This window comes from Pseudonocardia sp. D17 (assembly GCF_036984265.1).
In the GTDB taxonomy this organism is placed as follows: Bacteria; Actinomycetota; Actinomycetes; order Mycobacteriales; family Pseudonocardiaceae; genus Pseudonocardia; species Pseudonocardia benzenivorans.
Genome location: NZ_BPRG01000010.1, coordinates 1 through 57,671, shown reverse-complemented (window position 1 = coordinate 57,671; position 57,671 = coordinate 1). Strand labels below are relative to the sequence as shown.

Genomic DNA, 57,671 nt, shown 5'->3' with positions numbered 1-57,671 from the left:
CCAGGCGCGGTCCTTGGCGAATGCGAGCAGCTTCCCGCCGAGGTATCCGACGACCACCGCCGCGACGAGCGCCAGGCCGATCTCCTTGAGGGCCTCGAGCCCCCACGCGCGGTCGCCGGCCCCTTCCTCCGCGGCGAGGACCGCGATGAACAGCGTGACGAAGGGAGTGGCGATCCCGTCGTTGAGGCCGCTCTCGACGTTGAGCGCCCGCCGGATCCGGGTCGGAACCAGCCTGTTGGTGACGACCGCCAGGCCGAGCGCGGTGTCGGTGGGCGCCAGGATGGTCGCGATCAACGCTGCCGCCGCCCAGGGGATCTCCGGGAACACGAGGTGAGCGACGAGTGCGCCCGCCACGATCGTCAGCGGCAGGCCGACGAACAGCAGTCGCGAGGGCAGGCCGGCATCGCCCTCGACCTCGCGCAGCCGCACCGTCGAGGCGTCGGAGAACAGCAGCAGGGCCAGCGTCAGTTCGGTGACGGTCAGAACCACCTCGTCGGTGACCGCCAGCGGGAGGACGTTCAGCACGGCGGGCCCGAGGATCGTGCCTGCCGCGACGAACACCATCGGGCCGGAGATCCACCAGCGATCCAGCTTCGACGACACGACGGTGTAGGCCACGACGACGACGGCGAGAGCGGTCAGGCCACCCATCGGCTCCCCCTTGCCGCGGCGTTCGACAGCACGACGACAGGCGGCGCGCCGCAGTACCCCGGGCCGGCGGCTTCCGAGCGGGCACCGCGGCCATCATCCGGTGCGCACCCGCCCCGGCCGTCACGCGGAAAGTGTGAAGCCGACCCTCGTACGCCCTCGGCGCGTTGCCGCGGGCGGCGCTACGCGCGGGCCGCGTCCGGTTGGAGCGTCGCGTAGTGGGAGGTGATGCGGCGCACCGTCCGGCCGTCGTGCAGGAACAGCTGGGTGAGGGCGGGCGGGCAGTGCAGCGGCTGGTCGGAGGGGTTGTGCAGCCGCAGATCGACGACCGTGAGCCCGGCGCCCGCGGTGACGCCCAGTGGTTCGGCGCGGACGCCGTCGTCGAACTCCGAGGCGAGTGCCGCGGCGAACCGCGCACGGTCGCGGCGGCGGACGCCGTCGAACAACTGGTACTCGACGTCGACGGCCAGGTGGTCGTTGAGCGCGCGGGTGTCGCCGGTGCGTTGGAACGCGGTCATCGCCGCGCCGAGCTCCTCGGCGTAGCGGCGGGCGCGGGCCCGGTCGGGGTGCGCCTGTGCGGCGGTGGCCAGCAGGGCGTCGGCGAGCCGGCGGTGGCCCGCGTGCAGGCGGCTGCGCACGGTGCCGACGGGCACCCCGCACGACGCCGTCGACCTCCGGCAGGCGACCCTGCAGGACGACCGGGCCGGCGTCGAACCGGACCGTCCGCGCCGGCGGGGTCCCCGCCGCGCGGAGGCGTTCGAGCAGCCCCCACCGGTGCAGCCGGGCACCGCCCGGACCTGCACCTGGTGCGTGGAGACCGTGTCGCTGGGGAACCGCGCACGGTCCAGGGCGAGCACCGACAGCCCGCGGCGCGCCAGCAACAGTGCCGTCGAGGCACCGGCGACCCTGGTGCCGACCACGATGACATCCACCATGACGAGGAGATGCCGCGGGGCGCCGGAAAGTTCGCCGATGCCGACGGTTCACGCGGACGGATCAGTAGCTGAAGGTCGTGGCGCCCTCGTCACCGATCCACCGCCACATGGGCACGGTGCCGCCGACCTCGGCGCCGTCGATGAACCCGGTGCCGTCGAGGCCCTTGGCGTCGACGCAGATCGGGCACGCGAGGTAGGTCCCGCCCGCGGCGCGATAGCGCTTCATCAGCGTCTCCAGGGGAGGACAGCCGGTGCACGCCGTGCCGGTCGCCGTCCCGGGCACCACGAGGCGCACGGCCTCCTTGGTGAGGAACATGAGCGTGGGGCGGCCCTCCTCGGCCGCGCCGACCGCGACGAGGAACGCCACGGTGACCCGCTCGGGGTCGTCCAGGCCGGTGGTGAGGCTGATGACCGCCTTGCCCGTCATCGCGCACCCCCGTGCATCCAGCCGGAGCAGAGCAGGTCGACGGCGTCGAGCCGCCCGTCGCCGCTGACGAACAGATGCTGCTCGACGAGCCGGGACGCACCGGTCGGGGTGGTCAGCCGCAGCCGCCACCGCAGGCAGGCCTTGCCGGCGATCGTGCTGATCGCGGCGTCGACCACCTCGAGCTCGTCGGGTTCGCCGAACCAGCCGCGGAACCGGTCGGTGGCCGCTTCGGGACCGGTGGTCTCGACGGGCCCCCGGGGCAGCAGCGCCCGGAACCGCACGGCGTCGGTGAAGCAGTCGTGGACAGCGGGAAAGTCCTGCGCGGCAACGGCTTCGACGAGCCGTCCCGCGGTGGTGAGTGGTGGGCCGAGGGTCTGCACGGGATCTCCTCCGATCGATGACGAGTGATGGAGGTAGCGTCGCCGGACCGGGGCGGGGTCGCCTCGGGTGTTCACCCGAAGTTTCGGCGCGCCGCCCTCAGCCCTGGACCGGGTCGCCGACGAGGCCGTGGCGCATCGCGAACATCGCCGCCGCACCCCGTGTCGAGACCCCGATCTTGGTGTAGACGTGCTCGACGTGGCTGCCGACGGTGCGGGGCGCGAGGCTCAGTTCGGCGGCGATGGCCCGGTTGGAGAGCCCGCGCGCCACGAGTCCCAGTACCTGCGCCTCGCGCGGGCTCAGGCCCGCGGGCAACGCGGGGCGCCGCCGGACGCGGTGGCCCGCGGCGGCCAGCACCGCGTTGACGGCCTCGCCGTCCAGACGTCCGGCGGCGGCATCGGCACGCAGCAGCGTCTGCGCCGCGGCCGGTTCGGCGGCCGGGCGGTGCGGCCTCGGCTCGACCGCCGTCCGGTAGCGGACGGCGGCGGCGAGGACCCGCGCGGTGATCGGCATGGCGTCGGCCCGCAGCCCCCGCGGGTAGCCCGAGCCGTCGAGCCGCTCGTGGTGCAGCGCGGCGAGCGTCCCCAGCTCCGCCAGCTGCGGTACCCGCGCCAGCGTCCGTTCGGTCAGGTAGGGGTGCATCCGGACGCGCTCCCACTCGCCCGCGCTCAGCGGCCCCGGCTTGTCCCACACCCCGCTCGACACCCCGTGCACCCCGAGGTCGTGCACCAGCGCTGCCCGCTCGACGAGCGTCACGTCGGCGTCGGGGAGACCCATCCTGCCGGCGGCGTCGGCCGCGAGTGCCGCGACGGCGGCGGAGTGGCCGAGGAAGCAGGGCGCCTTGAGGTCGGCGTAGTCGCCGAAGACGCGCAGGGCGTCGGTCAGCTCGTCCTCGGTCAGCGCGGGGGACTCGGCGGGCGACCCGTCGTCGAGGACGGACTGCCACGCCGGCACCGCGTCGAGACCGTCGAACACCTCGTCGGCGTGCGCGCAGACGAGGTCGACGAGGTCGGGGTCGAACTCGGTGCCCCGGCGTGACCGCAGCATCGCGGTGGCGGCGCCGACGCCCCCGGCCCGGTGGTGCTGCTCGGTGTCGTCGGCGACGTGGACGACGCGGATCACCGGGTCGATCGCCGCGGCGCGCAGCCGTCCGGGCACACCGCGGCCGTCCCAGCGCTCGAAGGCCTGACCCAGGGCCCTCCCGATGTCGTCGGGCAGGCCGAGCCGCTCGGCGATGTCCGCCGTGGTCCGGCAGTGGGTGATCATCGAGCCCATCGCCTCGCCGACGCCGCCCGCGACGAGGAAGCGCCCGATCGCCGTCAGCCGCCGCGCCGGCCCGGCGTCCCGTCCGACCTGCTCGACGAGGAAGCGCAGCATCGGCAGGCCCGCCTTGTCGACGGCGTAGCTCTCGGCGCGCAGCCGGCGGTCGTCGCCGAACCAGTGGGCCATCTCGTGCGAGTCGGCGACGCAGCCGACCCAGGCGAGCAGCGAGGTGTAGAAGACGGCGTCCTGCTGGGCGGCCGACAGACCGGCGAGGCGGGCCAGCCGCCGGGCGATGACGGTCTGGCGCAGGACGTGTTCCTCCGGCAGGCCGAGCCCGAGATCGGTCGCCAACGACAGCGCCGCCACGAGTTCGGCCTTGCGCACCCCCGACGGCAGGCCGCCCGTCGTCATGAGCGTCGAGCGTAGCGGCGGCGGCCGGGCGGCGGATCCACGAACACACGCGGGCCGTCGACGATGCTCGGGTGGGCTCCGGGCCGCCCGACGCGGCAGACTGCGGTGTGCCGACCGGCACGTGCACCCGCGCGGGCCGCTGGTCGACCGGATCGGAGGACGCCATGACGTTGCCGGCCGACGGCAGCCACCAGGCGACGGCGGGGGGCGGTGCGCCGCTGATGCCGGCCGCGTTCTTCGGCCACGGCAACCCGATGAACGCGCTGTCGGACAACAGGTACACCGCCGCGTGGCGCGCGTTCGGGATGGCCGTGCCCCGCCCGCGTGCGATCCTCGTGGTCAGCGCGCACTGGTACATCAACGCCACCGCCGTCACCGCGATGCCGCGGCCCCGCACGATCCACGACTTCTACGGCTTCCCGCAGGAGCTGTTCGAGGTGGAGTACCCCGCTCCGGGGATGCCGGAGCTGGCCGCCGAGATCGCCGACGTCGTCGAACCCACCTGGGTCGGGGCCGACGTCGACAGCTGGGGCATCGACCACGGCACCTGGTCGGTGCTCGTGCACGCGTTCCCCGACGCGTCGATCCCCGTCGTGCAGCTGAGCATCAACGCCGACAAGCCGCTCGACCACCACCTCGAGCTGGGCGCGAAGCTCCACGCACTGCGCACCCGCGGGGTGCTGGTCGTGACCAGTGGGAACGTCGTCCACAACCTTCGCGGGATGGACTGGAAGCTCACCGACGAGGGCTTCGACTGGGCGCGCCGCTTCGACGAGGCGGCCAGGGAGCGCATGCTGGGTGACCCGACGCGCTTCGCCGCCCTCGACGCGCACGCCGACTACCGGCACGCCGTCCCCACCCCCGACCACTTCATCCCGGCGCTGTACCTCGCGGGCCTCGCCGATGCGGCCGGCGAGGCGAGCGACACCAGGGTGCTGGTCGACGGGTACGCCTACGGCTCGTTGTCGATGACCGCCTACACGTTGGGCCTGTCCTGCCCGGCGTCGGCGTCGGTGGGCGGGTCTCCGCGGCCGCCCGACGACGTCCCGCCCGACGGCTCCAACATCTGAGCTCCGGGCGGCGCGTTCCGCGGGTCGCCCGCCGCGCGAGCGGGCACTCTCGGCGCGGCGGGCGGGTCGTGCCTGGTCAGAACGCTCGTACCTCGCGCACGTCGAGGTCGCGGAAGACCGGGTCCCCGTCGCAGAGCGCGCGCAGCTGCTCGGCGATCCGGCTGGTCGCGGGGTGCTTCGAGTTGACGGCCGCCTGCTCGGCGTCCGGGAACCCGACCACCTGGACGAAACGCCTCGGGTCGGACCGGTCCGCCCCGACGATGCCCCAGACGGCCGTCCGGTCGGTGCCGATCGCCTCCAGCCACTCCTGCTCGATGTCGGCGATCGCGTCGATCCGGTCGGTGGTGAACTCGATGAGCTGTACGAACGCGCCCGGCTCCACGTCGATCGCGGCGGCCTCGGTCAGCGCGGTGCGCAGCCCCTGCCGCAGCTCGTCGTCGTCGACGTGTCCGTGCACGTCGACCGCGTGGGCGGCCGCCGCCCGCAGCACCTCGTCGGGCTCGCCGCTGATGGTCAGCGAGCAGTTCGACTCGCTGGGGATCGACCGGCAGTCGAGAGTCACCCTGGCCACGTTCCCACCTCCACACTCGGGCCGAACCCCGGCGCGAGGGCACCGGGACACCGACCCAAGCCCTCTCGTCCGGTCGTGTCGATAGGCGGATCCGGTCTCCCCGTACGGCGGAGGCACGGCGCACCCGTCGGGTGTCACACCCGGGCGCGCCGGTGCCCGTAGGTGAGCAGCCACATCAGGTAGGGGGCGCCGAGCGCCGCGGTGACGGTCCCGACGGGGAGCTCGGTCGGGAGCACCGTCCGGGCGACGACGTCGGAACCCAGCAGCAGGAGCGCACCGAACACCGCCGACGTCAGCAGCGGTGGCCGGGCGGACGCGACGAGCCGCATCGCCACCTGCGGGACGACGAGTGCGACGAAGTCGATCGGCCCGGCGCTCGCGGTGGCGACCGCCGCCGCCGTGACGGCGACGAGCAGCGCGAGCGTCCGCTGCCGGTCGACGCGCATCCCGAGGCCGCCCGCGGTGTCGTCGCCGAGCTGCATCGCGCCCAGCCCGAAGGAGAGCGCGAGCGCGACCGGGAGCAGGACCGCGACCGTGGCCGCCACGGGCCAGACCTGCGCCCAGTCCCGGCCGTTGAGGCTGCCGGTGAGCCAGATGGTCGCCTTCGACGCGTCGTTGAGGTCGGCGATGACCAGCAACCACGAGGTGAGCGCCGCGGCGACGGCCCCGACACCGACGCCGACGAGGATCAGCCGGTTGCCCTCCACCCCCTTGCGCCAGGCGAGCGCATAGATCACGAGCGCGGTGAGCAGCCCGCCCACGAGTGCCGCGAACGGCAGGCTGCCCGTGCCCCAGAGCCAGGTCGCGAGCGGGAAGCTGCCGCCGAGCACGATGACGGCGACGGCGGTCGTCGAGGCGCCCGTCGTGATGCCGAGGACGTCGGGGCTCGCGAGCGCGTTGCGGGTGACGGTCTGCGTGATCGCCCCGGACAGCCCGAGCGCGGCGCCGACGAACACCGCGGTCAGCGAGCGCGGGAGGCGGAGGTCGAGTACGACGAACTGCTGGCCGGGGTCGCCGCCGCCGAGGAGCACGCGCAGCACGTCGAGGACCCCGATGCGGTACTCCCCGAGGCCGACGTTGACGGCCAGCATGAGCAGCGTCGCGGCCAGGCCCAGCAGGGTGACCAGCACGATCCGGGGCCGCCACACGCCGGAGAACCTGCGGTAGCGCACGGGGGTGCGGCCGGGGATCAGCACGTCGTCGGCCTCGAGCAGCTTCACAGCGACGCCAGCTTCCGACGGCGCACCAGCAGCACGAAGAACGGCGCGCCGACGACCGCGAGCACGATCCCGACCTGCAGCTCTCCCGGCCGGGCGACGAGGCGGCCGACGACGTCCGCGCCGAGGAGCAGCACGGCCCCCGCCAGCCCGGACGTCGGGACGAGCCAGCGGTGGTCGGGCCCGGTGAAGAACCGGCAGACGTGCGGCACGACGAGCCCGACGAACCCGATGGGCCCGCAGGCGGCCGTCGCGCCCCCGGCCAGCAGGGTGATCGCCACGAGGCCGATGACGCGGATCATCCCGACGTTGGCCCCGAGGCCGCGGGCGACGTCCTCGCCGAGGTTGAGCAGGTTGAGCCCGGGTGCGTTGGCCAGCGCCAGGACGACCCCGGCGACGAGGAACGGCGCGATCTGCGCGGCGATGTCCCCGCCGCGACCGGCGAGGGCCCCGACCGACCAGAACCGGAAGACGTCGAGCGTCTGGCGGTCGCCGAGCACCAGTGCGGTCGTCATGGCGCCCAGGAACGCGCTGACGGCCACGCCCGCGAGCGCCAGCGTCACCGGTGTCGGGCCGTCGGGGCTGAGGGTGCCGAGCATGAACACCAGCACGCTCGCGCCGAACGCGCCGACGAAGGCGAACCAGACGTAGCCGTAGAGGCTGGTGATCCCGAGTGCGTAGACGCTGACCACGACGAGCAGGGCCGCACCCGCACTGACGCCGAGCAGACCGGGGTCGGCGAGCGGGTTGCGGGTGTGTCCCTGCATGAGTGCGCCGCTGATGCCGAGCGCGACGCCCACGGCGATCCCGAGGATCGTCCGGGGCACCCGCAGCGACAGGACGATGAAGTCGAGGTCGCTGCCGGTGGGGTCGGTCAGTGCCGACCAGACGGCCGCGGGCGGCAGCGAGCGCGACCCGAGGAGGAGGCCGGCCGCCGCGACGACGACGAGCAGCGCGAGTAGTACGACGATGATGCCGATCCGGCGGGCACGGGTGCCGCGACCGCGTTCGACCGACGCGGTGGTGGTCTGGGCCACCGGGCCTCCGGGTGGTGTGGTGGGTGTCGGTGCGTCAGGGGTGCCCGGCGTGTCCGGGCGTGGCCGCCGCCGGGGGGACGTCCCGGCGGCGGCCGGTGCCGCACCCGCGCCGCGCGGGGCACGGGTAGATCAGGCGGGTAGATCAGGCATTGGACAGGTCCGCGACGGGCTTGCCGCCCACCGCGTTGGCGAGCTGCGGCACGACCTTGTCGATCGCGTACAGCAGCGCGCTCGGGCCGCTGTAGGACAGCGCACCGCCGAGCGGGGAGTCGAACGTCGTGTACAGCGTCCGGTCCTCCTGGACGACCTTGAGCCGGTCGAAGCCCGGCGAGCCCGCCATCTGTGCCTTCGTGGCGCCGGCGACGAACAGCACGTCGCGGTCGAGCAGGTTCAGGTTCTCCTGGCTGACGTCGCCCTTGGCGTCCTGTGCGGCGAAGCCGAGCGCGTCGAACAGCGCGCGCCGCGGGTCGCCCTTGGGGATGAGGTAGTGCCCGCCGTCCTCGGGGCCGTAGTCGACGACGAGCACCTTGCCGGCGAACCCGGGGTTGTCCGCCTTGGCCTTGTCGATCGCGCCCTTCACCTTGGTGACGAGGGCCTGCGCCTCCTGGTCCTTGCCGAGCACCTTGCCCGTGAGCAGCAGCTGGGCGTCCCAGGGCGTCTCCTCGTCGGGGAACTGGCTGGGCTGCAGGACGGTCGGCGCGATCTTGGAGAGCCGCTCGTACGTCGGCTGGTCGAGGGTCTCGTAGATCGCCAGGATGACGTCGGGCTGGGCGGCGGCGAGCGCCTCGTAGTCGATCTCGCCGTCCTTCATCTCGGTCACGCCCTTGCCGTCGGTCTCCTGCTCGACCCACGGCAGCGTGTTGTAGCTGTCGAACCAGCCGCGGGTGAGAACCGGCTGGACGCCCAGTGCGAGCACGAAGTCCTGGTCGTTGTAGCCGACCGTCGCGACCTTCGTCGGGTTCGCCGGCACGGTGACCGCCCCGTACTTCTGCTCGATCGTGACCGGTGCCGCCGCCGCGGTGCTCGGGGGCGGTGCATCGTCGCCTGCCGTCGATCCGCAGGCCGACAGACCGACCGTGAGCAGCAGTGCGGCGACCATTCCCAGGGACCGTGCACCGCTGCGGCGGACGCGGCCGCGGCGCACGTCAGAGGGAACCAGGAACCTCGGTCTCATAGCCTCTCCTTCGCAAAGTTAGCTGAGGCTAGCATTAGGAACTCGCCCGACAACACGATCGATCACGGCGTTCGGGGGCCCCTTCCGGCCGGGCATGTCCCCTCGCGGCCCGGGGACCTCGTGCAGAGCTTGGGAATCCGACGTGCTCTGTGTCACGCTTGCCCGGTTCACGGAGTCTCAGGTTAGGCTTACCTGAAATTCAGGAAGGTGGTCATGGCGCTCGTCATTTCCGGCGGCTCGATGCCGCCCGAGGTCACTCGACCGCACGCAGGGGGTTCGGAGCCCTTGGACCTCGTCGGGATCGGGTTCGGACCCTCGAACCTGGGGCTCGCGATCGCGATCGAGGAGCACGTCGCAGACGGTGGGCACCCCGTTCGTGCCGAGTTCGTAGAGGCCCAGGAACGCTTCGGCTGGCACACCGGGATGCTCCTGCCCGGGACGACGATGCAGATTTCCTTCCTCAAGGATCTGGCCACGCAGCGCAATGCGCGCAGCAGGTACAGCTTCGTGAACTACCTCTCCGAACGCGGTCGACTCACCGATTTCATCAATCTCCAGAACTTCTTCCCGACACGGGTGGAATTCCACGACTACCTGACCTGGGCCGCCGAGTCGGTGTCGGCGCGGGTGCGGTACGGGACGCGCGCGGTCGCCGTCCACGACGTCGACGGCGCGCTCGAGGTCGTCGCGGACGGCCCGGACGGCCGAATCTCCCTGCGCACTCGCAACGTCGTCCTCGCCGGGGGGCTCACGCCCCGCTTGCCCAGCGGGGTGCGGCCCAGCGCCCGGCAGTTCCACAACCACCGCCTGCTGGCCCGACTCGCGGAGCTGCCCGAGCCGACGCACCGGCGCTTCGTCGTGGTCGGATCCGGACAGAGCGCCGCGGAGGTCACCGAGCACCTCCTGGACCGCTTCGAGTCGGCCGAGGTGCACGGCGTGTTCAACCGGTACGGGTACAGCCCCGCCGACGACAGCCCCTTCGCGAACCGGGTCTTCGACCCCGCCGCCGTCGACGACTTCTACGTCGCCGAACCGGCCGTGCGCCGCCAGCTGCTCGAGTACCACCGCGGCACCAACTACTCCTGCGTCGACCTCGACCTCATCGAGAGCCTCTACCGCCGCGAGTACTCCGAGCGGGTCGGGGGGACGCGACGGCTGTTCCTGCGCGGCGCCAGCCGGATCCGCAGCGCGGTGGAGACCGCCGACGGCGTGCGGGTCCAGATCGAGCACAACCCGACGCGCACGGTCGACACGCTCGACTGCGACGCGGTCGTGTACGCCACCGGCTTCGACCCGATGCCGCTGCGCGACCTGCTGTCCGGGGTGTGCGACCCGCAGGCCCTCGCGGGCGAGCCCGCGGTGAGCCGGGACTACCGGCTGCTGACCCGGACGGAGCTGTCCGGGAACATCTACCTGCAGGGCGGCACCGAGCACACGCACGGGCTGTCGTCGTCGCTGCTGTCGAACATCGCCGTGCGGTCGGCCGAGATCCTCCAGTCGATCACGACGGCACTGGCGTCGACCGGGGACCGCGCGTAGATGCCCGAGATGACCGGTTCGCGAGTGCTCCTGACGGGGATCTCCCGCAACCGCCGTTGGCTGACCCTCGGGTCGGCGATGTACGGCGGGCACCAGATCTGCGAGGCGCTGGTCCCCGTCGTCATCGGTGTGATCATCGACCGGGCGGTCGCGACGGGTGACGTCGCGCAGCTGGTCGTCTGGGTGGCCGTGCTGGCGGTGCTGTTCCTCGTGCTGTCGCTGATGTGGCGGTTCGGCGCGCGGCTGCTCACCTACGCCGAGGCCGGCGAGGGCGCCAACCTGCGGATCGAGGTCGCCGGCACGATCCTGCGGCCCCGCGGCGTCCGCACCGACCTGCGGTCGGGCGAGCTGCTGACCATCTCCTCCAGCGACGCGGACAACGCCTCCTACTTCCTGGACTACATCCCGCGGATCGTCGCCTCGCTCACCGCCGTCACGGTCTGCGCCGTGACGCTGCTGCTCATCGACGTGCCGCTCGGTCTCGGCGTCGTGCTGGGCACACCGCTCGTGCTGGTGGTGCTGCAGCTGTCCGAGCCGCTGATCACCCGCCGCATCCAGCACCAGCAGGAGACGGCCGGCCGCGCCGCCGCGGTGGCGACCGACCTGGTCGCCGGGCTGCGGCCGTTGCGGGGCATCGGGGCGCACGAGCCGGCGAGCCGCCGCTACCGGGAGGTCAGCAGGCGGTCGCTGCGGGCGACGCTGCACGCCGCGCGCACCCAGCGCGGCTTCGAGGGGATCTCGGCGACGCTGTCCAACCTGCTGGCCGCGGGCATCGCGATCGCGGCGGGCTGGCTGGCGCTCGACGGCGCGATCACCATCGGCCAGTTCGTCACCGTGATCGGGCTCGCGCAGTTCCTCGTCGAGCCGCTGGCCCAGCTCACCGTGGTGCCGAGCTGGATCGCCGAGGCGAGGGCGTCGGCCAACCGGGTCGCGATGGTGCTCTCGGCGCCCCCGCTCGTGCCCGACGACACCGCGGAGCTGCCCGCGCCGCCGCACGGCCTCGACGTCACCGGCCTGCACTACGGGAGCCTGCAGGGACTCGAGCTGTCGGTCGCCCCGGGTGAGCTCGTCGGGGTCGTCGCACCGCGGGCGGCCGACGCCGAGGCGCTGGTGACCGTGCTGGCCGGACAGCTCGCCCCGGAGGACTACCGCGGCACGGTCGCGGTCGCCGGGGTCGACGTCGCCGTCGCGGGGCACCGCGCGGCGCGGGCGGCGCTGCTCGTCGAGCCGCACACCACCGACGTCTTCACCGGCACGCTGCGCTCCAACATCGTCGTCGGGGACGACGAGGGCAGCCGGCCCGACGACCCGGACCTCCTCGACGCCGTGCTGCGCGCCTCGGCCGCCGACGACGTCGTCGAGGTCCACGCCGACGGGCTGGACACGCCCGTCTCCGAACGCGGCGCCAGCCTGTCGGGCGGCCAGCGGCAGCGGGTCGCGCTGGCCCGGGCGCTGCACACCCGGCCGCCGGTCCTGGTGCTGCACGACCCGACCACGGCGGTCGACCCCGTCACCGAACAGACGATCGCGCGGGGCCTGCGCGCGCTGCGCCACGGACCGGGCCGGCGCGGCACGACGCTGCTGGTGACCTCCAGCCCCATCCTGCTCGCGACCGTGGACCGGGTCGTGGTCGTCGACGACGGCGTCGTGCGCACCTCCGGGACCCACGACGAGCTGGTCGACCGCGACGACGACTACCGCAGGGCGGTGTTGCGCTGATGACCGCCGTGACGGAGACCGTCGCCACCCCCGACCGGCGGACCCTGCTGCCGGTCGCCGGTGCCCGCGAGTCGTGGTCGTGGCTCGCGGGCGAGCTGCGCCACCACCGGGCGCTGGCCGCGCTCACGCTGTTCGTCGGGATCGTCGCCGCCGCGGCGGCCGTGCTGCCGTCCTACGTCTTCGCCGCGCTCGTCGACGGCGTGCGCGACCGGGGGCCGACGTCGACGATCGTGATGATCTCGGTCGTCCTCGTCGTCGCCGCCGTGGTCGGCGGCGTGCTCAGCGGCGTCGCGGCCTACCTGACCAGCAAGCTCGGCGAGTCGGTGCTGGCGACGATGCGCGAGCGCGTCGTCGCCAGGGCGCTGACGCTGCCCACGCCCGTGCTGGAGAAGGCCGGCAAGGGCGATCTGCTCTCCCGCATCGGCGACGACGTCAACACCATCGGCCGCGCGGTCACCGACGTCCTGCCGAAGGTCATCTCGTCGCTGCTGATCGCCGTGCTCGGGTTGGTGGCGATGGCCGGGCTGGACTGGCGGCTCGGCCTGGCCGGGCTCGTCGCGGTGCCGTTCTACCTGGTGGCGCTGCGCTGGTACCTGAGGCGGTCGGCGCCGCTGTACGCGCAGGAGCGCAAGGCCGTCGGTGCCCGGTCCCAGGCGCTGATGGAGAGCATGATCGGCGCCCGGACGGTGCACGCGTACCGGCTGGAGCGTCCGCACCTGGCCGAGATCGACGCCGCCGCGATCCGCGCGCGCGACCTGAGCATCGGGATCGTCACGCTGTTCACCCGCTTCGTCGGGCGCACCAACCGGGCCGAGTTCGTCGGCCTGTCGGTCGTGCTCGTCATCGGGTTCGTGCTGGTCCGGGCCGACGTCGCGACGGTCGGCGCCGCGACGGCCGCCGCCCTGCTGTTCCACCGGCTCTTCGATCCGGTGGGCACCGCGCTGCACAGCTTCGACGAGGTGCAGTCGGCCGGGGCCTGCCTCGCGCGCCTCGTGGGCGTCGTGCGGATCCCGGACGACACGCGCGCGGGCGCGCAGCCCGGCGGGACGCCCGCCGACGCGTCGCTCGAGCTGGTCGACATCGCCTTCGGCTACGAGCCCGGCGCCCCCGTCCTGCACGGTGTGACGCTGCGGATCGAGCCGGGGGAACGGCTGGCCCTCGTCGGGTCGACAGGCGCGGGCAAGACGACGCTCGCCGCGATCGCCGCCGGTCAGCTCGTGCCCGACCGGGGCGTCGTCCGGCTCGGGGGGATCGACCTGGCCGCGCTCACCCCGGAGCAGGTGCGCGCGCAGGTGGCGATCGTCAGCCAGGAGGTGCACGTGTTCGCGGGCCCGCTGGCCGACGACGTCCGGCTCGCCCGGCCGGACGCGACGGACGAGGAGGTGCGCGACGCGCTCGCCCGGGTCGGCGCGCTCGAGTGGGTCGACGCGCTGCCCGACGGGATCGCCACGGAGGTCGGGGAGGGCGGCCGCGAGCTGACCGCGGCGCAGGCCCAGCAGCTGGCACTGGCCCGGCTCGTGATCTGCGACCCGCCGGTCGCGATCCTCGACGAGGCCACCGCCGAGGCGGGCAGCCTCGGCGCCCGCGGGCTCGAACAGGCCGCCGCGGCGGCGACCGCCGGCCGCACGACGATCGTCGTCGCGCACCGGCTCACGCAGGCCGCCACCGCCGACCGGATCGTCGTCATGGAGGACGGGCGCGTGGTGGAGAGCGGCACGCACTGCGACCTGCTCGCCCACGACGGCCGGTACGCGCAGCTGTGGACGGCGTGGCGGTCGCAGGCCGTCGACGTCGTCCCGGCCGCGCCCGGCACGGCCCACGTGCCCGACGCCTGACGCCGCGTCGCCACCGATCTCGTTCTGCCGCAACGAACCTCGATCGTCTGAGGTACCTGGGGAGAGTCATGTCCATCGAGTCCGCCGAACGTCTCCTGCCGCTCGCCGAGTGGAACGACCCCGAGCAGCCGGCGCACACCACGACGGTCGTGGAGCTCTTCGCCGGGGCGGCCGCCGCCCACCCCGGGGTCACCGCGCTCGTCGCCAGGGGACGGCGTCCGGTCCGGCTCACCTACGCCGAGCTGGCCCGGCACGTCCACCAGCTCGCACACCACCTGCTGGCCGGCGGCCTGACGGCCGAGCAGGTCGTCGCCGTGCACCTGCCGCGGTCACCGGAGATGGTGATCTCGGTGCTGGCGATCATGGCAGCGGGCGGGGCGTTCGTGCCGGTCGACCCCGAGTGGCCGGAGCAGCGTCGCCGTCAGGTGCTCGCGGACGCGGGCGCGGTCCACATGGTCACCACGGCCGACGACGGCGACCCCCTCGTCCCGGCGTCCGTCGTCGACCTCGGGGCCTGGCGCTACGCCGACCGGCAGGCGGACCGGCCGGACGTCCGGATCGAGCCCGAGCGGCTCGCCTACGTGATGTTCACGTCCGGCTCGACGGGCACGCCGAAGGGCGCGATGATCCGGCACGCGGCGATCGCGAACCGGTTGGAGTGGCAGGTCCACACGGTGCTGGGCTTCGGCCCCGGCGACGCGTCGCTGTTCAAGGCCCCGCTGTCGTTCGACATCTCCGTCAACGAGATCCTGCTGCCGCTCGTGTCGGGCGGGCACGTCGTCGTCGCCGACCCGGGCGGCGACCGCGACCCGCACCACCTGTTCGACCTGATCGCCACCGAGGGCGTCACGTTCGTCTACCTCGTCCCGTCGATGCTCGACGCGCTGCTGGAGATGGCCCGCGGCACGGCCGGGGGCGGCCTCGACGGGCTGCGGCACGTCTGGTGCGGAGGCGAGGCGCTGACGCCGGAGCTGTTCCGTCGCTTCCGCGCCCGGCTGACGACGACCATGTACCACGGGTACGGCCCGGCCGAGGCGACGATCGGCGTCACGCACGCGATCTACCGGCCGGGTGCGGAGCGGTCGGACACCTCGATCGGCCGGCCCAACCCGTACACCCAGATCCACGTGCTCGACGAGCGCCTGCGGCCCGTACCGGTCGGCGTCGGCGGCGAGCTGTACGCGGCCGGGTTCCTGCTCGGCCGCGGCTACGTCAACGCGCCGGGCGTCACCGCGGCCAGGTTCGTCGCCAACCCCTTCGACCCGACGGGCGCGCGCCTCTACCGCACCGGCGACCTCGCCCGCTGGCACCCGGACGGGACGCTGGAGTTCCTCGGCCGCGTCGACAACCAGGTCAAGATCCGCGGGATGCGGCTGGAGCCGGAGGAGGTCGAGGCCGCGCTGGCGGCGCACCCGGCCGTCCGCCAGGCCGTCGTCGCCGCCCGCTCGAACTCCGCGGGAGCGAAGTACCTCGCCGCGTACGTCCTGCTGCTCGACCCGGTCACCGAGGACGAGCTGCGCGGCTGGTGCGCCGACCGGCTGCCCGAGTACATGGTGCCGACCACCGTCACGGTCCTGGACACGTTCCCCCTGACCCCCAACGGGAAGGTCGACCGCCGTGCCCTCCCGGAGCCGCAGCGGCCGGCGCGCGAGCCCGGCCGGGCGCCGCGGACCCCACACGAGGCGACGCTGTGCGCGGTCGTCGCGGAGGTCCTCGGGCTGCCCGAGGTCGGGGCCGACGACGACTTCTTCACCCTCGGCGGCGACAGCATCGTCGCGATCGGGCTGGTCAGTCGCGCCCGCCGGGAGGGCCTGGAGATCCGGCCGAGCGAGGTGTTCGAGCTGCGCACGCCCGCGGCGCTGGCGCTCGCGGCCCGCGACGCCGCGGGCGCCGAGCCGAGCACCGTCGCGCCGGTCGGTGAGCTGCCGGCGACGCCGGTCGTCGAGTGGCTCCACGCCACCGGTCCGTCGGAGGGCTTCTACCAGTCGATCACACTGCACGCCCCGGCCGCGCTGACGACCGAGCGGCTCGCCGAGCTGACGACGGGACTGCTCGCCCGGCACGACGTGCTGCGCGCCCGGGTCCGGACGGGCGCCGACGGCAGGCCGCGGGTCGACGTCCCGGCCGGGCCGGCGGCGCCTTCGGTCACGCACGTCCGCCTCGACCCGGACGAGCCCGTCGCCGACCGGGTCCGGCAGGAGACCGTCGCCGCGGCGGCCCGGCTCGACGCGAGCGCGGGCCGGATGCTCGAGGTCGTCCGGCTCGACCGCGGGCCCGACGCCCAGGGCCGGGTGCTGCTCGTGGTCCACCACGTGGTGGTCGACGGCGTGTCGCTGCGGGTCCTCGCCGAAGACCTGGGCCGGGCCTGGGCGGGCGCCGACCCGCAGCCCGCGACCACGTCGTTCCGGGAATGGGCGCTGCGCCTCGACGAGGCCACCCGCGCGGGCACGTTCGACGACGACCTCCCGTTCTGGCGCGCGGCCGCGGCCGCGCCGAACCCGGTGCTCGGGAACCGTCCGCTCGATCCCGCGACCGACACCGTCGCGACCGAGCGGGCGCTGACCGTCACGGTGCCGAGCGCGCTGACCGGTCCGCTGCTCGGCTCGGTGCCCGCGGCGATCCACGGTGGCGTCAACGACGCGCTGGTCGCGGCGCTCGGGCTCGCCGTGCGGGCCTGCCGCGGGCACGACCGGATCCTCGTCGAGATGGAGGGGCACGGCCGCGAGGCGGAGCTGCTGCCCGGGCACCCGCTCGACCTGTCCCGCACGGTCGGCTGGTTCACCACGCTCTACCCGGTGCCGCTGGAGATCACCGACGGCTCGCTCGCGGAGGTGGTGCGCTCGGTCAAGGAGCAGCTGCGCGCGGTGCCCCGGCACGGGCTCGGTTACGGCGCGCTGCGCTTCCTGGGTGGGCACGAGGAGCTGTCGGTGGCGCCGTCGCTGCTGTTCAACTACCTCGGCCGGTTCCCGGCCGGCTCGGGTGCGGACTGGTCGACGGCCGACGACGCGGCGGCCGGGGACGAGCGGGTGCTCGGCGAGGACCGCGACCCCCGGATGCCGCTGCCGCGGGCGCTGGAGGTCAACGCCATCACCGTCGACACGGCCGACGGTCCGGTGCTCTCGGCCCGCTTCAGCTGGCCCGCCGCGGTCCTCGACGCCGCCGACGTCCGGGCGCTCGCCGACGAGTGGGTGCGGCTGCTCGGCGCGATCGCCACCGACGACACGGTCGCCGGGCACACCCCGTCGGACTTCCCGCTCGTGCCGCTCACCGCCGCCGACGTCGCGGAGCTGGAGCGGGAGGTGCCCGCGCTGCAGGACGTGCTGCCGCTGCTGCCGCTGCAGCAGGGCATGTACTTCCACGCCACGTTCGGGGACGGGTCCGTCGACCCGTACCGGATCCAGCAGGTCGCCGAGCTGACCGGGCCGCTCGACCCGGAGGTGCTGCGCGCCGCCGTGGCGACGATGGTCGACCGGCACCCGGCGCTGCGGGCCGGGTTCCGCGGGCTCGCCGACGGCCGGATCGTGCAGGTCGTCAGCGGGCACGTCGAGTTCGAGTGGCGGGTCGTGGACCTCACCGGGTCGGCCGACCCGGCGGCCGGGCTGGCGGAGGTCACCGCCGCCGAGCGCGCACGGCCGTTCGACCTCGCGCGCCCGCCGCTGGTGCGCTGGGCCGTGGTCTCGCTGACCCCGACCGAGCACCGGCTCGTCCAGACGCTGCATCACATCGTCGCCGACGGCTGGTCGTACCCGTTGATGTTCAACGACGTCGTCGACGCCTACCGCGGCACGCTGCGCGGGGTGCCCGCCGTCGCGCTGGGCAGGCACGTCGCGGCCGTCGCCGGGGCCGACGCGGAGCGGGACGCGCAGGTGTGGGCCGAGGCCCTCGCCGAGGTCGAGGAACCGACGCTGCTCGTCGACGCCGACCCGGGCGCCGCCGTCGGAGAGCACCGGATCGCCGCCGAGGAGCTGTCCGTCGACCGCTCCGCGGCGCTCACCGGGCTCGCCCGTGACCTCGGCGTCACCCTGTCCACGGTGCTGCACGCGGCATGGGGGCTGGTGCTGGGTCGCACGCTGGGCGAGGACACCGTCGTCTTCGGGTCGACGGTGTCGGGCCGGGCCGGGCAGACCGTCCCGGGGGTCGAGTCCGTCGTCGGACTGTTGATCAACACGGTGCCGGTGGCGATGTCGTGGACGAAGGCCGACCCGGTCGACGACGTCGTCCGGCGGCTGCAGGACCGGCAGACCGCGGTGCTGGAGCACCAGCACGTCGGCCTGGCCGAGCTCGCCCGGTCGCGCGGGCTGCGCACGCTCTTCGACACGCTCGTGATCGTCGAGAACTTCCCCGAGGTCTACGGCCCGCAGGACGACGGGCCGGCCGTCCGCGGCTTCACGTCCACGACCTTCTCCCACTATCCTGTCTCGCTCGTCGCGTTCCCCGGCGAGCGGCTGACGTTGCAGCTCAAGTACGACGTCGACCTCGTCGCCGAGGACCGGGCCCGGGACCTGCTCGACCGCGTGCTGCGCGTGCTCGACCAGCTGGCCGCGGACCCGCGGACGCCGGTCGGCCGCTTGGAGCTGGTCGACGCCGCCGCCCGCACGACGGTCGTCGAGGACTTCAACGACACGGAGCTCGACCTCGGCGCGCCGACGCTGCGCAGCCGCTTCGAGCACTGGGTGCGCGAGACCCCCGACACCACGGCGGTGGTCTTCGAGGGCAGCTCGGTGAGCTACGCCGAGCTGGACCGCCGGGCGAACCTGCTGGCCCACGACCTGCTCGCGCGCGGTGTGTCGCGCGGGTCGGTCGTCGCGGTGCGGCTGGAACGGTCGATCGAGCTGATCGTCGCGCTGTACGCGGTGCACAAGGCGGGCGCGGCGTACCTGCCCGTCGATCCCGGCTACCCCGCCGAACGGATCGCGTTCGTGCTGGAGGACGCGCGTCCCGTCGTGGTGCTCGACGACCCGGCGGCCTTCCCGGTCGACGGCGACCCGGCGAACCCGGACACCGTCGTCACGCCGGCCGACCCGGCGTACGTCATCTACACCAGTGGCTCGACCGGCCGGCCCAAGGGCGTGGTGGTCCCGCACGGTGCCGCCGCCAACTTCCTGACCTGGATGCAGGAGCGCCACCGGCTCGAACCCGGCGAGCCGACCCTGCAGAAGACGCCGACCAGCTTCGACGCCTCGCTGCGGGAGCTGTTCTGGCCGTTGATGTCCGGCGCGACGATGGTGCTCGCGAAGCCCGAGGGCCACAAGGACGCCGCCTACCTCGCGGCGCTCATCGCCGAGCACGAGGTCACGACGGTGCAGTTCGTGCCGTCGATGTTCGCCGTGTTCCTGGAGGAGCCCGCGGTCCGCGAGCTGACCTCGCTGCGCCGGGTGATCTGTGGCGGCGAGGTCCTGCCCGCCGACGTGGTCCGGCGCTTCGCGGCGCTCTCCGACGCCGAGCTGCACAACGTCTACGGGCCGACCGAGGCCGCGATCGACGTCACCGCCTGGGACACCCGCGAGCGCCCGGTGGGGGCGTCGGTGCCGGTCGGGCGGCCGGTGGCGAACACCCGGCTCTACGTCCTCGACGGGGCGCTGCGTCCGGTGCCGCCCGGCGTCACGGGCGAGCTGTACCTCGCGGGCGTGCAGCTGGCGCACGGCTACCTGAACCGTCCGGGGCTCACCGCGGAGCGGTTCGTCGCGGACCCGTTCGTGCCGGGCGCGCGGATGTACCGCAGCGGCGACGTCGCGCGCTGGGACGAGACCGGCGTGCTGGAGGTGACGGGCCGCGTCGACCACCAGGTCCAGGTCCGCGGCTTCCGGATCGAACCCGGAGAGATCGAGTCCGCGCTGGTCGCGGCCGGGGCGACGCGGGCGGTGGTCGTCGTGCGCGACGGGCGGCTGGTCGGCTACGTGACCGGCCCGACCTCGTCGGACGCCCTGGTCGCCCGGGTGGCCGAGGTGCTGCCCGAGCACATGGTGCCCGCGATCGTGGTGGCGCTGGAGGCGTTCCCGTCGACGCCCAACGGCAAGCTCGACCGTGCGGCCCTGCCGGCGCCGGACTTCGCGGGGCTGGTGTCGGACCGGGCCCCGCGCACGCCGGTGGAGGAACGGCTCGCCGCGCTGTTCGCCGACGCCCTCGCCCTCGACCGGGTCGGGATCGACGACGACTTCTTCGCGCTCGGCGGTGACAGCATCACCTCGATCGCGGTGTCCGGCCGGGCCCGCCGCGCCGGTCTGCGCATCACTCCCCGCGACGTCTTCCGGCTGCGCACCGTCGCGGCGCTGGCCGGGGTCGTCGACGACGTCGTCACGGACACCGGGCCCGCCCGCGACGAGGGGATCGGCCCGGTCCCGCTCGTGCCGGTGATGGCGGAGGCCGCGCGCGACCGCATCCCGCTCGCGAACTTCTTCCAGTCCGCGCTCCTGCGCACCCCCGAGGGGCTGACCGGCGCGGACCTGGACCGGATCCTCGCCGCGGTGCTGGCGCGGCACGGGCTGCTCCGCGCGGTCGTCGAACCGGCGGGCGACGCCTGGACCGTCGAGGTGCCGGCGGGGACGACGCCGCCCACCGTCGTGGTCGAGCCGGGAGCGGTCTCGGCGCAGACCGTCGAGCGGGCGACCCGGGAGGCCGCGGCGGCACTCGACCCCGCCCGGGGCGCCCTGCTGCGGGCCGTCTGGTTCCGCGACGCGCGCGCCCTGCTGCTGGTGGCCCACCACCTCGTGGTCGACGGGGTCTCGTGGCGCATTATCGGCGGTGAGCTGGCCGCGGCGTGGGACGCCGTGCGGACGGGAACCGAGGAGCTGCTCGCGCCCGTCGAGACGTCGTACGCGACCTGGTCGCGGACGTTGCGCGAGGCCGCCGCGGCAGGCCGCTTCCGCGCCGAGCTGGAGCACTGGCGGGCCGTCCTCGCGACGCCCGACCCGGATCTCGGTGACCGGCCCCTCGACGCGGGCGTCGACGTGCAGGCCACGACCGACACCGTGACCGTCACGCTGCCGCCGTTCGCCGGGGCGGCGCAGGCGATCCACGGCCGCGGCGACGACGTCCTCGTGGCGACGTTCGCGATCGCGCTGCACCGGTGGCGCCGCGACCGCGGCGTGGACGCCGGGCCGACGACCGTGCTGCGGGTGAAGGGCCACGGCCGCGAGAGCGCGCTTCTCGGCGACCTCGACCTGTCCCGCACGGTCGGGTCGTTCACGTCGGTCTACCCGGTGCGCGTGGACCCCGGCGACGTGAGCGCCGCCGACGTCGACGAGGCCGGCGCGGCGCTGGCCCGCGCGGTCAAGGCCGTCAAGGAGCAGCTGCGGGTGCCGTCGGCGGGTGTCGGGTACGGCGTGCTGCGCCATCTCGACCCCTACGCCGACCTGCCCGACGTCCGTCCGCAGGTCGTGCTCAACTACCGCGGTCGCGGGCAGGCGACAGACGGCGACTGGGCGCCGCTGCCCGGCTTCGCCGCCGTCGGTTCGGGGCTCGACCCGGCCGCACCGGTGGACGCGCTCGAGATCAACGTGCTCGGCGAGGGCGACGCGGGGACGGCCACGCTGACCTGGCCCACCGGCATCCTCGGCGCCGCCGACGTCCGCGCCCTGGCCCGGCGCTGGACCGAGGTGCTCGACGCGGTCGCACGCTGCCCCGACCTGCGCGGGCACACCCCGTCGGACTTCCCGCTCGTGTCGCTGCGCCAGGACGAGGTGGCCGCGCTGGAGGCGGCGGGCCCCGTCGAGGACGTCTGGCCGCTCTCCCCGCTGCAGGCCGGGCTGTACTTCCAGGCGCGGTTCGCCGACACCTCGGCCGAGGGCGTCGACGTCTACCTCGCGCAGGACAGCATCGAGTTCGAGACCCGCCTCGACGTCGACGCGCTGACCCGCGCCGCCACGCTGCTGCTCGACCAGAACTCCGCGCTGCGGCTGGGCTTCACCGACGCCGGGCTCGACGCACCGGTCGCCGTCCTGCCCCCGCGGGTCGCGCCCGTCGTCACCGAGATCGACCTGTCCGGGCTCACCCCCGCCGAACGCGCGGAGCGCACCGCCGCGATCATGGCCGAGGACCGGCGGACGCCGTTCGACCTGGCCCGGCCCCCGCTGTTCCGGCTCGCCGTGCTGCGCGGCGACGGCCGCGACCACCTGCTGATGACGCGGCACCTGATCCTCTGGGACGGGTGGTCGCGGGAGCTGGTGCTGCGCCGGCTCTTCGGGGCCTACGAGGCCTATCGCCGGGGCGACGCGGCGGCGCTGCCCGCGCCGGCGACCGCCCGGTTCCCCGACTACCTCGGGTGGCTCGCGGAACAGGACGACGCGGCCGCGGCCGCGGCGTGGGCGCAGGCGTTCGCCGACGTCGAGTCGCCGACGATCATGTTCCCCGAGGCGGTCGGCAGCGACCCGGTGATCGCGACGCGGCTGTCGGTCGAGCTGTCCGAGGCCGACACCGCGCGGCTGTCCGCGCGGGCCCGCGAGCTCGGCGTCACCCTCAACTCGGTCGTGGCCACGGCGCTCGGTCTGGTGCTGGGGCACGCCGCGGGGACCGACGACGTCGTCTTCGGCATGACGGTCTCGGGCCGGCCCGCCGAGGTCGCCGGCGTCGAGTCCGTGGTCGGGGTCTTCCTCAACACGATCCCGGCGCGCGTCCGCCTCGACCCGGCCGACACCGTGGCCGACGCCGTGCGCGGCATGCACGAGCAGCGCGCCGCGATGATGCCGTTCGAGCACCTCGGGCTGGGCGAGGTCCAGCGCGCGGTGGGCCGCGGCCAGCTGTTCGACAACCTCTACGTGCTGCAGAACTTCGTCGACGACGAGGCGCTCACCGACTACCTGCGCGCCGACCACGGCATCGTCTCGGCCGACGGCGTCGACTCGACGCACTACCCGCTGACCTGGGTCGTCTACCCCGGCCCGCGGCTGTGGGTGAAGCTCGAGCACCGCAGCGACGTCGTCGCCCCGGAGCGGGCGGCCGGGCTGCTCGCGCGGCTGGAGCAGGTCCTGCTGCGACTCGCCGACGGGCTCGACGAGCGGGTCGCCGCGATCGACCTCACCACCCCGGCCGACCGCGCGGCGCGGATGGCCGAGTGGGCACGGGCCGAGCACGAGATCGGCACCGCGACCATCGCCGACCTGCTGGCCGAGCGCGCCGCCGCCGTGCCGGAGGAGACCGCGCTCGTCTTCGGCGACACGCGGGTCGGCTACGCGGACCTGGACGCCCGGATCAACCGGCTCGCACACCACCTGCTCGCCGCGGGGGCGGGCCCGGAGAAGGTCGTCGGGCTGGCGCTGCCGCGCTCGATCGAGATGGTCGTGGCGCTGTTCGCCGTGCTGCGCACGGGCGCGGCCTACCTGCCGCTGGAGCTGGAACAGCCCGACGACCGGCTGCACGGCATGATCGCCGACGCGCGCCCGTTGCTGGTGCTCTCGACGTCGGCGGTGTCGGCCCGGTTCCCGGGTGCCGTCGAGCTCGACCGCCTCGACCTGGCCGTGTACCCGGACACCGCGCCGACCGCCGAGCAGCTGGGGGCGTTCGCCCCCGGCCGGCCGGGACGGCTCGACCACCCGGCCTACGTGATCTTCACGTCGGGGTCGACGGGTAAGCCCAAGGGCGTCGTCACCCCGTACCGCGGGCTCACGAACATGCAGCTCAACCACCGGGCCGAGATCTTCGACCCGACGGTCGCCGCGGCCGGCGGGCGCCGGCTCACGATCGCGCACACCGTCTCGTTCTCCTTCGACATGTCGTGGGAGGAGCTGCTCTGGCTCGTCGAGGGCCACGAGGTGCACGTGTGCGACGAGGAGCTGCGCCGCGACGCCCGCGCGCTCGTCGACTACTGCCGCACGCACGGCGTCGACGTCGTGAACGTGACCCCGACCTACGCCCGCGTCCTGCTGGAGGAGGGCCTGGTCCGACGGCACCCGCTCGCGCTGATGCTGCTCGGCGGCGAGGCGGTGCCCGAAGCCCTGTGGACGGAGCTGCGCGAGACCACGCTCGGCTACAACCTGTACGGCCCCACCGAGTACACGATCAACACCCTCGGCGCGGGCACACGGGACAGCGCGACGTCGACGGTCGGGCGGCCCATCCACAACACCCGCGCGCACGTGCTCGACCAGTGGCTGCGCCCGGTCGACGACGGCGTCGTGGGCGAGCTCTACATCGCCGGTGCCGGGCTGGCCCGCGGCTACCTCGACCGGCGGGGCAACACCGCGGACCGGTTCGTCGCCGACCCGTGGAACCCGGGCGGGCGGATGTACCGCACCGGCGACCTCGTGCGCCGGCGGCCGGACGGGAACCTGGACTTCCTCGGCCGCTCCGACGACCAGGTCAAGATCCGCGGCTACCGTGTCGAGCCCGGCGAGATCGAGGCGGCGCTGGCCGCCCGGCCGGGGGTGCGCCGCGCCGCGGTCGTCGTGCGCACGGACGCCGACGTCAAGCGGCTCGCCGCGTACGTCGTGCCCGACGGGTCCGTCGAGCCCGCCGACCTCGCCGAGGCGGTGGCCAGGGTGCTGCCGGACTACATGGTCCCGACGCTCTGGGGCGTGGTCGACGACCTGCCGCTGACCGTCAACGGCAAGCTCGACGTCGCCGCCCTGCCCGCGCCGCGGCCCGTCGCCCGCCGGGGCGGCCGGGCTCCCCGTACCGGGGCGGAGCGGCTGCTCGTCGAGATCGTGGCGGCGGTCGTCGGGCTGGACGTGGCCGACGTCAGCCCCGAGGACGACTTCTTCACCCTCGGCGGTGACAGCATCTCGTCGATCACGCTGTGCAGCCGGGCGCGCAAGGCCGGGCTCGAGCTGGCCCCGCGCGACGTCTTCCGCCGCCGGACGGTCGAGGCGCTGGCCGCCGCCGCGGGTAGGGCGACCGGGGCTCCGGCGGTGCGCGACGACGGCGTCGGCGACGTGCCGAACACGCCGATCCTGGCGGCGTTCCAGGACATGCCGCTCGCGAACTTCTACCAGTCGTCGGTGCTGCGCACGCCGACCGGCATGACGCGCGACGAGCTGGAGACGGTGCTCGCCGCGGTGCTGGCGCGCCACGACCTGCTCCGGGCGCGCGTCGTCGGCTCCGCCGAGGGCGGCTGGCGCCTCACCGTGCCCGGACCCGGCGGTTCCGTGCCGCTGGAGGTGACCGACGGCAGGCCGAGCCGCGAGCAGATGGCGGCGGCCACCCGCGCCGCCGCCGCGGCACTCGACGCCCGCGCCGGGACCATGGTGCGCGCGCACTGGTTCCGTGCCGGGGACGGGCCGGGGAGCCTGCTGCTCGTCGTCCACCACCTGGTGGTCGACGGCGTGTCCTGGCGCATCCTCGGCGCCGACCTCGAGCAGGCGTGGGCGGCCGTGCGGGCCGGGCGCGCGCCGGAGCTGGAGGAGGTCGCGACGTCGTTCCGCACCTGGGCCACCCGGATGCGCACGGCCGCCGACGAGGGCCGGTTCCGCGGCGAGGCCGCGTACTGGCGCGACGTCCTCGCCACCCCGGACCCCGACCTGGGCTCGCGCCCGCTGGACCCGGCCGTCGACGTGGCCGCGACCACCGACGACGTCGTGCTTGAGCTGCCGTCCGACGTCACCGGGCCGCTGCTGTCGACGGTGCCCGCGGCGATCTTCGGCGGCGTCAACGACGTGCTGCTGGCCGGGTTCGCGCTGGCCGTCGGGCACTGGCGACGCGTCCGCGGCCGGGCCGAGGACGCCGCCGTGCTGCTCACCCTGGAGGGCCACGGCCGCGAGCCCGACCCGTTCGACGCCGCGGGCCCACTGGACCTCTCCCGCACCGTCGGCTGGTTCACCTCGCTGCACCCGGTCCGCCTCGACCCCGGAACCCCTGGATGGGACGCCGTGCGCGCCGGCGGGCCGGAGCTGGCCCGCGCGGTCAAGGCCGTCAAGGACCAGCTGCGGGTGCCCAACCGGGGCATCGGGCACGGCGTGCTCGCCGATCTCGACCCCGCGGCCGGCCTGCCGGTCGTCGAACCGCAGATCCTGTTCAACTACCTGGGTCGCTTCGCCACCGGCGCGGCGACGGACTGGGGGAGCGTCGAGGAGTACGCGGCACTCGGCGAGGGTGTCGACCCGTCGTCGGAGGTCCGCGCGCTGTCGGTCAACGCGATCACCCACGACACCGCCGCGGGTCCGGAGTTCTCCGCGACGCTGACGTTCCCCACCGGGATCCTGGCGCGGGCGGAGGTCGAGCAGCTGGCCGCCCTGTGGGGCGAGGCGCTGCGGACGATCGCCTCCGCCGAGGACCTGGCCGGGCACACGCCGGCGGACTTCCCGCTGGTCACGCTCACCGCCGACGACGTCGCGGAGCTGGAGACGACGGTCCCCGGCGGGCCGGTGGACGTCCTGCCGCTGCTGCCGTTGCAGCAGGGCATGTACTTCCACTCGGTCCAGGCCGAGGGCCGCGACCCGTACGTCATCCAGCACGTCCTGGAGCTGCGCGGCACGGTCGACCCCGACCTGCTGCGGCAGGCCGTCGCGGCGATGGTGGCCCGGCACGACGTCCTGCGCGCGGGCTTCCGCGAACTCTCCGACGGGAGCGTCGCCCAGGTGCTGGCCGCCGACGTGCCGCTCCCGTGGGAGACCTGCGACCTGCGCGAGCACCCCGAGCGGTTCGACGAGGTCGCCGCCGAACGGTTCCGCACCGTGTTCGACCTCGCCGCGCCGCCGCTGCTGCGCTACCTGCTCGTGAGGCTCGCCGACGACCGGTACCGCCTGGTGCAGACCATGCACCACCTGCTCGCCGACGGCTGGTCCTACCCGCTGATGTTCAACGACATCGCCGTCGCGTACGGGCAGCTCGTGCGGACGGGACAGGTGTCGCTCCCGGCGCCGTCGGTCACGTTCGCCGACCACGTCGCGGTGCTGGCCGGGCGCGCGCCCGAGGCCTCCCGGAAGGTCTGGGCGGACGTGCTCGCCCAGGTCGACGGCCCGACGCGGCTCGTCGACGCCGAGCCAGGGACCACCTCCGACGCCCCGCACGCCGCGGCCGAGCAGGTGCTCGACGCCGACGTCAGCGCGCGGCTGCTCGACCGCGTCCGGGCGGCCGGCGTCACGATCAGCACCGCCGTGCACGGCGCGTGGGGACTCCTGCTGGGCCGCACCCTCGGCCGCGAGCGCGTGGTGTTCGGCTCCACCGTCTCCGGCCGCGGCGACGACACGGCCGGCATCGAGGAGATCGTCGGCCCGATGATCAACACCGTGCCGGTCCCCCTCGCGTGGTCGCCCGGCGAACCGGTGTGCGACGTACTCGCCCGGCTGCAGGAACAGCAGCTCACCGTCCTGGAGCACCAGCATCTGGGCCTGACCGAGCTGGCCAGGGTCGCCGGGGTCGCGGGCGAGCTGTTCGACACGATCGTCGTGGTCGAGAACTTCCTGGTCACCGAGGCCGCCACCGACCCCACCGGGTCGGCCGGGCTCCCCGAGCTGGAGTGGATCGACGGCACCGACGCCGCGCACTACCCGGTCTCGCTGGTCGCTCACCCCGGGGACCGGCTGCGGCTCAAGGTCACCTACGACACCGGGCGCGTCGACGAGGCCACGGCCGAGCGGCTCGTCGGCCGGCTGGCCGGGTTCCTCGCCCAGCTCGCCGACGACCCGGACGTCACCGTGGCGGGGCTGTCGACGGGCGCCGAGGTCGCCTCGGCTCCGCAGCTCGTCCCGGCACCCGGCGCCACCCTGCCCGAACGGTTCCGCGTGGTCGCCCGCGCGCACGCCGACGCGGTGGCGGTCCGCGACGGCCGGGCCGAGCTGACCTACGCCGAGCTCGACGCGCGCTCCGACGCGCTGGCCGTCCGGCTCGCGGCGCACGGGGTGCGGGCCGGGACGCGCGTGGCGATCACGCTGCCCCGGTCGGCCGACGTCGTGGTCGCCGTCCTCGGCGTGCTCAAGGCCGGGGCGTGCTACGTGCCGATCGACCCCGGCTCGCCGCCGTCGCGCGTCGCGCACATCCTCGCGGACGCCCGGCCCGACTGCGTCCTGGCGGCCGAGGGGACGGCGGCGCTGCTGCCCGCCGACGGGCCCGCCGTGCTGACGCTCGACGGGCTCGACCCCGCCCGATTCCCGCGTCCTTCGCGGCCGCCGGCTCCGGCGGGGAGCGCGGAGGCGGACGCCTACGTGATCTACACGTCGGGGTCGACCGGGCTGCCGAAGGGTGTCGCGGTGCCGCACCGCGCCGTGACCACCCTGTTCGAGGGCACGTCCGGGTTCGGCTTCGGGCCCGACGACGTGTGGACCCTGTTCCACTCCTACGCGTTCGACTTCTCGGTGTGGGAGATCTGGGGGGCGCTGCTGCACGGCGGGCGGCTCGTCGTCGTGGACGACGACGTCGTGCGCGACCCGCAGCGGTTCCGCGCGCTGCTCTCCGACGAGCGCGTGACGGTGCTCAACCAGACGCCGTCGGCATTCCGGTCGCTGGTCGCGGCCGACCGTGACGACGACCGGCCGCTCGCGCTGCGCCACGTCGTGTTCGGCGGTGAGGCGCTCGACCTGCGGCGGCTCGCACCGTGGTACGCGCGGCACGCCGACACGGCGCCGCGGCTGACGAACATGTACGGCATCACCGAGACCTGCGTGCACGTCACCGTCCGGCCGCTCACCGCCGCCGACGCGACGCGGCCCGACAGCGTCATCGGCGTCGCGCTGCCGACGCTGGCCGTCCACGTCCTCGACCAGTACCTGCAGCCGGTCCCCGCGGGCGTCGTCGGCGAGGTGTACGTCGCCGGCAGCCAGCTGGCGCGCGGCTACCTCGATCGGCCCGGTCTGACGGCGGCCCGCTTCGTCGCGAGCCCCTTCGTGCCGGGGGAGCGGCTCTACCGCAGCGGCGACCTGGCCCGGTGGACCGACGACGGCGAGCTCGTCCACCTGGGCCGCTCCGACCACCAGGTGCAGCTGCGCGGGTACCGCATCGAGCCCGGCGAGGTCGAGGCGGCGCTGCTGCAGGTCGACGGCGTCGACGGCGCGGCCGTCGGCGTGCAGCACGACGCCCAGGGGCGCCCCCGGCTCGTCGCGCACCTCGTCGCGCCCGCGACGCTGGACACCGACGCCGTGCGCCGGCACGCGCAGACCGTCCTGCCCGCGCACATGGTCCCGGCGCTCTACGCCGTCGTCGACCGGCTCCCGCTGACCGTCAACGGCAAGCTCGACCGCGACGCGCTGCCCGCGATCGCCGCCCCGGCAGCACCCGCGGCGCCCGCCGCCGCGGGCCCACCCGCCCCGGGCGTCACCGCCGAGACGCTCGCGGCCCTGTTCGGCGAGATCCTCGACGTCCCCGTCGGCGTCGACGACGACTTCTTCGCCGCGGGCGGCGACAGCATCATCGCGTTGCAGCTGGTCAACCGGTGCAAGCGGCTGGGTCTGCGGATCGCCCCGCGCGACGTCTTCGCCCACCGCACACCCGCCGCGCTCGCGGCGCTGGCCGCGCCCGGCGGCGGCGCGGCACCGCCGTCGCACGACGACCGGCACGAGGACCGGCACGAGGACGACCCGGACGCGATCGGCCCCGTCATGCTGACGCCGATCGTGCACCGGCTGGCCGAGCTGGGCGGGCGCATCGACCGGTTCAACCAGTCGGAGCTGCTCGTCACCCCGGCGGGCGCGACACCGGAGCAGATCGGCGCCGTCGTCACCGCGCTGCTGCGCCGGCACGACGCGCTACGGCTGCGGCTGTCGCGGCCCGCGCCGATGCTGTGGGCGCTGGAGACCGTGCGTGACCTGCCCGCCCTCGACGACGTGCTCACCGTCGTCGACGGCCGCGGGCTCCACCTTCCCGAGCTGCTGGGCACGGTGTCCGACGCGGCCGCCGACCGGCTGGCGCCGGACGCGGGCCGGATGCTCGCCGCGGTGTTCGTCGACCGCGGCGACGAGCCGGGGCGGCTCCTGCTCGTCGTCCACCACCTGGCCGTCGACGGGGTGTCCTGGCGCATCCTCGACGAGGACGCCCGGACGGCGTGGGAGGCCGTCGCGCAGGGCCGGGTGCCCGTGCTCGAGCCGGTCGCGACGTCCCTGCGCACCCACGCCCGGCTGCTCAACGAGTCGTCGGCGCAGCAGGAGCGGCTCGCCGAGTTCCCGCACTGGACCGAGGTGCTGGCCGCCGGCGCCGAGCTCGACCCGCAGCAGCTGCTCGTCGGGCGGACGATCGGCGAGACCCGCGAGCACCGGTTCCGGCTGACCGCGGCGCAGACGCAGCCGCTGCTCACGACCGTCCCGGCCGCGGCCCGCGCGGACGTCACCGAGACGTTGCTGACGGGCCTGCGCGTCGGCCTGTCCCGGTGGCGCGCCGCGCAGGGCGTCGCCGACGGGGACGTCGCCGTCGACCTGGAACGGCACGGACGCGACGACCTGCCGGGCGCCGAGGTCGACCTCGCGCGCACCGTCGGCTGGTTCACCAGCATCGCGCCCGTCCGGCTGCCGGTGCCCGACGGCGAGCCGCTCGACCGGGTCGGTGCCGTCCGCGACCGGCTGCGCGCCGCGCCGGACGGGGGCCGCGGCTACGGGCTGCTGCGCTACTGCAACGCCCGCACCGCCGCCGCACTCGCCCGGCTCGGACAGCCGCAGGTGCTGTTCAACTACCTGGGCCGGTTCGCCGCGGCGGGCGACGTCGTCGCGTGGGGCGCCGCACCGGAGAGCGGGGCGCTGCGCGTCGGCCCGTCGCCGGACATGGGCACGCCGTACCTGCTGGAGGTCAACGCCTACTGCGAGGACGGCCCGGACGGGCCCGAGCTGGAGGTCGTGCTCACCTACCTCGACGGCGGGATCACCGCGCCCGACGAGCTGGGCGACGCGTTCGCCGATGCCCTGCGCGAGCTGGCGGCCGCCGCCGGCGGCACCGCCCGGCTGACCCCCGCCGACGTCCACCACCGTGGCCTCACGGCCGCCGAGGTGGACGCCGTGGCGGCCGGGACGTCGGTCGCGGTCACCGACGTCTGGCCGCTGTCCCCGTTGCAGGAGGGCCTGTTCGTCCAGGCCGAGCTGGCCGCCGACGCCGACGTCTATCTCGCGCAGAACGCGTTCGACTTCGACCGGCGCCTCGACGCGGGACGGATGGCCGCGGCGTTCGAGCACGTGCTGGCGGCCAACGCGGCGACCCGGCTCGGCTTCACGACCGTCGCGGACGGGCGGCCCGTCGCCTTCGTCGGCGACGGGCTCGGTGCCCGGCTGACCGAGATCGACCTCGACGGTCTCGATCCCGACACCGCCGCCCGGCGGGTCGACGAGCTCACCGCCGCGGACCGCACGGAAGCGTTCGACCTGCGCCAACCGCCGCTGGCCCGGCTCACCGTGCTGCACCTGCCCGGTGGCCGCGACCGGCTGCTGTTCACCTACCACCTGCTGCTGTGGGACGGGTGGTCGCGCGAGCTGGTGCTCACCCAGCTCTTCGACGCCTACCGAGGCGAGCCGGGCCCGGCGCCGCGGGGACGGTTCACCGACTACCTCGACTGGATCGGTGCCCGCGACGCGGCGGCCTCGGCGGGGTTCTGGCGGGAGTCCTTCGCCGACCTGCCCGCACCGACGCTGCTGCGCCCCGACGCGGCGGGCAGCGAACCCGTGCTCGCGCAGCGGCTCTCGGTGGAGGTCCCCGAGGACGTCACGGCCCGTCTGACGGCACAGGCCCGCGGCGTGGGCGTCACCCTGAACGCGCTGGTCAGCACGGCGCTCGCGCTGGTGCTCGGGCACGCGACCGGCAGCAGCGACGTCGTGCTCGGCACCACGGTCGCCGGTCGCCCCACCGAGCTCGACGACATCGACGACGTCGTCGGCGTCTTCCTCAACACCGTGCCCGCCCGGGTGCGGCTCGACCCGGCGGCGAGCGTCGCGGACACGATGCGGCAGGTCCAGCGCGACCGCGTCGACGCGATGGAGCACGAGTACCTCGGGCTCGGGGACATCCAGCGGGCCGTCGGCCGCGGCCAGCTCTTCGACAACCTCTACGTCCTGCAGAATTTCCTCGACGACGACACGTTCTCCGACCTGGAGACGCGCAACGGCATCGTCGGGGTCGCGAGCGTCGACGCCACGCACTACCCGTTGACGTGGGTCGTGATGCCGGGCAGGCGGCTGTGGGTGAAGCTCGAGCACCGTCCCGATCTCGTCGACGCCACCGAGGCCGCGGCACTGCTCGGCCGGCTGGAGTCGGTGCTGACGTACCTCGCCGACGCCGATCTCGCGGGCTCGCCCCTCGCCGCGGTCCCGATCCCGGCCGACGACGCGCCCGCGGGCGCCGAGCGGCCGCTCCCCGACCGCACCATCGCCGAGCTGCTGGCCGAGCAGGCCGCCGCCACCCCCGATGCCGAGGCTCTGACCTGCGGTGACACGACGCTGACCTACCGCGAGCTGGACGCCGCGGTGTCCCGCACCGCCCGGCTCCTGGTCGGGCACGGCGCCGGTCCGGAGCGCGTCGTCGCGCTCGCGCTGCCCCGCTCGACCGACATGGTCGTCGCGCTGTTCGCCGTGCTGCGCACGGGCGCCGCGTACCTGCCGCTGGAGCTCGACCACCCCGACGAGCGGCTGCGCGGCCTCGTGGCGGACGCGGCCCCGGTGCTGCTCCTCACCACGTCCGCCGTGGCGCCGCGGACCGCGGGATGGGGCGTTCCCGTCGTGGACCTCGCCGTGAGCGGCTCACGAGACGGGGACGCGCCCGACGGCCCCGACCCGCACGGGCCGGGGCACCTCGACCACCCGGCCTACGTGATCTACACGTCGGGCTCGACGGGCAGGCCCAAGGGGGTCGTCACGCCGTACCGCGGGCTGACCAACATGCTGCAGAACCACCAGGAGTCGATCTTCGCGCCGGTCGTCGCCGCGGCCGGTCGCCGCCTGCGCATCGCCCACACCGTCTCGTTCTCTTTCGACATGTCCTGGGAGGAGCTGCTCTGGCTCGTCGAGGGCCATCACGTGCACGTGGCCGACGAGGAGCTGCGCCGCGACGCGACCGCGCTCGTCGCGTACTGCGCGCGGCACCGCATCGACGTCGTCAACGTGACGCCGACCTACGCCGAGGCGCTGCTCGACGAGGGGCTGCTCGCCGGCGTGCACCGACCGCCGCTGGTGCTGCTCGGCGGCGAGAACGTCCCCGAGCGGCTCTGGGCCACGCTGCGCGACACCGACGGCGTGCTCGGCTACAACCTGTACGGGCCGACCGAGTACACGATCAACACGCTCGGCGCCGGCACCACGGAGAGCGCGACGTCGACCGTCGGACGCCCGATCCACAACACGACGGCGCACGTGCTCGACGCGTGGCTGCGGCCGGTGCCCGTCGGCGTGCCGGGGGAGCTCTACATCGCCGGTGTCGGGCTCGCGCGCGGCTACCTGAACCGTCCCGGGCTCACCGCCGAGCGGTTCGTCGCCGACCCCTTCGTGCCCGGTGGTCGCCTCTACCGGACCGGCGACCTCGTGCGGGTGCGCGCCGACGGCAACATCGACTTCCTCGGCCGGACCGACGACCAGATCAAGATCCGCGGCCACCGGATCGAGCTGGGCGAGGTGCAGGCCGCCGTCGCCGCCGCGCCCGGAGTACGGCAGGCGGCCGTGCTGGCCGAACCCGACGGCGTGGGCGGCAAGCGCCTCGCGGCCTACCTCGTCGGGGAGGAGGCGGCACTCGACCCCGCGACGGTGCAGCGCGCCGTCAAGCACGTGCTCCCCGGCCACATGGTGCCGACGGCCTGGGCCGTCACCGACGCGCTGCCGCTGACCGTCAACGGCAAGCTCGACACGTCCCGGCTGCCCGTGGCCGTGTCCGTGAGCAGCGGGGGACGCCCGCCGGCGACCGCCGCCGAACGCGCCCTGTGCGCCCTGTTCGGCGAGGTCCTCGACGTCCCGGTCGACGGCCCTGAGGCCTTCGGCGTCGAGGACGACTTCTTCGACCGCGGCGGCCACTCCCTGGTCGCGATCCGGCTGCTCGGCCGGATCCGCGCCGAGCTGGGCGCCGACCTCTCGCTGCGGGACCTGTTCGACGGCCGCACCCCCGAACGCGTCGCCGCCCGGATCGCCGGAACCGCCGCGGCAGGCCCCGCGCGCCCCGCGCTCGTCGCCACCGCGCCGGAGCCCGGCCGGGTCGAGGTCGCGCCGCGCTCGCCGTCGCAGGACCAGCTCTGGCTGCTGCACCGGCTCGACCCCGCCTCGACGGCGTACCAGTACCCGCTGGTCCTGCGGCTGGCCGGGCACCTGGACCGGGCCGTCCTGCAGGCCGCCGTCGCCGACGTGGTCGCGCGCCACGAGGCGCTGCGCACCCTCGTCGACGACGCGGGCCAGCACGTCCTCCCCGCCGCGGACGTGCCCGTCACCGACGACGTCGCCGACGCCCTGCACCGGCCCTTCGACCTGGCCGCGGAGGTGCCGATCCGCGTCGCCGTGGCCGAGGAGTCCGACGGACACACGGTGCTCGCGCTGGTCCTGCACCACATCGCGATGGACGAGTGGTCCGACGGGATCCTGCTGCGTGACCTGTCGACGGCCTACGCCGCCCGGCTCGCCGGCTCGGTGCCGCAGTGGGCGCCGCTGCCGGCGCGCTACGCCGACTACGCGCGCTGGCAGGCCGAGCTGCTCGGCGACCCCGACGACCCGGACAGCGGCCACGCCGCGGCCGTCCGGTTCTGGCGCGAGCAGCTGCGCGGGCTACCGACCGACATCGACCTGTCGGGCGTGCTGCCCGCGGACGCCGGTACCGCGACGGGCGGCGCCGTGGAGGCCGACCTGCCGGCCGACCTCGTCCGACCGCTGCGTGAGCTCGCGGCGGGCGAGTCCGCCAGCCTGTTCATGCTGCTGCACGCGGCGCTGTCGGTCCTCCTGCACCGGCTCGGCGCGGGCGACGACATCGCCATCGGCACCCCCACGTCCGGGCGCACCGAGCCGGAGCTCGCCGAGCTCGTCGGCTTCTTCGTCAACCCGGTGGTCCTGCGGGTGGGGCTCACCGCCGGCGAGACGTTCGTCGAGCTGCTGCGGCGGGTGCGCGCGGGTGACCTGGCCGCGTTCGAGCAGGCGACGCTGCCGTTCCCGCGGGTGGTCGAGGCGGTCAACCCGCCCCGCACCGCCGGCCGCAACCCGCTGTTCCACGTCATGCTGGGCTACCTCGCCCAACCCTGTGGTGAGCCGGCGGTGTGCGGGCTGCCCGCCCGGTGGGCGGCGCAGTCGCAGGTTGGGGCCAAGTTCGACCTCGACGTCACCGCACTCGACCACGGCGACGCTGGCGTCACGCTCGTCGTGGAGTGGGGGCCCGGCCTGGGCGACCGCGCCGCCGCCGACCGGCTCGTCGAGCGGTTCGTCGGGCTGTTGCGCGCGGTGGCGGCGGACCCCGACGTCGCCGTCGGCCGGATCGACGTCCGTACCGACGACGAGCGGGCGCAACCCGGCGTCCTCGTCGGGCCGGACCGGTCGGGCGGGGTGGCCGTCCCGCAGCTGCTCGAGGCCGTCGCCGCCGACCGGCCGGACGCCCCGGCGCTGGCGACGACGGCAGGCAGGTTGACGTTCGCGCAGCTCGCCGACCGGGTGGGCCGGATCGCGACGCTGCTGCGCGGCAGGGGTGTCGGGCCGGAGGTCGTCGTCGCGCTGGCGCTGCCGCGTGCCGAGACCGTGCCCGCGCTGCTGGGTGTCCTCGCCGCGGGCGGCACGGCGCTGCCCCTGGACGTCCGGCAGCCCGAGCAACGGACCCGCTTCGTGCTCGACGACGTGCGCCCGGCACTGGTGGTGACCACCGCGGAGTGGGCCGGGACCGTCCCGGACACCGGGGTGCCCAGGCTGCTGCTGGACCGCGAACCGCTGCCCGCCCCGACGGCGCCGCTGGCGCCGCATCCCGACTCGGCGGCGTACGTGATCTACACGTCCGGCTCGACCGGCCGGCCGAAGGGCGTGACCGGCCTGCACCGTGGGCTGGCCAACCTCTACGGGTCGCACCGCGCCGACCTCGTCGGGCCCGCCCAGGCCCGGCTCCGCCGCGACCGGCTGCGGGTCGCGCACGCCGCGTCGTTCACCTTCGACGGCGCCTGGGACCCGCTGATGTGGATGCTCGCCGGGCACGAGCTGCACGTGCTCGACGAGCAGCTGCTGCTCGACCCGCCTGCGCTGCGCGCCCACGTCGCCGAGCACGACGTCGACCTCCTCGACCTCACCCCTACCTACCTGCGCGAACTGGCGGCGCTCGGGTTCCTGGAGCCGGCGGCTCGGCGGCCGGGGGTGGTCGTCGTCGGCGGTGAGCAGCTGCCGGCCGTCCTGGCCGAGCAGCTGCGCGCGCTGCCGGACGTCGAGGTCCACGACCTCTACGGGCCCACCGAGTTCACCGTCGACGCCTACGGCTGGCACAGCGTGCCCGGCGACGGTCCCGGGACCGACACCCGGACCGAGACCGCAGGGCCGGTCGCCAACACCCGCGCCCTCGTCCTCGACGACGCGCTGCTGCCCTGCCCGGTCGGGGTGCCGGGCGAGCTGTACCTGGCCGGGGCCGGCCTGACCCGCGGCTACCTGCGCCGTCCCGGGCTCACCGCAGCCCGGTTCGTCGCCGCCCCTGACGGCAGCCGGATGTACCGGACCGGTGACCTCGTCCGGCGCGGACCGGACGGGCGTCTCACCTATCTCGGGCGCACCGACGACCAGGTCAAGCTGCGGGGGCTGCGCATCGAGCCGGGCGAGATCGAGGCCGCGCTGGCCACCCATCCGCAGGTCGCGCACGCCGCGGTGGTGGTGCGTGAGGACACTCCGGGCAGGCCGCTGCTCGTCGCGTACGTGGTGCCGGCAGGCGAGGAGGTGCTCGCCGCGGCGGCGCTGCGGGCCCACCTCGCGGCCCGGCTGCCGGAGCAGTGGCTGCCGACGGCCTACGTCCCGGTGCCCGAGCTGCCGCGCACGTCGTCCGGGAAGCTCGACCGGGCCGCGCTGCCCGCGCCGCTCGCGGCCGCGAGCGTCGGCAGGCCGGCGGCGACGCGGACCGAGCGGGCCCTGGCCGTGCTGGTCGGTGACCTGCTCGGGATCCCGGCGCCCGGCGCCGACGAGGACTTCTTCGCGCTCGGCGGGCACTCGTTGATGCTCGTCGGCCTGGCCGCGGCGATCCGCCGCGAGCTCGGCGTGGAGGTGACGATCGCGGAACTGTTCACCGCGCCGAGCGTGGCCGCGATGGCCCGGCTCGTCGACGGCGACCGGGGCGGTGCCGACGCACTCGCCCCCGTCCTGCCGCTGCGCGTCGGGGGCTCGGCGCCGCCGCTGTTCGTGCTCCCGCCCGCGTCGGGTCTGACGTGGCAGTTCGCCGCACTCAAGCGGCACCTGCCCGACGACGTCCCGCTCTACGGGTTGCAGGCGCCGCGGCTGTCACGGGCGACGGACCTGCCGACGACCCTCGCGGCGCTCGCCGACGAGCACGCGCGGCACGTCACCGAGATCGCGCCTACCGGCCCGGTCCGGTTGCTGGGCTGGTCGTTCGGCGGGTTCCTGGCGCACGAGCTGGCGTGCCGGCTGCGCGCCGCCGGTCGCGAGGTGACGTTCGTCGGCATGCTCGACGCGCACCGGTCCGGCGGCACGTCGTCGACGGACCTCGGCGGGCTGCTGCGCGAGCTGGGGCATGAACCGCCGGCCGGTGCCGAGCCGGGCCTCGACGACGCCGTGGCGCTGCTGCGGGCCGGTGGCGACGGTGTGGCCGCGGTGCTGACCGACGAGCAGGTCGCCGCCGTCGTCGCGAACTACCTGGACAGCGACCGGATGATCGACTCGGCGCGGCCCGGCGTGCTCGACGCCGACGTGTTCTTCGTCGACGCCACGGTGCCCGAGCAGGGGTTCTCGGGGTCGGCCTCCGCGGGCTGGCGCGACCACGTCCGCGGCGAGCTGCACGTCGAGCAGGTGGCCTGCGGACACTCCCAGCTGCTCGACCATGCGGTGCTGGCGCAACTGGCCCCGGCCCTCGCGGCGGCGCTCGCGACGTGAGCCGGCGGGCCGCGACACGAAACGGGAGGGGGCTCACGCCTCCTCCCGTATTCAACGTATAGCGCGTCGGGGGGCTTGCGGCAAGACCCCCGACGTGGTTCAGACTCGTCGCCCGACGTCGGGATATGCGCTGATCAGCAGCCATACCGGCGTCGCGGAACGGGGGATTCGTGATCGACGTGATCGTCGCGGGCGGCGGGCCGACCGGGATGATGCTGGCGGGTGAGCTGAGGCTGCACGGGGTGCGCGTGCTCGTCGTGGAGAAGGAGCCGCAGCCGCCGCTGATGGTGCGGTCGCTGGGCCTGCACGTGCGCAGTATCGAGATCATGGACCAGCGCGGGCTGCTGGAGGTGTTCCTGGAGCACGGCACGACCTACCCGCTCACCGGCTTCTTCGCCGCGATCCCGGCGCCGGAGCCGCCGCAGCTGGACACCGCGCACGGCTACGTCCTCGGCATCCCGCAGCCGACGACCGACCGGTTGCTGGCCGAGCACGCCGCCGGGGCCGGGGCCGAGATCCGGCGCGGCGTGGCGGTCGTCGGGCTGAGCCAGGACGACGAGGGGGTGACCGTCGAGCTCTCCGACGGGACACGGGAGCGGGCGCGCTGGCTCGTCGGGTGCGACGGCGGCCGCAGCACGGTGCGCGCGCTGCTCGGCGTCGCGTTCCCGGGGCAGCCGAGCACCGTCGAGACGCTGCTGGGCGAGATGGAGGTCGGCGTGCCGCCGGAGGAGGTGGTCGAGGTCGTGACGCAGGTGCGCAGGACGCAGCTGCGGTTCGGCCTCGGCCCGGTCCACGACGGGGTGTACCGCGTCGTCGTGCCGGCGGGCGAAATGGCGGCGGACCGCTCGGTGCCGCCGACGATGGACGACTTCCGCGCGCAGCTGCGGGCCGTCGCCGGTACCGACTTCGGGGTGCACTCGCCGCGCTGGCTCTCGCGCTTCGGCAACGGGACCCGGCAGGCGGAGCACTACCGCGACGGCCGCGTGTTGCTGGCGGGCGACGCCGCGCACACCCACCCGCCGACCGGCGGTCAGGGGCTCAACATGGGCCTGCAGGACGCGTTCAACCTGGGCTGGAAGCTCGCCGCCGCGGTCGCGGGCTGGGCGCCCGACGGGCTGCTGGACACCTACGAGTCCGAGCGGCACCCGGTCGCGGCCGCCGTGCTGGACAACACCCGGGCGCAGATGGAGCTGATGTCCACCGAGCCCGGCGCGCGGGCGGTGCGCAGGCTCGTCGAGGAGCTGATGCGGTTCGAGGAGGTCAACCGGTACCTGACCGAGAAGATCACCGCGCTCGACGTCCGATACGCCGTCGGGGAGGGGCACGATCTGCTGGGCCGACGCCTGCGCGACCTGCAGCTGAAGCGCGGGCGGCTCTACGAGCTGACCCGGGCGGGCCGGGGCCTGCTGCTCGACGGGACCGGCGCGCTCTCCGTCGACGGGTGGGCCGGTCGCGTGGACCACGTCGTCGACGGGAGCGAGGAGCTCGACGTGCCGGCCGTGCTGCTGCGCCCCGACGGCCACGTGGTCTGGGTGGGCGACGACCAACGGGACCTCGATGACCACCTGCCCACCTGGTTCGGTGCGCCGGCCGCCTGAGGCACCGCGGGGCGGTCGGGTCCGCTGCCGCAGGCCGCGGCGGCGGACCCGATCCGCCCGGGTCAGCCCGCCATCGCCGCGAACATCCCGGGTTCGTAGGACCCCGCGGGGGTGCGGGCGATGACGTTGATCCGGTTCGCGGCGTTGATCAGCGCGACGAGGCAGACCAGCGCCGCGGCCTGCTCGTCGTCGTAGTGCTTGCGCACCAGGGCCCATGTGTCGTCGGAGACGCCCGTGTGGGCGTCGGCGAGCCGGGTGCCCTCCTCGGCGAAGGCCAGCGCGGCACGCTCGGCGTCGTCGAACACCGTCGCCTCGCGCCACGCGGCGACCAGGTGCAGCCGCTGGGCGGTCTCGCCGGCGGCCGCGGCGTCCTTGGTGTGCATGTCGGTGCAGAAGCCGCAGCCGTTGATCTGGCTGGCGCGCAACGACACCAGCTCCTGGGTCGACTTCGGCAGCGAGGAGTTGGCGATCACCAGCGAGGCGTTGGCGAAGCGCTTGCCGAACGCGGCGGCGGTCCGGTCGGCGAAGAGATCGATCCGGGGTTCCATGGTGTGGCCTCTCTCGTTGTCGTTCCTGACGCACACCAGATGCCGGCCGGGCCGCCCGCGTGACAGGTGCCGGGGGTGACACGCGTCACGTCACACCAGGGTGGGGTCCGGTGTCTCCTGGGCGACAGTCCACTCCGACCGGAGGGGGAGCCACGTGGAGCCCGACGCTGCGACCGCCGCATTCGTCGCGCATCGCAACCTGCTGTTCACCGTCGCCTACGAGATGCTCGGGTCGGCCGCCGACGCCGAGGACGTCCTGCAGGAGACGTGGTTGCGCTGGGTCGAGGTCGACCTCGCGACCGTGCACGACCAGCGGGCCTACCTCGTGCGGGTCACGACCCGGCAGGCCCTGAACCGCCTGCGCACCATGGGCCGTCGCAAGGAGTCCTACGTCGGGCCGTGGCTGCCGGAGCCGCTGCTCACCGCCCCCGACGTGGCCGAGGACGTCGAGCTGGCCGAGAGCGTCTCGATGGCGATGCTGCTCGTCCTGGAGACGCTCGCCCCCACCGAGCGCGCGGTGTTCGTGCTCCGCGAGGTGTTCGGGCTGGAGTACGACGAGATCGCCGACGCCGTCGGGAGGACCCCGGCGACGACCCGCCAGATCGCCCACCGGGCGCGGGCCCACGTCGCGGCGCGGCGCCCCCGCAGCGTGGTCTCCGAGGCGGAGACCCGCGACGCACTCGAGGCGTTCCGGCGGGCCGTCGAGACCGGCGACCTCCAGGGGCTGCTCGACCTCCTCGCCCCGGACGTCGTCCTGCTCGGCGACGGGGGCGGGATCAAGCAGGCCGTGCCGCGGCCGATCGTCGGCGCCGACAAGGTGGCCAGGCTGCTCATCGGCGGGCTCGCCCGGGTGGCCGGGGGCATCACGATGGAGCCCGTGCAGGCCAACGGCCGTCCCGCGCTGGTGGTGCGGCTCGATGGTGAGCTCGACAGCGTCGTCGCGGTGCGTATCGACGACGGCCGCGTCACCGGCCTCTACGCCGTGCGCAACCCGGAGAAGCTGTCGCACATGGACCGCGAGACGGCCCTGCGGCGCTGAGGCCCCGGCGGGCCGCGGTGGAGGTCAGCCCAGGGTGGCCTCGTCGCCGACGCGGATCGTGCCGCCCCGGACCACCTCGGCGTAGCAGCCGGCGCACGGCAGCGTCCCGAACCCGGGGACGTCGACGCGGTTGGCCGCGAGCAGGGCGCGCACCGCCTGCGGGGACCGGCCGAGGTCGCCGTGTTCGAGGGTCGGCACCGAGCAGCGGGGCGTCGGTAGCACCAGCCGCAGGACGACGTCGTCGCCGATCCGCAGCTCGCGGCCGAGCCAGGAGTTCTCGACGAACGGCGGCGTCCCCGGCGGGGTCTGCAGCACGAGGTTGGGCCGGTACCGGACGTGCTCGACGCCGATCTCGTCGAGCGTCGCGCTGGAGATGAGGTGCACCGGCGCGTAGTCGACGAACGTCGCCGCGGGGGAGCCCTGCCCGATCTCCAGCGTCTCCGCGTGCACGGCCGCCTCGACGCCCTCGGCGAGGACGTCCTCCGGGTCCGGACGTTCCACGGTCGCGCCGTCGGGGCGCTCGGTCGCGACGCGCACCACGCGTCCCAGCTCGGCGGAGAGCTTCTCGTCGACCCCGGCGGCCGTCGCGTCGAGCGCCCACCCGGACGGCGAGGTGATCACGACGCCGTCCCCCCGGACCGACGCCGTGTACTTCAGCAGGTGCCGCCACAGCCGCGGGTGCTTGGCAGTGGCGACGAGGCCGGTGTCCTGATCGATGACGGCAACCCTGCGGTCGCGGGACACGCCCGCCTCGTCCAGCCGCGCCTCCGTGACCTGCTCGCCGAGCATCGACTTCACGGGATAGCGCCACATCGTGGTGACCTGCATCCGATCACCGTCGGTCACCGGGTGGCGACTTGTCAAACGTACGACCGCCCGTCGCGCGCGCCGAGTCCCGGTTCCGATGATCGCGTCGGCCCCGGGCGATACGGTCGGATCATGCCGGGTCGTCCCTTCTCGCCCGTCGGGCGGCGCGCGTCGTGACCACGATCGACTCCGGCGGCAGGCTGTCCTCACGCGCGCTCAACCGCGCCGCGCTCGCCCGCCAACTCCTGCTCGACCGCGCCGACATGCCGGTCCTCGACGCCGTCGCGCACCTCGGCGGCCTGCAGGCGCAGGAGCCGCAGGAGCCCTACATCGGGCTGTGGTCGCGGGTGCGTGCCTTCGACCCCGCGACGTTGTCCCGGCTGCTCCTGGACCGGCGCGTCGTGCGGACGACGCTGATGCGCCGCACCATCCACCTCGTCACCGCCGAGGACGCGCTGGGCTGGCGGGCGCGCCACGACGCGATGCTGCGCCAACGGATGCTCGGGGCATACCGGCGCGAGCTCGAGGGCATCGACCTCGACGAGCTCGCCGCGGCCGGCCGGGAGCTGACCGCCGACGGGCGGCCGCGGACGCAGTCGGAGATCGGCAGCGCGCTCGCGCGACGCCGGCCAGGGCCCGGCCCGCGCGTCCTGGGCGAGGCCGTCGCGTCGGTGCTGGTCCCGATGGTGCAGCTGCCCCCGCGCGGTCTCTGGCGCGAGTCCGCGGGCGTGCGGCACCTCCCGCTCGCCACGTGGCTGGGCCGGGAGCCGGACCCGCCCGCACCTGAGGGGACCGACCCCGTCGGGGAGCGGCTCGTCCGTCGGTACCTCGCGGCCTACGGGCCCGCGGCGTCGGCCGACCTGCGGGCCTGGTGCGGTCTGGCCGGGCTGCCCGCCGCCGTCGCGGCCGTCCGCGCCGAGCTGGTCTCCTTCCACGACGAGCGCGGCCGCGAGCTGCTCGACCTCCCCGACGCGCCGCGGCCCGATCCCGACACCCCGGCCCCCGTGCGGTTCCTGCCGGCCTTCGACAACGCGATCCTCGGCTACGACGACCGCAGCCGGATCGTCGACGACGCGCACCGCGGGCTCTCGGTCGCGGGGCAGCGTGTCGTCCTGGTCGACGGCCGGGTCGCGGCGACCTGGGCCGTCGAGGCGTCGACGGTCGTCGTGAACCCGTTGCGCCGCTTCACCCGCGCCGACCGGGCGGCCGTCGCCGAGGAGGCCGGGGCGGTCGCCGGGTTCCTGTCCGACGGCCAGAGCCGGCGGGTCCGGGTCGCGGCGTCACCGCGCTGACGACCCCGGGACGTGCGACGACCCCGCGCGGGCACGGGCCGCACGGGGGCGTCGCTCGTCGAGCCGGATGTCAGCTGCTCTTCCACGTATCGGCGAACCAGAGCTCGCTCGACAGGTAGCGCTCGACCCCCTTCACGTTCGGCCGGGCGATGGCCGCCTTCGCGGCGCGGGCCATCCACAGCACGGGCAGGTCGGCGTTGATCAGCTCCTGCGCCTGCTGGTAGTCGCTCGCCCGCTCGGCCGGGTCGGACGTGCCGACGGCGTCGTCGAGCAGCGCGTCGACCTTCGGGTTCGAGTACTTCCCGTAGTTGTTGATACCGCCCGTGTGGAACTGGTTGAACATGAACGGGTACGGGTTCTCGTACGGTCCGCTGATCCACTGGACCATCTGGAACTGCCCGCCCTGCACGACGGTGGTGATCAGTGTCGAGATGTCGTCGGTGTGGACCGTCGCGTCGATGCCGACGGCCGCCAGCTGGGCCTGCATGAACTGGCCGTACTGGATGTTGACCGCCGACGTGCCCTCCTCGATCTCCACCGAGGGGTCGCCGCCGCTCGCCTTGTAGTCGGCGACGAGCTGTTTGGCCTTGTCCGGGTCGTACTTCGGATAGGCGTCGGCGGCCTTGGCGCTGTAGTTGGGGTCGCCGGGCGCGAACGCCGTCGTCGCCAGCGAGCCGACGTTGCCGTACTGCGTGGCGTTGAGCGCCTTCGGGTCGATGGCCATCGCCACGGCCTGCCGCATCCGCGGGTCGTCGAACGGCGCCTTGTGCATGTTGAGGTAGAAGAACTCGCCGTCGCCGCCCGGGCCGTAGTAGGTGCGCAGGTTCGGGTCGGCCGACGACCGCTGGACCTCCTGGAAGAAGCCGCCGATGTCGAGGTCGATGTCGCCGTTGACGACGGAGGCGTAGCGGGTGTCGGTGTCCGACAGCGGCCGGAACTGGATCGCGTCGAGGTACGGCTTGCCCTTCTGCCAGTAGTTCGGGAACCGCTTGACGTCGATCTTGTTGTTCGGGATCCAGTCGACGAACTGGAACGGGCCGGCGCCGACGGGGTTGCGCCCGTAGTTCGCGCCCTCCTTCTGGATCGCCGTCGGTGACGCGATCGTGCCGAGGTTGCCCGAGGAGAACGGCAGTGCGAAGTCGACCGGGAAGGAGCCGACGGGCCGCTTCAGGTGGAAGGTCACCGTCAGGTCGTCGGTCGGGTCCATCGACGCGATGGGCTCGGTGTAGAGGTGGCCGAGCGCGGCGGGATTGGTGAGCTGCCGGTTGACGTTGAAGATCACCGCCTGCGAGTTGAACGGCGTCCCGTCCTGGAACGTGACGTTCGGTCGCAGCTTCAGCACCCAGGTCGTGCCCTGGTCCGGTGTGGTCATCGACTCCGCGAGGAACGGCTGTGGGTTGCCCGCCGCGTCCATCCGCAGCAGCGAGTCGTAGACGGCCGACGCGATCAGGTTGGAGCCGATCGTCGGGTCGAACGACCGCGCCTCGGTGTACATCCCGACGACCAGCGTGCCGCCCGGCGTCGGCGTGCCCTCGGTCTCCTTGTCCCCGCCGGTCGGGTGCGACACGTCGAGCCCGGCGTTGCCGGGTGCCTTCTCGGCGGTCGGGGAGCTGCCGCACGCGGCGAGCGCCAGCGCCGTCGCGACGGCCGCCGCGGCGAGCGCGACCGTCCTCGTTCTCCTGCGGACACGCACTGTGATCTCCTCGTCCGTGACGTCGTTGTACGGAACGGGGCCCGGTGAGCATTTCCCCGGGTCTTCGTCCGGAAATGCCGTGGGTCGGGGTCGGAACGTGTGCGCTCGGCGGCTCGACCGAATTGCGTTGCGCGTTGACCCGGTGAATGTGGCCGGGAAAACGATAACAGTGAGCGGGGCCACCCACAATGCGGAGCCGATCGAGCCCGAGACTTCGCCAAAGGGATGAAACGGTCGAAAGTGACTGCCATATCTGCAGGTGAGAGGACTGCTGCACAGAACGGTGGGTCCCCGTGCAGCCAACGACAGGAATCCGTGCACGGATAGTCAGGTCCTTTGGCCGCCATCCTCCGGTCGCTCCACAATTGATGTTGCCGGATCTTCCCGGGAATATCCGGAACGCATTTATCTACGTGCGTCCGGGTGAAGACGGTGCCGCCGGCGCCCGGCGGGTCGGCGGCACCAGCGCGCGCCAGGACTTGCGTCCGGATCGCCCTGTTGCCGAGGATCGTCGCGGCGTCGACGCGCACCGGAGGTGGAGTGTGTCCGAAACCGTGTCCGACAGCCGAGCCGACGCCGCACGGCTCCTCGAGATCGTCAACAGCGCGTGGATGCCGCAGGCGTTGCGCGCCGCGGCCGAGCTGGGGGTGCCGGACCTGCTCGCCGACGGGCCGCGGACGGCGGCCGACGTGGCCGAGGCGACCGGGGCCCACGCCGCCTCCCTGCACCGGCTGCTCCGCGCCCTGGTGACGATCGACGTCCTCACCGAGGACGGCGAGGGCGGGTTCGCCCTCACACCGATGGGCGGGCTGTTGCGCGCCGACGTCGACGGCACCGTCCGGTCGTGGGCCATCTACCAGGGTCGCGACGTCTGGGACGAGTGGGGCCTGATGCCCGAGGCGGTCCGCACCGGGCGCAGCGGACGCGAGATCGCCCACGGTGCGGGCGGCTTCGCACCGTTGCGCGACGACCCACGCCGCGCCGCCACGTTCAACTCGGCCATGGCCGAGCTGACCCGGCTGTCGGCGCGGGCCGTCGTCGCGGGTCACGACTTCGGCCGCTACCGCCGCGTCGCCGACATCGGGGGCGGCTACGGCGAGCTGCTCGGCACGATCCTTCGCGCGCACCCGGGAAGCACCGGAATCCTGTTCGACCTCCCGCACGCCGTCGACGCCGCGGCGGGGCACCTCGACGGCATGGGCGTCCGCGACCGCTGCGAGATCGTGAGCGGGAGCTTCTTCGAGGAGGTCCCCACAGGAGCCGACCTGTACGTCCTCAAGAGCGTCCTGCACGACTGGGATGACGACCGCGCCGCGGAGATCCTCGCCGTGGTGCGCCGGGCCATCGGTCCGGGAGCGCGGCTGCTTCTCGTCGAGCGGCTGATGCCCGACCGCATGCGCGCGGTCCCCGAGCACCGGCTGCTCGCCCGCGCCGACATGAACATGCTGGTCGCGCACGCCGCCCCGGAGCGGACCGAGGGCCAGTGGCGGGCCCTGCTGGGGTCGGCCGGGTTCGACGTCGTCGCCGTCACCCCCATCCCCGGCGCCGCCACGGCGATCGAAGCCGTGCCCGCGGTGGGTGGCGTTACCGGCCACGGCCGGTAACGCCACCCACGGGCCGGTTCAGCCCGAGCGGGTGCTCACGCCGCGACGAGGAGGGTCGCGACGGACGTCGCGTAGTCCCCGCCCATCCAGCCACCGGAGTTGACCGACAGGGCGTGCCGGACGCCCTCGACCTGCCGTGGACCGGCCTCGCCGCGGACCTGGCGGCCGAGCTCGGCGAGCTGCGCGAGGCCCGTCGCACCGAGGGCGTGGCCGCGGCTGAGCAGCCCGCCGTCGGTGTTGACGGGCGCGTCGCCGTCGCGCCCGGTCCGGCCTTCCAGCACGGCGGCGGCACCCTTGCCGGGCTCGGCGATCCCGATCTGCTCGTACTGGACCATCTCCGCGTAGGCGCAGGCGTCGTGCAGCTGGAAGACGTCGATCTCCGACGGCGCGAGTCCGCTGCGCCGGTAGGCCTGCGCCGACGCCCGCTCGACGACGGAGTCGCCCTCGCGGTAGCTGACCAGCGTCGACACCGCGACGCGGACCCGGTCGCCGGAACGGGCGGCGGTGAACACGAGGGCGGCGGCGCCGTCGGTCAGCGGGGAGCAGGTGAGCAGCTTCAGCGGGTCGGCCACGGGCCGGCTGGCCTCGACGTCGTCGCGTGTGATCGGGGCGCGGAACTGGGCGTGCGGGTTGTCGGCGGCGAACCCGCGGTTCTTGACGGCGATCGCGGCGAGCGCCTCGGTGATGTCGCCGTGGGCGGCGGCGTAGGCCCGCGCGGCGGCGGCGTAGGCGCCCATCATCACGGAGCCGCCCTCGACGTCCTCGCCGTCGCGGTTCAGGGAGAGGTCGGTGCCGGACTCGATCGCGGCGAAGGAGCGCTGCTTGTCGGCGTGGAACAGCTTCTCGGCGCCGACGGCGATCGCGACGTCGACCTGCCCGGACGCGACGGACAGCCAGGCCAGGTGGGCCGCGGAGCTGCCGGAGGCGCAGGCGTTCTCGGTGTTCAGGATCGGGATGCCGGCGAGCCCGGTGCCCTTGAGCGCGACCTGCCCACGGATCATCTCCTGCCCCGACAGCACACCGGCGGCTGCGTTGGAGAACACGGCGGACCCGACGTCGCCCGGCGTCAGACCGGCGTCGTCGAGCGCCGCCGTGACGGCCTCGGCGGCGAGCGAGCCGAGGGTGCGGTCAAGGTGCTTGCCGAACGGGGTGGTGGCGATGCCGGTCACGGCGACCTCGCGCAGGCTCACTGCTGTTTCTCCTTGTCGGGGGCGTGGCCGCAGGTCGACCCCTGTGAGTGGGGCCAGTCGGGCAGGTCGGCGTCCTTGACGACGCCGGTGGCGTTGAGGAACCCGGCGGCCATCCGGTAGAACCCGACGAGCACGACCAGCTCGACGCGTTGCACGTCGGTCCAGCCGTGGCCGAGCGCGGCCCAGGTGGCGTCGGAGACGTCGACGGCGTCGAGGACCTCGTCGGCGGCGCGGAGGAGCGTCAGGTCGCGCGGCGACCACTCGTCCGACTCGGTCGCGACGCGCGCGATCTCCTTCTCGGTCAGGCCCGACTTCCCGCCGATCAGGACGTGCTGCGCCCACTCGTAGACGCAGCCGCACCGCCACGCCGTGCGCAGGACGACGAGTTCGCGCTCGCGGGCGGGCAGCTCGCCGCGGGTGAGGAAGAAACCGCCGAGGACGTTGAACCGCTTCATCAATCGTGGGTGCCGGGCCATCGTCCGGAAGATCGCCAGCGGGACGCCGCGGTCGTCGCCCATCGTCTTGGCGAGCATCTCGGCGACCTCGGGCTCGGGATCGTCGACGGGTGTGACGCGGGGGTCGGCGGCGTGCGCGAACGGCATCAGCCGACCACCTTCGACTCGCGGAGCGCGGCGATCTCGGTGTCGTCGAGGCCGAGGCGGCTGCGCATGATCTCGTCGGTGTGCTCCCCGAGCGCGGGCAGCGAGGCGGGCTCCTGGCCGACGAGCGAGCTGGCCACCTTGATCGGGTTGCCGATCGTGCGCACGACGCCGAGGTCGCGGTTCGTGGTCTCCTGGCGCATCTGGCGAGCGAGGACCTGCGGGTCGTCGAGCAGGTCCTCCGTGGTGTTCACCGGGGCCGAGGGCACCTTCGCGGCCTGCAGCTCCGCGACGGCCTGGGCGCGCGTGCGCACACTCGTCCATCCCTCGATCGCGGGCCGCACGATCGACTCGTGTGCCTTGGAACGCATGTGCCCGGTGACCAGATCGGGATGGTCGACAAGGTCGGGACGGTCGATGCACGCGCACAGCGCCGCCCACTCGCGCGGATTGAGCACGGCGATGATCACGTATCCGTCGCTGGTGGCGAACGGCCCCCACGGCGACTGCAGCGCGTACTGGCCACGACCCATCGACTCACCGAGGTGCTCCTGGTAGGCCATCGGCAGATCGTTCATGAGCAGGGAGGCGTCGAACATCCCGATGTCGACACGAGTGCCCTCGCCGGTGCGGTCGCGGTCGCGCAGCGCGACGAGCGTGCCGGCGAACGCGCAGGTCCCGGAGAAGATGTCCGACATGGCGAAGCCCATCCAGGCCGGTGGACGGTCCTTCTCGCCCGCGAGATGGGTGAGCCCGGCCATCGCCTCGGCGATGATCGCGTAGGCCGGCTGGTCCCGGTACGGGCTCGGAAGAACGTCGTCGTGTCCGAAGCCGCTGATCGACGTGTAGACGAGTCGCGGGTTGAGCTCCTGCAGCCGCTCCCACGGGAACCCGAGCCGGGCGAGGACGCCCGGCCGGAAGTTCTCCACGAGCACGTCGGCCTGGCTGATCAGCTCGGCGAGGATCTCCTTGCCGCGCTTGGACTTGAGGTCCAGCTCGATGCTCTTCTTCCCGCGGGTGAACCGCAGGATGTTGAGGTTGGTGGAGCCGCCGGGGCCATGGAGCTCGTAGCCGGCCCTTCGGTAGGTCTCCCCTCCGATCGGCTCGACCTTGATCACCTCGGCGCCGAAGTCGGCGAGCATCATGCTCGTCACGGCGCCGCTGACGATCTGGGTCAGGTCGACGACCGTCACGCCGTCCAGTGCGCGTCCTGCCACGAGTCCCCCGCTCCTAGTTCCCACGCTCACTGGATGAGAACTACGCTTGCCAGATGGAAACACGGTAGGAACGAGTCGGACGTCAGTCAAGGCCAGGTCGGCCAGTAGGCTCGCACGTGATCGGAAGGGGAGTGGCGGTGCGCTCGATGCAGCGGGTGGTCGCGATCCTCGAGGCCGTCGCCGCATCCCGCGGGCCCGCCACCGCGGCCCGGGTCAGCGCCGAGACCGAGCTCTCCATCTCGACGGTCTCGCGGATCATGCGTGATCTCGCCGAGGAGCAGATGCTCGACCGTCTGGACGACGGCTCGTATCTGCTCGGGTCGCGCATGTTCAAGCTGGTCCGCGACGCCCGGGAGGGCGGCGACGCGATGGCCACGATCCACCGGGTGCTCGCCGAGCTGCGCGACCGGACGGGCGAGACGGCGTCGCTGCACGTTCGTCGTGACGACACCCGCGTGTGCATCGCGTCGGTCGACAGCCGCCACGAGCTGCGCCGGGTCGTGCCGGTCGGCGACGCGATCCCACTGGTGGGCACCGCCACCGGACACGTCCTCATGGCCGAGCTGTCCGCCGCCGAGCAGACCGCGCTGATCGACCGGGCGCGGGCGACCTCGTCGCGGGTCGAGCTGTTGGGCCGGCTGCGCGAGGCCGCCGAGAACGGCTGGGCCGTGCAGGCCGACGGGCTGATCTCCGGCGTCACCGGGGTCGCGGCGCCGGTCCGGGTGGGTGGGCGGATCGTCGCGGCCGTGACCCTCTCCGGCCCGACGACGCGGATGCCGACCGAGGTCGTCGAGAAGATCCTGCCCGACCTCGAGGAGGCGGCGCGCCGGATCGAGCCGTGGGTGCGGGAGCCGTCCTAACCGGCGAGTGCGGCCCGCCCACCCGCGGCGGCCCGGCCGGCCGCCTCGGAGAGCGGCAGCGCGTTGTGGTCGCGCGACAGCACCTCCACCGCGAGCGGCGCGTCGATGCCCAGGCGGTCGAGCTCGATCAGCCAGCTGTGCAGGTCGATCACCCCGTCCCCGGGAGTGAGGCGGAACTCCAGAGCGTCCTCGACCGGATCGGGCCGTGGCGTGGCGTGCATGTCGTTGAGCTGCACCGACACCACCAGGTGGGCGTAGGGCTCGAGGTCTTCCGGGCCGACGCCCGCTCGGTGCACGTGGTAGGCGTCGAGCACGATCCCGGCGTTCGACGCACCCGACGCCGTGATCAGGGCGGCGGCGGCCGCGGGTGTCGACACCGGCGAGTTGGCGCGCGGCTCGAAGCCGACGGTCAGCCCGTGCTCGGCGGCCCGCGCGCACATGCCGGCGAAGCGCTCCGCGAGCCGAGGTTCTTCCACACCGACGAGCTGGATCGTCGTCACCTGGCGGCAGCCGAGCGCGTCGGCCAGCGCGAAGACGGCCTCCTCGTCGTCACGGCCGCCGGAGTCCCAGCCCTTGAGCGGCTCGATCTCCGGCGCGGGGAAACCGCCGAGGGCGGCGACGACGGCGTCGATCCCCGCCGCGACCACCTCGGCGGGCGCGAGCGCGAGACCGGTGAAACCGGCCGCCTCGGCGGCGCGGGCTCTGTCGCGCAACGAGTGTCGCGGTGGCTTGCTCATGTGTTCGCCGGTCAGCGTGAAGTAGCTGGCGACGAGGTCGGTGCGGTCGAGAAGGCCCACGTCATTCTGCCTTTGCGGGCACGAGCGCCATACCGTGCGTCCCGCCGAAGCCCGGCCCGATGTTGTTGTCGAGCGTCGCGACGACCTCGTACGTCGTCAGGTCGACGACGCTCACCGAGCCGGTCTTGAGGTTGGCGACGAACGCCGTGTTCCCGTCGGCGGAGAACCGCGTGGTGAACGGCAGCTCGTCGACCTCGACCGCCGCGAGCAGTGTCATCGAGTCCGGATCGACGACGTTGAGCCGGCCGCTGACCGGCCCCGGCGGGCTGTCGGGGGAGGGGAACAGGAACTCGGTGACGACGACGCGCCCGTCCGGCGCCACCCGCAGCGCGGACACGTACTCGTCGAAGTCGAGCCGGCCGACGACCTCGTCGGTCGCGGTGTCGATCTTCAGCAGCCGCGGGGTCGGGGTGCCGGGCGGCGGGGTGGCCTTGTTGAGCTGGCCCTGCGAGACGTTGATGACCAGGCTCATCATCGGCGTGGCGACGAACGCGAACCGGCCGTCGGGGGAGCAGTCGATCTCCTCCGCGCCGCCGGGCGAGGCGATCTCGGTGAGCTGACGACGTTCCCGCAGGTCGGCGACCGAGATGACCGGCGCTTCCTTGTGCGCCACATAGGCCTTCGACCCGTCCGGCGTGATCGCCATCCAGTGCGCGTTGCGGGCCTGCAGCGGGATGTTGGCGACGACCTGCCGGCTCGCGGGGTCGAGCACGACGATGCCGTTGCCGCCGTCACCGGTCTCGACGCCGGTGTAGATGAGGTCGGCCGCCGGGTCGAACTCGACGTCGTGGGGCGCCTCGTACGGGCTGATGTCGATGATGTCGACGACCTTGCGTGCGTCGACGTCGATCACCGAGATCTCGTGCGCCTTCGGCTTGCCCTCGTTGTACGCGCCGGCCCGGTAGGTGTGGGCGAGATAGGCGAGTCGGCGGCCGGCGTCGAAGGCCATCTCGTGCGGCTGGGCGACGAGGCCCTCGACCGTCTCGAGCTTCTCCAGTGTCGCGGCATCGAAGAAGTCCAGCGTGCAACCGAACTGGCTGCACACCAGCAGGACGTCGCTGCGGCTCACGCCGGCACCTCCAGGTTCAGCGCCGGGTCTGCGAGACCGGCCGTGAACTGGACCAGCTCGTAGGTGGCGGTGCCGTCGACGACGAACGGGTCGCCGTCGAAGATCGTGCGGGCAGCGGCCTCGTCCTGTCCGTGGGCCACGATCACGCCACCGGGCGCGCCGATGCGCGGACCGGAGAACAGGAACCGGTGCGCGTCGACGTTCTCCTGCACGAAGGACTTGTGGGCAGCGAAGAGCGGGCCGTCCCGGTCGATCTCGCGGTGGTACGTCAGCAGGCACACGAACATGGCGGTCGTCCTCGATCCGTCCGGCGGGTACCGGCCCGATCATTCCCCCGGGCCGTCGGTCACGTCCAGGGTTCGGCGGCTTCCAATTCTCACTTGATGGTTGTTACGCTCACTCAGCGACTCGTGATTGTGGCGAATCGAACAGGACGATCGAGGGGCCGACGACGACGCGGCCGGAGAAGGAGGAGGCGTGTCCGCAGGCCGCGCCAAGGAGATCCGCTTCAACGCGCTCGAGCAGGGCAACCCGAGCTTCCAGTCGTTCGGGCTGTGGGCCCACCCGCGCGACAAGGCGGTCGACTACACGTCGATCCGGTACTGGGCCGAGTACGCGCAGCTGTTGGAGCGCGGCCTGTTCGACAACCTCTTCATCGCCGACGTCTACGGCATGCCCGACGTCTACCGCGGCAACGCCGACGGCGCGCTGCGCAACGGCTCGCAGGCCCCGAGCGTCGACCCCGCTGTCCTGCTCCCCGGCATGGCCGCCGTCACCGAGAACCTCTGCTTCACCATGACGGGCAGTGCCACCTACGAGCGCCCGTACCAGTTCGCGCGCCGGCTCTCCACGCTCGACCACCTGCTCGAGGGCCGGCTGGGCTGGAACATCGTCACCAGCTACCTGGGCAGCGGCGCCCGCGCGATGGGTCTCGACGGATTGATCCCGCACGATCGCCGCTACGACATGGCCGACGAGTTCTGCGACGGCGTCTACCGGCTGTGGGAGGAGTCCTGGGGCGAGGGCTCGCTGCCCAAGGACAAGGCCACCCGCGTCTACGCCGACCCGTCGAGGATCCGCCGCATCGACTTCGACGGAGAGTTCCACCGCTTCAGCGCGATCCACGCCGTCGAGCCGTCGCCGCAGCGCACGCCGGTCCTGTTCCAGGCCGGTGGCTCCACGCGCGGCCGGCAGTTCGCCGCCACCCACGCCGAGGGCATCTACCTCAACGGCACGACGATCGACATCGTCCGCGACAAGATCGCCGTGATGACCAAGGAGCTGGAGGCCACCGGCCGCCCGCGCGACTCGGTCAAGTTCTTCGCCGGCGTCTCGGTGTTCGTCGACGAGACCGAGGAGCTCGCCCGCGCCCGCTACAACGACTACCTGAAGTACTCGTCGTTCGAGGGCCTGATCTCGACGATGTCGGGACTCATGGGCATCGACCTGTCGGAGTATCCCGTCGACAAGCCGATCGAGTACGAGGAGAACGACTCCAACCGCTCCGCACTGGAGATGTTCACCCGCGGCAACAAGTGGACGGTCCGCCAGGTCCTCGAGGAAAAAGCCTTGTGCGGCACCAACATGGCGCTCATCGGCAGTCCGACGCAGATCGCCGACGAGCTCATCCGCTGGACCGACGAGACCGACCTCGACGGCTTCAACATCGCGCGCATCGTCGCGCACGAGACGTACGAGAACTTCATCGACATGGTCATCCCGGTCCTGCAGGAGCGCGGTCGCTACAAGACCGAGTACACGCCGGGCACGTTCCGCGAGAAGCTCTTCGGCACGTCCCGCATCCCGGAGACGCACCGGGCCGGTTCGTTCCGCCGCTGATCCGCTCACAGCTCACTCGGTCGGGTGGACTTGGGCCCGCGGTTGTCCTCTGGCCGAGACATCTTGCGGATGCAAACGTAGGGCCTGACCCGCGGATGTGCTGCGTGTACCGCTGAGTAACCAACATTTCGGTGGCGATCCGTCACGTCACCGTCGAATCCCGTCCTCGTTGTCGGGCTCGTACCCGGTCACCCCCCCTCGACCGGGTCGTCCCCAGAGCAGAGGACACGCATGGCCCACCACAGACTCGCGTCACCGCCCAAGGAGACCGGACTGCACCGGTCGGTCGGACGGCGGAAGTTCCTCGGCTACCTGATCGCCGCCCCCACGCTCGTCGTCGCCGCCGAGCTCGCCAGGGAGCAGGTGTTCGGTGCCTCCGAGGCGTTCGCGACGATCCCCTCCCCGCCGCAGACGCCGGAGGCCTACGACCTCCTCGACGCCCTCCGCGACGCCGCACGCCCGACCGCGAACCTGATCCGCGTCGAGGTCAACAAGGACGGCACCGTCTCCTTCGCGCTGCCCCGCTCGGACAACGGGCAGGGCATCATCACGTCGACCCAGATGATCATCGCGGAGGAGATGGACCTCGACGTCGACCAGGTGCAGGTCACCCTGGCCGACGCCCGTCCCGAGCTGCTGTTCAACCAGATCACCGGCGGGTCCAGCACCACCTTCACGACGTACACGCCGATCCGGGTCGCGGCGGCGCTGGCCAAGGGCCGGCTCCTGGAGGCCGGCGCCCAGCTGCTCGCGCAGGACGTTCGGACCGTCACCGCGCGCAAGGGGCTGGTCCTCGGCTCCGGCGGCCGGTCGATCCCGTTCTCGGCGCTCGCCGAGAAGGCCGCCAGCTCGACGACGCAGCAGGTCGAGGTGGTCCTCAAGGCACGCGAGTCGTTCACGGTCATCGGCAAGGCGCAGAACAAGACCGACGCGCGCGACATCGTCACCGGACGGAAGGTCTTCGCGACCGACCTGCAGATCCCCGACGCGCTCCCGACCGTCATCTGCCGCGCGCCGGACCTCAACGGCACGCCCGGCGATGTCGACAACATCGACGACGTCCGCTCGATGCCGGGCGTCACCGACGTCGAGCCGGTGTCGACGGGCGTCGCCGTCCGGGCACGCACCTTCGGCCAGGCCATCGACGCCGTCAACGCGCTGAAGGTGAGCTGGAAGCGGGGGACCGTCGCGGGCGAGAACGACGACTCGGTCCTGAAGCGGGTCAAGGCGGCGGAGCTGCCGATGGCCGTGCCGGCAGGCGTCGGCCGGACTATCGACCGCTCCTTCACGTTCTACTTCGCGAGCAGCAGCTCGCTGGAGACGAACTGCTGCATCGCCGACGTCCGCAAGGACCGGGCCGAGCTCTGGGGCCCGATGAAGAACCCGATCGCCGCGCAGGGTGACGTCGCCAAGATCTGCGGGCTGCCGGTCGGCGCCGTGACGATGCACGTGACGCAGGGCGGCGGGTCGTTCGGCCGCAAGCTGTTCTACGACGCCGCGCTCGAGGCGGCCGAGTGCTCCAAGGCGTTCGGCAAGCCCGTGAAGCTCATGTGGACCCGCGCCGACGACTCCCGCCAGGGCCGCGTGCACCCGATGTCGACGGGCCGGGTCCGGGCGCAGATCAACGGCGACTCGGTGGTCAGCTACGAGCAGCGGCACACGAGCGTCGCGACGCAGATCAACCCCGGTCTGGGCGAACCCGTGTCGGCCGCCGCGGTCAAGGCCCCGCTGGGGAACCTGACGCTCTCGGAGAGCATCTTCGAGCTCACGCAGGTGACGCCGTACGAGTTCGGGGTGTCGACGCGGTTCCTCAACGAGGTCGACATGCGGTTCAACACGACCTCGATGCGCAACATCTACTCCCCTAACGTGGCCACCGCCCGCGAGGTCATGGTCGACCAGATCGCCGACGCGATGGGCAAGGACCCCTACGAGTTCCGGCGCGGCTTCCTCAAGACCGACCGGCTTCGGGCGGCGCTCGACGCCGTCGCCAAGAAGGGCCGGTGGGGCCGGTCGATGCCGAAGGGCACGGCGCAGGGGCTCGGCATCCACACCGAGTACAAGGGCGTGACGGCCGCGCTCGTCGAGATCGACTGCCGGCCCGACACGGTGAACCGGCCGATCCGCGAGGGCGTGACCGGGCCTCGCGTCACGAAGGTGACCTTCGCCGTCGACGTCGGTCTCGTGATCAACCCCAAGGGCCTCGAGGCGCAGATGATGGGCGGCATCAACGACGCCCTCGCGCTGATCCTCACCTCCAGCCTGCACCTCGACGACGGACACTTCGTCGAGGCCAGCTGGGACAACTACTTCTACACGCGGCAGTGGAACACCCCGCCGGACCTCGACATCATCATCCTGGACTCCGAGGCCGACGAGCCCGGCGGCGCGGGTGAGTTCGGGCTGGCGGCCACGTGCGGCGCGATCGCGAACGCCTACGCGCGGGCGACCGGGACGGTGCCGGAGTACTTCCCGATCAACCACAAGGACCCGTTCCCGTTCGAGCCCAAGCCGACGGTCCCGCCGATCCCCGAGTCGCCGACCGACGGCCTCGACCACACCTACTGACCCGACCGGGAGCGCAATGTCCACGCACACCTTCACGCTCAACGGCGAGCGCGTCACGGTCGACGTCGAGGACGACGTCCGGCTGCTCTGGGTCATCCGCGACATCCTCGGGGTGACCGGGCCGAAGTACGGCTGCGGGATCAACGTCTGCAAGGCCTGTACCAGCCACATCAACGGCAAGGCCTTCAACCCCTGCTCGGTGCCGGTCGGCGCGATCTCGGCCGACGACGAGGTCACGACGATCGAGGGTCTCGCCGACGGGGACACGCTGCACCCGATGCAGGAGGCCTGGATCGACCGCGACGTCCCCCAGTGCGGGTACTGCCAGCCGGGCCAGATCATGGCGGCGGTCGCCAAGGTCAACCAGTGCAAGGCCGAGGGCCGCGACGTCGACGACGACGCCATCGAGGAGATCCGCAACATCTGCCGTTGCGGCACCTACAACCGCATCCGTGAGGCCATCAAGGCCGGCGCGGAGAACATGTGAGGCACCCCGTGAAGAAGGCGATCATCGCCGCGCTGGCGCTCGGCGGCGTGGTACTGCCCGCCGGCACCGCATTCGCCGACGAGCAGCCCCCGAGCGACGCGTCCCAGGCCCTCAGCGCCGTCGGCGCGACGGGCGGGGCAGCCGCCGACTCGTTCGTCGACGCGGCGAACGGCAACGGCCCGACCGGCGCCGACGGTACCGAGTCCGAGGTCCCGGCCCCGTCGTTCAACTGGCTCGAGGGCCCGGCGAGCGGCCTGCTCGACGGCCCGTTCGACTGACGCCTCCCCGACGTCTGCGCGACGGGGCCCGGCCCCCGACGGACGAGCGCCCCGGACCCTGCGTGGGTCCGGGGCGCTCGTCGTGGGAGGTCAGTTGTAGGCGTGGT

Annotated in this window: 32 protein-coding genes (1 of these 32 running past the window's edge); 14 read left to right on the top strand and 18 right to left on the bottom strand. The window is 73.7% G+C overall.

Translation table 11 applies throughout. The features are described from left to right. The 5 genes from PSD17_RS01680 to PSD17_RS01660 form a co-directional block, all read right to left on the bottom strand. Window positions 1-651 carry the start of a cation:proton antiporter gene (locus PSD17_RS01680; RefSeq protein WP_339121068.1) on the bottom strand. The gene continues 651 nt to the left of window position 1, outside the view, so only the first 651 of its 1,302 coding nucleotides appear in the window; it begins with the start codon at window positions 649-651; its stop codon lies off the left edge, out of view. Window positions 652-830: 179 nt separating this feature from the next. Continuing rightward, window positions 831-1,568, bottom strand: a complete 738-nt coding sequence (locus PSD17_RS01675; RefSeq protein ID WP_158703266.1) for an NAD(P)/FAD-dependent oxidoreductase — start codon at window positions 1,566-1,568, stop codon at window positions 831-833. A gap of 76 nt (window positions 1,569-1,644) precedes the next feature. Continuing rightward, entirely contained in the window at window positions 1,645-2,010 is a 366-nt protein-coding gene (locus PSD17_RS01670) for a peroxiredoxin (RefSeq protein WP_339121067.1), read from the bottom strand. Further along, window positions 2,007-2,390, bottom strand: coding sequence for a nuclear transport factor 2 family protein (locus PSD17_RS01665; RefSeq protein ID WP_013672458.1), 384 nt, complete (start codon window positions 2,388-2,390; stop codon window positions 2,007-2,009). Before PSD17_RS01665 ends, PSD17_RS01670 begins: the two co-directional genes overlap by 4 nt. Before the next feature lie 97 nt (window positions 2,391-2,487). After that, entirely contained in the window at window positions 2,488-4,062 is a 1,575-nt protein-coding gene (locus PSD17_RS01660; RefSeq protein WP_339121066.1) for an HD domain-containing phosphohydrolase, read from the bottom strand. A gap of 164 nt (window positions 4,063-4,226) precedes the next feature. On the opposite strand from PSD17_RS01660, the gene ygiD reads away from it, so the two are divergent. After that, window positions 4,227-5,132: a 4,5-DOPA dioxygenase extradiol gene (ygiD, locus tag PSD17_RS01655; protein ID WP_199796476.1), complete on the top strand. Its 906-nt coding sequence runs from the start codon at window positions 4,227-4,229 to the stop codon at window positions 5,130-5,132. Between the two features lie 76 nt (window positions 5,133-5,208). On the opposite strand, the gene PSD17_RS01650 is transcribed toward ygiD, so the two are convergent. The 4 genes from PSD17_RS01650 to PSD17_RS01635 form a co-directional block, all read right to left on the bottom strand. Further along, on the bottom strand, window positions 5,209-5,703 hold the full coding sequence (locus PSD17_RS01650; protein WP_339121065.1) for a DUF1059 domain-containing protein: 495 nt from the start codon (window positions 5,701-5,703) through the stop codon (window positions 5,209-5,211). Window positions 5,704-5,837: 134 nt separating this feature from the next. Next, window positions 5,838-6,923, bottom strand: a complete 1,086-nt coding sequence (locus PSD17_RS01645; RefSeq protein WP_339121064.1) for a FecCD family ABC transporter permease — start codon at window positions 6,921-6,923, stop codon at window positions 5,838-5,840. Next, window positions 6,920-7,957 (bottom strand): FecCD family ABC transporter permease, encoded by a 1,038-nt coding sequence (locus tag PSD17_RS01640; protein ID WP_339121063.1) that lies wholly within the window; start codon window positions 7,955-7,957, stop codon window positions 6,920-6,922. The genes PSD17_RS01645 and PSD17_RS01640 overlap by 4 nt, the downstream gene beginning before the upstream one ends. Before the next feature lie 142 nt (window positions 7,958-8,099). Then, the gene (locus tag PSD17_RS01635) at window positions 8,100-9,056 is read right to left on the bottom strand and encodes an ABC transporter substrate-binding protein (protein WP_234027658.1); all 957 of its coding nucleotides are present in this window, start codon (window positions 9,054-9,056) and stop codon (window positions 8,100-8,102) included. A 288-nt stretch (window positions 9,057-9,344) separates the two neighbouring features. Here PSD17_RS01635 and PSD17_RS01630 point away from each other — a divergent pair, with 288 nt between their 5' ends. The 5 genes from PSD17_RS01630 (at window position 9,345) to rox (ending at window position 39,677) form a co-directional block, all read left to right on the top strand. Beyond that, window positions 9,345-10,670 (top strand): lysine N(6)-hydroxylase/L-ornithine N(5)-oxygenase family protein, encoded by a 1,326-nt coding sequence (locus tag PSD17_RS01630; RefSeq protein ID WP_013672465.1) that lies wholly within the window; start codon window positions 9,345-9,347, stop codon window positions 10,668-10,670. 9 nt (window positions 10,671-10,679) lie between these two features. After that, window positions 10,680-12,389 carry an ABC transporter ATP-binding protein gene (locus PSD17_RS01625; RefSeq protein ID WP_339121062.1) on the top strand — a complete coding sequence of 570 codons (1,710 nt, stop codon included), beginning with the start codon at window positions 10,680-10,682 and terminating at the stop codon, window positions 12,387-12,389. Further along, entirely contained in the window at window positions 12,389-14,224 is a 1,836-nt protein-coding gene (locus PSD17_RS01620; RefSeq protein WP_013672467.1) for an ABC transporter ATP-binding protein, read from the top strand. The genes PSD17_RS01625 and PSD17_RS01620 overlap by 1 nt, the downstream gene beginning before the upstream one ends. Window positions 14,225-14,292: 68 nt before the next feature. Then, window positions 14,293-38,079 carry a non-ribosomal peptide synthase/polyketide synthase gene (locus PSD17_RS01615; protein ID WP_339121061.1) on the top strand — a complete coding sequence of 7,929 codons (23,787 nt, stop codon included), beginning with the start codon at window positions 14,293-14,295 and terminating at the stop codon, window positions 38,077-38,079. A gap of 170 nt (window positions 38,080-38,249) precedes the next feature. After that, window positions 38,250-39,677 carry a rifampin monooxygenase gene (gene rox, locus PSD17_RS01610; protein WP_339121060.1) on the top strand — a complete coding sequence of 476 codons (1,428 nt, stop codon included), beginning with the start codon at window positions 38,250-38,252 and terminating at the stop codon, window positions 39,675-39,677. A 62-nt stretch (window positions 39,678-39,739) separates the two neighbouring features. On the opposite strand, the gene PSD17_RS01605 is transcribed toward rox, so the two are convergent. Continuing rightward, entirely contained in the window at window positions 39,740-40,225 is a 486-nt protein-coding gene (locus PSD17_RS01605) for a carboxymuconolactone decarboxylase family protein (protein ID WP_013672470.1), read from the bottom strand. A gap of 100 nt (window positions 40,226-40,325) precedes the next feature. Here PSD17_RS01605 and PSD17_RS01600 point away from each other — a divergent pair, with 100 nt between their 5' ends. Continuing rightward, a complete protein-coding gene (locus PSD17_RS01600; protein WP_013672471.1) occupies window positions 40,326-41,264 on the top strand; it encodes an RNA polymerase sigma-70 factor in 939 nt (312 codons plus the stop codon). Between the two features lie 24 nt (window positions 41,265-41,288). On the opposite strand, the gene PSD17_RS01595 is transcribed toward PSD17_RS01600, so the two are convergent. Further along, on the bottom strand, window positions 41,289-42,092 hold the full coding sequence (locus PSD17_RS01595) for an MOSC domain-containing protein (protein ID WP_173400030.1): 804 nt from the start codon (window positions 42,090-42,092) through the stop codon (window positions 41,289-41,291). 152 nt (window positions 42,093-42,244) lie between these two features. Between PSD17_RS01595 and PSD17_RS01590 the strand changes: the two genes are divergently transcribed. Next, complete coding sequence (locus PSD17_RS01590) at window positions 42,245-43,363, top strand: winged helix DNA-binding domain-containing protein (RefSeq protein WP_013672473.1); 1,119 nt, start codon at window positions 42,245-42,247, stop codon at window positions 43,361-43,363. A gap of 70 nt (window positions 43,364-43,433) precedes the next feature. Here the strand turns inward: PSD17_RS01590 and PSD17_RS01585 are convergent, their stop codons facing one another. Then, entirely contained in the window at window positions 43,434-45,056 is a 1,623-nt protein-coding gene (locus tag PSD17_RS01585) for an ABC transporter substrate-binding protein (RefSeq protein ID WP_339121059.1), read from the bottom strand. Between the two features lie 554 nt (window positions 45,057-45,610). Here PSD17_RS01585 and PSD17_RS01580 point away from each other — a divergent pair. After that, on the top strand, window positions 45,611-46,660 hold the full coding sequence (locus PSD17_RS01580) for a methyltransferase (RefSeq protein ID WP_339121058.1): 1,050 nt from the start codon (window positions 45,611-45,613) through the stop codon (window positions 46,658-46,660). 35 nt (window positions 46,661-46,695) lie between these two features. Here PSD17_RS01580 and PSD17_RS01575 read toward each other — a convergent pair whose 3' ends face one another. The 3 genes from PSD17_RS01575 to PSD17_RS01565 are packed head-to-tail and all read right to left on the bottom strand — an operon-like array spanning window position 46,696 to window position 49,666. Then, window positions 46,696-47,850: a thiolase family protein gene (locus PSD17_RS01575; protein ID WP_339121057.1), complete on the bottom strand. Its 1,155-nt coding sequence runs from the start codon at window positions 47,848-47,850 to the stop codon at window positions 46,696-46,698. After that, window positions 47,847-48,452: a carboxymuconolactone decarboxylase family protein gene (locus PSD17_RS01570; RefSeq protein ID WP_339121056.1), complete on the bottom strand. Its 606-nt coding sequence runs from the start codon at window positions 48,450-48,452 to the stop codon at window positions 47,847-47,849. Before PSD17_RS01570 ends, PSD17_RS01575 begins: the two co-directional genes overlap by 4 nt. Further along, complete coding sequence (locus PSD17_RS01565; RefSeq protein ID WP_339121055.1) at window positions 48,452-49,666, bottom strand: CaiB/BaiF CoA transferase family protein; 1,215 nt, start codon at window positions 49,664-49,666, stop codon at window positions 48,452-48,454. The genes PSD17_RS01570 and PSD17_RS01565 overlap by 1 nt, the downstream gene beginning before the upstream one ends. Before the next feature lie 146 nt (window positions 49,667-49,812). Between PSD17_RS01565 and PSD17_RS01560 the strand changes: the two genes are divergently transcribed. Next, complete coding sequence (locus tag PSD17_RS01560; RefSeq protein ID WP_132975137.1) at window positions 49,813-50,526, top strand: IclR family transcriptional regulator; 714 nt, start codon at window positions 49,813-49,815, stop codon at window positions 50,524-50,526. Here the strand turns inward: PSD17_RS01560 and PSD17_RS01555 are convergent. Genes PSD17_RS01555 through PSD17_RS01545 form a run of 3 tightly spaced genes read right to left on the bottom strand, consistent with a single transcriptional unit; the run spans window position 50,523 to window position 52,679 of the window. Next, a complete protein-coding gene (locus tag PSD17_RS01555; protein WP_339121054.1) occupies window positions 50,523-51,323 on the bottom strand; it encodes a sugar phosphate isomerase/epimerase family protein in 801 nt (266 codons plus the stop codon). The two genes, PSD17_RS01560 and PSD17_RS01555, sit on opposite strands and share 4 nt — an antisense overlap. Before the next feature lies 1 nt (window position 51,324). Beyond that, window positions 51,325-52,392 (bottom strand): YncE family protein, encoded by a 1,068-nt coding sequence (locus PSD17_RS01550; protein ID WP_339121053.1) that lies wholly within the window; start codon window positions 52,390-52,392, stop codon window positions 51,325-51,327. Continuing rightward, window positions 52,389-52,679 (bottom strand): YciI family protein, encoded by a 291-nt coding sequence (locus PSD17_RS01545; RefSeq protein WP_013672482.1) that lies wholly within the window; start codon window positions 52,677-52,679, stop codon window positions 52,389-52,391. Before PSD17_RS01545 ends, PSD17_RS01550 begins: the two co-directional genes overlap by 4 nt. 190 nt (window positions 52,680-52,869) lie before the next feature. Between PSD17_RS01545 and PSD17_RS01540 the strand changes: the two genes are divergently transcribed. The 4 genes from PSD17_RS01540 to PSD17_RS01525 all read left to right on the top strand — a co-directional run bounded on the left by PSD17_RS01540 (window position 52,870) and on the right by PSD17_RS01525 (window position 57,564). After that, window positions 52,870-54,231, top strand: coding sequence for an LLM class flavin-dependent oxidoreductase (locus PSD17_RS01540; protein WP_339121052.1), 1,362 nt, complete (start codon window positions 52,870-52,872; stop codon window positions 54,229-54,231). A gap of 231 nt (window positions 54,232-54,462) precedes the next feature. Further along, on the top strand, window positions 54,463-56,799 hold the full coding sequence (locus tag PSD17_RS01535) for a molybdopterin cofactor-binding domain-containing protein (protein WP_013672484.1): 2,337 nt from the start codon (window positions 54,463-54,465) through the stop codon (window positions 56,797-56,799). Window positions 56,800-56,815: 16 nt separating this feature from the next. Beyond that, on the top strand, window positions 56,816-57,286 hold the full coding sequence (locus PSD17_RS01530) for a (2Fe-2S)-binding protein (RefSeq protein ID WP_013672485.1): 471 nt from the start codon (window positions 56,816-56,818) through the stop codon (window positions 57,284-57,286). After that, window positions 57,283-57,564 (top strand): hypothetical protein, encoded by a 282-nt coding sequence (locus tag PSD17_RS01525; protein ID WP_132975139.1) that lies wholly within the window; start codon window positions 57,283-57,285, stop codon window positions 57,562-57,564. The genes PSD17_RS01530 and PSD17_RS01525 overlap by 4 nt, the downstream gene beginning before the upstream one ends. The last annotated feature ends 107 nt before the right edge of the window (window positions 57,565-57,671 follow it).

What these genes read in the sequence shown, in the direction of transcription:
- PSD17_RS01670 (WP_339121067.1), bottom strand. Translation starts at nt 2,010, where the DNA reads ATGACGGGCAAGGCGGTCATCAGCCTCACCACCGGCCTGGACGACCCC.
- PSD17_RS01660 (WP_339121066.1), bottom strand. Translation starts at nt 4,062, where the DNA reads ATGACGACGGGCGGCCTGCCGTCGGGGGTGCGCAAGGCCGAACTCGTG.
- ygiD (WP_199796476.1), top strand. Translation starts at nt 4,227, where the DNA reads ATGACGTTGCCGGCCGACGGCAGCCACCAGGCGACGGCGGGGGGCGGT.
- PSD17_RS01635 (WP_234027658.1), bottom strand. Translation starts at nt 9,056, where the DNA reads ATGGTCGCCGCACTGCTGCTCACGGTCGGTCTGTCGGCCTGCGGATCG.
- PSD17_RS01630 (WP_013672465.1), top strand. Translation starts at nt 9,345, where the DNA reads ATGGCGCTCGTCATTTCCGGCGGCTCGATGCCGCCCGAGGTCACTCGA.
- PSD17_RS01625 (WP_339121062.1), top strand. Translation starts at nt 10,680, where the DNA reads ATGACCGGTTCGCGAGTGCTCCTGACGGGGATCTCCCGCAACCGCCGT.
- PSD17_RS01620 (WP_013672467.1), top strand. Translation starts at nt 12,389, where the DNA reads ATGACCGCCGTGACGGAGACCGTCGCCACCCCCGACCGGCGGACCCTG.
- PSD17_RS01615 (WP_339121061.1), top strand. Translation starts at nt 14,293, where the DNA reads ATGTCCATCGAGTCCGCCGAACGTCTCCTGCCGCTCGCCGAGTGGAAC.
- PSD17_RS01605 (WP_013672470.1), bottom strand. Translation starts at nt 40,225, where the DNA reads ATGGAACCCCGGATCGATCTCTTCGCCGACCGGACCGCCGCCGCGTTC.
- PSD17_RS01595 (WP_173400030.1), bottom strand. Translation starts at nt 42,092, where the DNA reads ATGCAGGTCACCACGATGTGGCGCTATCCCGTGAAGTCGATGCTCGGC.
- PSD17_RS01570 (WP_339121056.1), bottom strand. Translation starts at nt 48,452, where the DNA reads ATGCCGTTCGCGCACGCCGCCGACCCCCGCGTCACACCCGTCGACGAT.
- PSD17_RS01560 (WP_132975137.1), top strand. Translation starts at nt 49,813, where the DNA reads ATGCAGCGGGTGGTCGCGATCCTCGAGGCCGTCGCCGCATCCCGCGGG.
- PSD17_RS01545 (WP_013672482.1), bottom strand. Translation starts at nt 52,679, where the DNA reads ATGTTCGTGTGCCTGCTGACGTACCACCGCGAGATCGACCGGGACGGC.
- PSD17_RS01535 (WP_013672484.1), top strand. Translation starts at nt 54,463, where the DNA reads ATGGCCCACCACAGACTCGCGTCACCGCCCAAGGAGACCGGACTGCAC.
- PSD17_RS01530 (WP_013672485.1), top strand. Translation starts at nt 56,816, where the DNA reads ATGTCCACGCACACCTTCACGCTCAACGGCGAGCGCGTCACGGTCGAC.